A 57,671-nucleotide genomic window follows, 5' to 3' on the forward strand; every position below is an offset into this window, starting at 1 on the left:
GAGATAAAAGGGGCTCGCCGGTCGAACCGCAAGCCATTGGCATGGCTTGGGTTCTGGCGTGCCGGTCGGTCGGGCCGCGTGCCGCGCCCTGCATTTTGATGAATGCAATCAAAGGCGTTTTCGGCACGGTGTGCCTTTGCGACAGTTGGGAGGCCTTCCCGTGAGCGTGGGCGACAGCGACCTGCGTATTCGGCCTGGGCGCATCCGCAGCACACGCGCGCCTAAGCCGAAGAGCTTCATCAACCAGGTGCTGCGGGCCGCGAAGAAAGCAGGACCCACCTCGGGTCAGACCGTGGCTGGCAGGCGTTCGGCGGCCTATGGGCGCTCCACGTTTGGCCGCGGGCCCCTTGCGTTTAGCCGCGCCAGATTGTTCAGCCCGACGCGGCGCGTTGTGGTTAAGGCGCGCGTGGTTCGTCATAAAGGGCGAGCCTTCCGTTCAGCGCCACTGACCGCCCATCTTTCATATCTGAAGCGCGACGGCGTGACGCGGAGTGGTGAGCGGGCCGAGATGTTCGATGAGGGCTGCGACCGTGCCGATAGCGCGGCTTTCGCGGAACGGTGCAAGGACGACCGTCACCATTTTCGGTTCATCGTTTCGCCCGAGGATGCCGGCGATATGACAGGCCTGATGGCCTTTACCCGCGACCTCGCCAGGCAGATGGAGACCGATCTCGGCTCGCGACTCGATTGGGTGGCCGTCGATCATTGGAACACAGACAACCCTCACGTCCACCTTCTCGTTCGGGGAGCAGATGAGGAAGGGTCGGATCTCGTGATCTCCCGCGACTACATCAGCCAAGGCCTGCGCTCGCGCGCCGAGGAACTGGTCGCTATCGAGCTGGGGCCAAAGCCGGGGCACGAGATCCGTAATTCGCTGGAGAGGGAAGTCACAGCTGAACGATGGACGCGACTCGACCGAGAAATCCGGCTCGCGGCAGATGAGACCGGGACTATTGATCTTCGCCCAGAGAGCCCGGGCAAGTCCGATTCTGAGATCCGGCGCCTGATGGTTGGCCGCCTTCAACACCTGGAGAAGATGGGCCTTGCCGCACCCGCCGCGTCAGGGGAATGGATGGTCGGGCTAGAGGCCGAGCGTAGCTTGCGCGACCTCGGCATGCGCGGCGACATCATCAAGACCATGCACCGCGCCTTTACCGAGCGTGGGGAAGCGCGCGGCGTTGCTGATTTCGTCATCGAGGGCGGCCAGCCGACATCCCAGCTTGTCGGACGACTGGTCGACCGGGGACTGCATGACGAACTGACTGGCGAGGCCTACGCCCTGATCGACGGAACAGACGGACGGGCGCACCATGTGCGCTTTCGAGGCCTCGAGGCTCTCGAACATGCACCGCCGGTCGGCGGCATCGTCGAGGTTCGACGCTTGGGTCCACCCGGCGATCCGCGCCCCACGGTGGTGCTCGCGACCCGTTCCGATCTCGATCTCGGTGGGCAGGTCACAGCTAAAGGAGCCACCTGGCTCGACCACAGGCTGGTCGAACGCGACCCCATGCCGCTCGCCATGGGCGGATTCGGCCGCGAGACCCGCGCCGCCATGGAAGCCCGTATCGAGCATCTGATCCAGCAGGGTCTGGCGCGGCGGCAGGGCCAACGCATCATCCTGCAACGCGACCTCCTGGACACGTTGCATCGACGCGAACTGAACGAGGTGGCCGCGAAGGTCTCGGCCGACACAGGCCTTCCTCGGGTGAACGCCGCCTCTGGGGAGCATGTGGCGGGCACGTATCGCCAGCGGCTGACGCTCACCTCGGGACGCTTCGCCATGATCGATAACGGGCTCGGCTTCCAGCTCGTGCCCTGGTCGCGCGAACTCGAAAAGAGACTCGGCCAGCATGTGACCGGCGTCGTGAAGGACGGCGGCGTCATCGAATGGGGCTTTGGCCGCAGACGCGACCTCGGACTCTAGCTATCTCGCGAACTCAATTGCGGAGGGGTGTTCGGGATGTCCGGAACCAAAATTCTCTGGGGACAGGTGATCGTTGTCGGCCTGATCGTTTTGCTCGCCATCTGAGGAGCAACGGAGTGGACAGCTTGGCGGCTTGCCTATCAACCGGAGCTCGGGCGGCCCTGGTTCGAACTCTTGGGCTTCAAGGTCTACTACCCGCCAGTCTTCTTCTGGTGGTGGTTCGTCTACGACGCCTATGCGCCGCAGGTCTTTGTCGAGGGGGCCTTCATCGCGGCGTCGGGGACCTTCGTTTCGATCGCGGTGGCGATCGGTATGTCGGTCTGGCGGGCGCGCGAAGCCAAGAACGTCGAGACCTATGGCTCGGCGCGCTGGGCCGGCCTGGAGGAGGTGAGGGCGGCCGGACTTCTCGGTCCGGATGGTGTGGTGCTTGGCAAACTCGACCGCGACTACCTCCGCCATGACGGACCGGAGCACGTGTTGTGTTTTGCTCCCACCCGGTCCGGCAAGGGTGTCGGACTCGTCGTCCCTTCGCTGTTGGTTTGGCCCGGCTCGGCCGTCGTTCACGACATCAAAGGCGAGAACTGGCAACTGACCGCAGGCTTTCGCTCGCGGCATGGCCGCGTCCTGTTGTTCGACCCGACCAACCCGAAATCCTCGGCTTACAATCCGCTGCTCGAGGTCCGGCGCGGGGAATGGGAGGTTCGTGACGTCCAGAACGTCGCCGACGTCCTGGTCGATCCCGAAGGCTCACTCGACAAGCGGAACCATTGGGAGAAGACCAGTCATTCGCTTCTCGTTGGAGCTATTCTCCACGTCCTCTATGCCGAGGCAGACAAGACGCTGGCCGGCGTCGCGGCCTTTCTCTCCGACCCCAAGCGGCCGATCGAAGCGACGCTGAAGGCGATGATGACCACGCCGCACCTTGGCGAGCAGGGCGCGCATCCCGTGGTCGCCTCGACTGCGCGCGAGCTCCCGAACAAGTCGGAGAATGAACGCTCCGGCGTTCTGTCCACCGCGATGTCGTTTCTCGGTCTTTACCGGGATCCTGTTGTGGCCCGGGTGACCCGCCGTTGCGACTGGCGGATCGCTGATCTGATCGCAGACAGCCGCCCTGCGACGCTTTACCTGGTGGTGCCACCTTCGGATATCTCGCGGACAAAGCCCCTGATCCGCCTCGTGCTGAACCAGATCGGGCGCCGCCTGACCGAAGACCTGCACTCCCGTGACCGCCGGCATCGGGTCCTGATGATGCTCGATGAGTTCCCGGCTCTCGGGCGGCTTGATTTCTTCGAGTCCGCGCTCGCCTTCATGGCGGGGTACGGCATCAAGAGCTTCTTGATCGCGCAATCGCTCAATCAGATCGAGAAGGCCTACGGGCCCAACAATGCCATCCTCGACAACTGCCACGTTCGCATCAGCTTTGCGACCAATGACGAGCGGACCGCCAAGCGGGTGTCCGACGCGCTCGGTACGGCGACGGAGATGCGCGCGATGAAGAACTATGCTGGACATCGGTTGAACCCCTGGTTGGGGCACCTAATGGTCTCACGGCAGGAGACGGCGAGGCCGCTGCTGACGCCGGGCGAGGTCATGCAGCTTCCGCCCATGGACGAGATCGTCATGGTGGCGGGCACACCTCCGATCCGGGCGAAGAAGGTCCGCTACTACGAGGATCGGCGGTTCACCGAGCGGGTTCTGCCGCCGCCCGACCCGGCGGGCGTCAGCCGATCATCGCGAACGGACGTATGGTCGGCGCTCGGACCGTTGAAGCCGACGGCAGGTCCAACCGACAGAGCCACGGAGGCCGAGGAGGACACGGCGAATAGCGGGCTCCGTCGTGAGCCCGAGCTCCCCGATCACGTCGCGATCGCCAGGGAGACGACCGAACCGACACCGGCAGAAGAATTTGCTGCCGTTCTTGACGATGACGAGGATGCTGTCCGTCAGTCCCGTCTCATACGCCAGCAGATGCGCGGTGTCGCCGGTCAAGTCGCCATGGACCCGAATGACGGGATGGAGCTCTGAGGCAATATGCGCGACCGGATGAACGTCTATTTTCCGCCGGAGCTCTTGAAACAGATCTCGGAGCTCGCCGATCGCAAGAAGCTTTCCCGGTCTGCGATCGTGGAAGCGGCTGTCGCTTCGTTTTTGTCACCGGATGGCGCGGACAGGCGGGAGGCAGCGTTCGCCCGGCGCCTCGATCGGCTGTCGCGTCAGATGCAGAGGCTGGAGCGTGACGTCGGTTTGACGGCCGAAAGCTTGGCGCTCTTCATACGGTTCTGGCTGACGATCACGCCGCCGCTACCCAACGACGCGCAGGCGGCCGCGCAGGCAAAGGGTCGGGAGCGGTTTGAAGGATTTGTTGAGGCACTCGGGCGCCGCTTGCAAAAGGGACAAAGCTTTCTCCGCGAGATTCCGGAAGATATCCGCCGTCAGGGTGAATTGCCGTCACGACGTCGGCGCCAAATACTAGCTCCATTATGGTAGCGGACTTATTGATCACCGGCGGGGTGAGCGTTTTGGCTCTAGGTCTCACGTTCGCAGCGGTGATGTATATCGATGCCCGGGCGGAGCGTGAGCGCCAGTAGGCGCATGACTGTGCACGAGCTGCAATTCCCACCCATCAGCCCGCACCTTAGCTAATTTACAAGAAGCGCCGCTCTCGATAGCATCCCTCGATTGCAAATCCGAAATCTTGTTGTGGGGTAGCGTTATGTCGAGTGCGATCGAGATGATTGTGAGCGGGTACGCCAAGCTCGGGGATCGTCAGTCCCTGGAAAATCTGAGGACGCATCGTCGACACTTGGCAATTGACCTGAAAGCCAGAACCGGCTTCGACTGTCGAGCTTCCATTGCTGAGGTCGAGCAGGACATTGCCGTCATAGAGGTGGGCCTCCAGACGCTGTCCGGCCCGATTGGCGGTTGATCACCGCTGGTCATCCAGGGCATTTGAATATCTTGGTGCCCTGCCGTCGCGCTGGCAGGCCCACTTCTGCGCACGTGTTCTATGCGGCACTGAGCACTTGCACTACCATTCGAATGACGACTTCGCCGGCCCCCAGCTCCCTTTGCCCGGCAAGTAATGGCTACCATCATCCGCACACGTTTCCGTTTCTGCGAAATTGAAATTGGACGGTTGAGGATGGACGGCGCGGGCAGGATCTGCGGCGACCTTGGTGCGGTCTTCGTCCGGTTTAAGGCTCTGAGCGCGATCGATTGCCATGCGGGGCCTCCGATGTGTTGCGAACACTCTAGCAACACCGTCGGAAGATGCTGTCACCGACCCGCTACATCGGTTGGCCATTCGACGGCAGATGGAACACCAATTGTTTCAACGAGTAATAGTTGATCATGCCCCGCGTTCACGCTGGCGGGCCTTCAAAACGATACAAGAATTTGCCAGATGACCAGCAGCACCACAATCACACGCATGGCGTAGATAGTCCTGGCGTCCAATACGGTTCATTCGAGAACCTCGTACACGAACGCCACGCCCCGGGGTCGTTCTCCTCGAACCATTTCTCCGCAGCGTCTATCGTGGCGAAGGCCTTGATGTGGTTCTTGTCGCCGACTTGCTTGCTTGTGTTGACGTAGGTCCAAGCCGTTTTCATCGGAGTATCCTGCAGGACTTCAGCGCACATACGTTAGTTTATTGTCACAGTGCCTTCCAATTCTCGCCAGATTTGAGAGTCAGCAACCGAGAGCAAATAAGGATAAGAAGACATCACGGGGAGCACATTGTGGCCATCAAGAACATCGTCGTCCCGTTGGAAGTTGAATATCTACAGAAGGCAGCAAAGGAACGCGGAATCTCTCGCTCCAAGCTTGTGCGAGTTGTGATGGAGAAGGTAGTGAACGACGAACTCGTTGCTGAAATTCTTGGTGAGAGCGACTTGTCGAACTTTGAGCCGCCCTTGCAAAGGTATCGACGCTTTCGGGACCGAGCGTAGGCGGGTCTTGATCTCGAAGCGGAGAGTCATCCGCCCCTCTTCAGTTTGAGCCGGCCCCAATTCGGTTCTTTTCCCTTTGGGTTGAACTCGCGAACGTCGTGTCGGCTCAATGCTCGCATGATGCCGATCCGGGCGAACATCGTTGGCGCGCACTTCTCTTTGACGACTAGCGCCACGCGCGGAATGCACCGAGCCGCAGCGCAGCCAGATGAGAAAAATCAACCAAACAAGAAGAGCGAAACGAGTCACTGCCATCCCGGAGGCGTAAGCGGGTAGCGAAGGGCGGAGAGACGGCCCCGGCTCGCAGGCGCTTGGGGGATATGGGCCGGGGCCGCTCCGCCAGCCCGACGGCGGGCTAGCGAGACTCCCAAGCCTGGCGCGAGGCCTTCGTTCCTGTGAAATTTACGGGTGGTCAGCGCGACATCAGATTGTCGCCCGGCGACAGGAGCCGGACGTAGGTCCCGCTCTCGTGCAGTTCCATCCAGCCCTTTTCGATCGCGTATTTGATGCCGGCGCCGAACTCGGCGCCCGTCGCGTTTCATCCAGACTTCGACAGGAAAGGGCTGTTGATCCTCTCGATGTGGATGCGGCCGTCCTGGACAGCCTCGAAACCCTTGGCGAGCTCCACCAGCTTCCGTGCTGCGACCTCTGGATCAGAATACAGCCGCTCGTTCATCAGCTTCATTGATCAGCCCCCTTGCGCTGCGCCTATATGCGATTCTCAATTCATCGGGGCAGTCCGTTTCTTCCTCGGCAAAATGGCTTGCGCGGTGCCGTTGCTGCCGGCGACAATGTTCGAACCCCGCATGCCGCAGGCTGTGCAGACGAACCGCGGCTCGAGCTGCGAAATCCTGATCCGGTCCGGCCATCGGTCGACGTACTCGGCTGGTAGTTTGACGTTGTGGCTACACCAATAGTCCTGGCAGAACACGATCAGATCACGCACGCCCGTCGACCGCAGATCGCCCAGCGTGATCTTCAACGGTCGGCCATCCGGTTCGGTGCGGTCCTTGGGGCGGGTCTGGCGTGGCATGGCGCCATCGAAGCCCTGCGCGACCGAGAGTCAAATCGTCGATTACTAGTGGCTCGGAATGAGCGCGAGCCACTGGGAGTCGTGGGTGTGGAAAGCGGGATCAATTTTGAGGATACTGTCGAAGTTAAGAGCGCTTCATGAAGAAGGGACGTCCTCGTGCCTCTGGTGATTGCGCGGCCCCGGGCGATCGTCCCAGGTCACATACCCGCACCATCGACACCGATACATCGTCACTGTCCCATCGATGCGAGCGTTGACCAGTTCGCTCACGACTACGTCGCTGCTGCCGCGGCATCGTCCGCAGCTCGGCAGGGATGCAGGCGTCTTGTTGAAGTCCGCCGCCCTTCCCACGAGGATAGCTCCAGAGCATGCCTTCACCGTACGCTTCTCTGTGAACGGCCCGGCGCTACCAAAGTTCATACCCGGCGGGGTGGCCGGTGGGAAGAATAGAAAGAGGCCGCGAACTGATGCGGCCTCACTCTTTACTGAACAGTTCGACCTCCAANGCAAGGGACGGCGCCAGCGCGCCGGCGCGCGATCCGATCGTTCGGCCATCGCCTGGAATGCAAAATCGATCGGCACGAGACTCAAATCAAAAGGAACCAAGCAGTATTGGCGGCCAATCACTTATTTCATATTGGAAACAAATAGCAACAATTGGAAATTGGAAGAGTTAAAGGCGCTGCTTTCAGCGAAGGCTCTCGTATATGAGCTTTTGAGCGACCTGCGCGCACGCCTCGTCCTTCGAGACGACCGCTTCCAGCGGTCTCCTCAGAATGAGGCTAACGGGCTTCAGCGCCTGCTAAGACAGCTACCACACACTCAGCCTTCATCCTGAGGGCCCGCCAGAGGCGGGCGTCTCGAAGGATGCGCCGCAAGGAAACAGCTCTCCAATGCGATAGCCGTGGCTCTCACCGAAGGCGTAACGGCAAAAGACGACGGCGCCGCTCATGACAGCAGCGCCGCGTATTGACGGGATGAAGATGCAGGACGCGCCTTATCCCTTGCCTTCGTTACTCCGACTTGTCGATGTTCCAGAACACCGGGGTTGCCGGACCGTCGAGCACGCCGGACAGCGACTTCCGCCACGCGCTCGGCGACTGATACTGACCGAGCGGCATGTAGAGCACCTGATCATAGGCCTCCTTCTGGATCTCGGTCGCGATCTTCTTCTGGTCGTCGAGCGATCCAGCGCGAACGAAATCATCCTTGAGCTGCTCGATCCTGGCGTCCTCCGGCCAGCCGAACCAGCCGCCCTTCTTGCCCTGGCCGCCGACAGCGATATTGGAAATCGGATTCACCACGTCGGCGCTGACCCAATTCGTGATGAACATGTTCCAGCCGCCCTCCTTCGGAGGCTTCTGGCTGGCTCTGCGGCTCACCACCGTCTGCCAGTCGGTGGCTTGCAAATCGACCTTGAAACCGGCTTCTCGCAACTGCTGGGCGACCACGATCGGCTGAGCCTTCAGCGTCAGCACGTCGCCCGGTGCCATCAGCACCACCGGTGTTCCGTCGTAACCGGACTCGGCAAGCGCCTTCCTGGCGGCAGCAACGTCGCCGCCCTTCGCGACAGTCTCGCCGCCAATCTCGGTCGCGAACGGCGTGTCGCAGATGAACATCGCGGCGCAAGTCTTGTAGTATTTGGGATTGCCGATCAGCGCATCGAGCACATCCTTCTGGTTGACCGCCAGGAGTGCCGCGCGACGAATCTTGGCGTTATCGAACGGCGGATGAAGGAAATTCATCCGCGCGCCGGTCTGGAATCCGAACTTGTTCAGGATCTCGACCTTGAGCTCCTTGTCGGCTTCGATGGTGGGCAACATCTCGATGGCTGGAACTTCCATGAAATCGATGTCGCCGGACTGCAGCGCGTTCAACGCCGTCTGCGCGTCAGGCATCGTGATCCATTCGACGCGGTCGACCTTCACCACCTTGCCACCGGCGGTCCAGCTCGCCGGCTCCTTACGCGGCACATAATCGAGGTTCTTGACATAGACCGACTTCACGCCCGGCTGGAATTCATTCTGCACGAATTTGAAGGGGCCGGAGCCGATCTGCTCGGGGATCTGTTTGTCCACCGGTGTGTCGGCCAGACGCTTCGGCATCATGAAAGCGACACGCGAGGAGGGCTTGCCGATCGATTCCAGCACCAGCGCGTAGGGCTCCTTCAGCTTCAGCGTGATGGTCTTGGGGTCTGTCGCCTCTAAGCTCGCGGTGAACAGCATCATCTGCTGCCCCATGCTATCGACGACGGCCCAGCGCTTCAGCGAGGCGACGCAGTCTTCCGCGGTCACCGGCGTGCCGTCATGCCACTTCAGACCATCGCGCAGCGTGAAAGTGTAGGTCAGCTTGTCGTCGGAGATCTTCCAGTCCGCCATCTGTGGCTGGATCTTGAAGTTCGAGTCCGTCGCGATCAGCGTATCGAAGACCATGTAGCCATGATCTCGTGCGATATAGGCGCTGGTGAAGATCGGATCGAGGATGCGCAGATCCGAATGCATCACCGCGGTGATGGTCTTGTCGGCGGCAAGAACTGGCGGGGCCAGCGCCGTGGATAACGCCAGGACCGAAAGCGCGAAGCCCGAAAGTGCAAGTTTGGAGGCGAACGACCGACGCCCCCGACGCATGAGATGGAACATTGAAGTTCTCCTGGCGAGCGGTTGGCCGACGAGCGACGCCACTGATCACAGCGGCGCCGCGTAACGTTCGAAACGCAAGGCGCGAGACGCGCCTTCGCTGACTTGGACTTGGACTTGGACTTGGACTTACTCCGACTTGTCGATGTTCCAGAACACCGGGGTTGCCGGACCGTCGAGCACGCCGGACAGCGACTTCCGCCAGGCGCTCGGCGCCAGATACTGGCCGAGCGGGATGTAGATCACCTGGTCATAGGCTTCCTTCTGGATCTCGGTCGCGATCTTCTTTTGATCGTCGAGCGAGGCAGCGTGGACGAAGTCGTTTTTGAGCTGCTCGATCTTGGCGTCCTTCGCCCAGCCGAACCAGCCGCCCTTCTTGCCCTGGCCGCCGATCGAGAGATTGGAGATCGGGTTGGACACGTCGGCGCTGACCCAATTGGTGAAGAACATGTTCCAGCCGCCCTCCTTCGGAGGCTTCTGGCTGGCCCGGCGGCTCACCACCGTCTGCCAGTCGGTCGCTTGCGCGTCGACCTTGAAGCCGGCTTCACGGAGCAGCTGCACCGCGACCGTCGGCTGTGCCTTCAGCGTCACGACGTCGCCGGGCACCATGACGACGACGGGTGTGCCGTCATAACCGGATTCGGCGAGCAGCTTCTTGGCTTCCGCCATACCGTTGCCCTTGACCAGCGATTCCGAGCCGATTTCGGTCGCGAACGGCGTGTCGCAGATGAAGAAGGCGCCGCAGATCTTGTAATATTTGGGATTGCCGACGAGCGCGTCGAGCACGTCCTTCTGGTTCATCGCCAGCAGCGCGGCGCGGCGGATCTTCGGATTGTCGAAGGGCGGATAGAGGAAGTTCATGCGGCCGAGCGTCTGGTAGCCGAACTTGTTCAACGTCTCGACCTTGAGGTCGGGATTGCCTTCAAGCACCGGCAAGAGATCCCACGGCGGCACTTCCATGAAATCGATGTCGCCCGATTGCAGCGCGTTCACCGCGGTCTGCGGGTCCGGCATGGTGATCCATTCGACCCGGTCGACCTTCACCACCTTGCCGCCAGCGGTCCAGCTCGCCGGCTCCTTGCGCGGCACGTAATCCGGATTCTTCTCGTAGACGGCCTTTACTCCGGGCTGGAATTCGCCCTGCACGAATTTGAACGGGCCGGAGCCGATCTGCTCGGGGATCTGCTTGTCCGGGGGCGTCTCGGCGAGACGCTTGGGCATCATGAAGGGCACGCGCGAGGACGGCTTGCCGATCGACTCGAGAACGAGACCGTAGGGCTCCTTCAGCTTCAGCGTGATGGTCTTGGCATCGGTCGCCTCGATGCTGGCGGTGAAATCCATCAGCTTCTGGCCCATGCCGTCGACGGCGGCCCAGCGCTTCAGCGAGGCGACGCAGTCTTCCGCCGTCACCGGCGTGCCGTCATGCCACTTCAGGCCGTCGCGCAGCGTGAACGTGTAAGTGAGCTTGTCGTCGGAGATCTTCCAGTCCGCCATCTGCGGCTGGATCTTGAAGTTCGCATCCGTCGTGATCAGCGTGTCGTAAACCATGTAGCCATGGTCGCGCACGATGTAGGCGGTGGTGAAGATCGGATCGGTGATGCGCAGATCCGAATGCATCACGGCGGTGATGGTCTTGCCGGCCGCAAGCACAGGCGAGGCCAGTGCGGTCGAAAGCGCGAGGACCGACAGCGCAAGCTTGGAGGCGAACGCGCGACGCCCCATGCGCATCAAGTGGAACATATAAAGTTTCTCCTGACGTGAAACTGTTCAAAGGCGGATTATTGGTTGAGCATTCGGTGCGTTCTTTAGGCGAACTAACCTCATGCAATGCCTTTGTCTTTTCGAGACTTGCAGACAGTCTTGAGCGCGTCAATCCGGTTTCGGTGCAGGCCCTTGCGGCGCAGGTGCGGGCTCCACAAAGACCGAATTGGCTCTACAACTCAACTCCGCCAGTCCTGCCTGCTCGTCTCGCCTGCACCTTGCAATGCGCGTTCCATCTTTCGAAGCCTGAGAGACATCAAGATGAATCCAGCCAATCTTCCCTTCGATTCCGAGGCCATGCTCGAGGGCCTGCGCACCTGGGTGGAATGCGAGAGCCCGACCTGGGATGCGAGCGCGGTGAACCGCATGCTCGATATCGCGGCGCGGGACATGGCGATCATGGGTGCGACCATCGAACGCATCGCCGGCCGTCAGGGCTTCGGCGGCGCCGTTCGCGCGCGTTTTCCCCATCCGAGGCAGGGCGAGCCGGGCATCCTGATCGCCGGACACATGGATACGGTCCACCCGGTCGGCACCATCGAGAAGTTGAAGTGGCGGCGCGAGGGCAACCGCTGCTACGGCCCCGGCATCTTCGACATGAAGGGCGGCAACTACCTGTCGCTGGAAGCGATCCGGCAGCTGGCGCGCGCGTCGTTCACCACGCCGCTGCCGATCACCATCCTGTTCACGCCGGACGAGGAAGTCGGCACACCCTCGACGCGCGACCTCATCGAGGCGGAAGCCGCGCGCAACAAATATGTGCTGGTGCCCGAGCCCGGCCGCGCCGACAACGGCGTCACCACCGGACGTTACGCCATCGCGCGCTTCAATCTGGAAGCGACCGGACGGCCGAGCCATGCCGGCGCGACCTTGTCGGCCGGACGTTCCGCCATCCGCGAGATGGCGCGGCAGATTCTTGCGATCGACGCGATGACGACCGAGGACTGCACTTTCTCGGTCGGCATCGTGCATGGCGGGCAATGGGTCAATTGCGTTGCTACGACCGCCACCGGCGAAGCGCTGTCGATGGCCAAGCGCCAGGCCGATCTCGACCGCGGCGTCGAACGCATGCTGGCGCTGTCGGGCACCACCAATGACGTCACCTTCAAGGTGACGCGCGGCGTGACGCGGCCGGTGTGGGAGCCGGATGCCGGCACCCTGGCGCTGTATGAAAAGGCGCGCGGCATCGCCAAATCTCTCGGCGCGGAGCTACCCCATGCGAGTTCCGGCGGCGGATCCGATGGTAACTTCACCGGCGCGATGGGCATTCCGACGCTCGACGGGCTTGGCGTGCGCGGCGGCAATGCCCACACGCTGGAGGAGTATATCGAGGTCGAGAGCCTGGTTGATCGCGGCCGGTTGATGGCGGGACTGCTGGCGACGCTGGAGTAATCGCACTGCGATCACAGTTCTGTAGGGTGGGCAAAGGCGCGCTTGCGCCGTGCCCACCATCTGCCTCCGATCGAAAAAGGTCGCGGGCACGCTTCGCTTTGCCCACCCGACGAAGACTGGCCGCACTGCGAAATCTGTGGCCCAGATGGCACGGGAATTGCTGAAATGTTAGGCTGATGGCAGAACGGGCCATGACCGTTGCCGACGATTTGACTCTCATCTGACGGATCCAACTTGCTCGGATATCTCCTTCGCCGAATCTTCGCCGCCGTGCCCGTGATGGGCGTCGTCGCGCTTTTCGTGTTCCTGCTGCTGCGGCTGACGCCCGGCGATCCCGCCGCGATCCTCGCCGGCGACAATGCGACGCCGGAGCGGCTGGAGCGCATCCGCACCTCGCTCGGCCTCAACGAGCCCCTGATCGTGCAGTTCATCACCTGGGTGAACAAGCTGCTGCATGGCGATCTCGGCACCTCGCTGATCTCCAACCTGCCGGTGATGAAGATGATCGGCCAGCGCGTCGAGCCGTCGATCTCGATCGCGCTGTCGACCATCATCCTCGCCGTCATCGTCGCAGTGCCGCTCGGCGTCATCGCAGCCTGGAAGCACGGCACCTGGATCGACCGCTTCGTGATGGGTCTGTCGGTGCTCGGCTTCTCGGTGCCGGTGTTCGTGGTCGGCTATCTCCTGATCGAAGTCTTCGCGATCGACCTGCGCTGGGTGCCGGTGCAGGGCTTCAAGAGCATCAGCGCAGGCTTCGGGCCCTTCTTCGAGCGCATCATCCTGCCGACCTGCGCGCTCTCCTTCATCTACATCGCGCTGATCGCGCGCATGACGCGCGCGGCCATGCTCGATGTGCTGGGCGAAGACTACGTGCGCACGGCGCGCGCCAAGGGCATCAACGAGGTCGCGGTGATGCTGCGGCACGCGTTGCGCAACGCCGCGGTGCCCGTGATCACCGTGATCGGCACCGGCTTTGCTCTGCTGATCTCCGGCGTCGTCGTCACCGAGAGCGTGTTCAACATTCCCGGCATCGGCCGCCTCACCGTCGATGCGGTGCTGGCGCGCGACTATCCGGTGATCCAGGCGATGATCCTGCTGACCTCGCTGATCTACGTCGTCGTCAATCTGCTGATCGACGTCGCCTACACGCTGCTCGATCCTCGCATCCGCTACTAAGGCTAAGGACAAGAACAACGATGACGGTCGATAGCCTTCCCCAGTCCTCGATTCCGATCACGTCGCCGCTGCGGCCGCGCCTCGGATTCCTCACCTCGACGCCGATCATCGCGACGGCCACGATCTGCCTTGTGCTGATCGTGCTGATCTCGATCCTAGCGCCGCTGATCGCGCCGCATGATCCGATCCAGCTTGCGCCCTCGCTGCGCCTCAAGCCGGCGTCGGCGCAATTCCTGCTCGGCACCGATGCCTATGGCCGCGACCTGCTGTCGCGCGTCATCTATGGCGGCCGCATCTCGCTCCTGATCGGGATCGGCTCGGCGATCCTCTCGATCGCCATCGGGCTCGCGATCGGTCTCGTCTCCGGCTTCTTCAAGCTGGTCGATTCCGTAATGATGCGCGTCATGGACGGCCTGATGGCGATGCCGAGCATCCTGCTCGCGATCGCCGTGGTCTCGCTGTCGGGCGCGAGCATCTGGACGGTGCTGGTCGCGATCACCATCCCCGAGATCCCGCGCGTCGCACGCCTGGTGCGCTCGGTCGTGCTGTCCGCGCGCGAGGAGCCCTATGTGGAGGCCGCGATCTCGGTCGGCTCGTCCTTGCCGAAAATCATGTGGCGGCATCTGATGCCGAACACGATCGCGCCGCTGATCGTCCAGGGCACCTATGTCTGCGCCTCCGCCATCCTCACCGAGGCCATCCTCTCTTTCCTCGGCGCCGGCATCTCGCCGGAGACGCCGACCTGGGGCAACATCATGGCCGAGGGCCGGCAGTACTTTCAGCTCAAGCCGACGCTGATCTTCTGGCCGGGCCTTTTGCTCTCGATCGCCATCCTCAGCATCAATTTGATCGGCGACGCCGCCCGCGACGCCCTCGATCCCCGCATGAAGCAGCGGGAGGGGAAGTGATGGGAATAGCACCGTCATTCCGGGGCGCGCCCTTGGCGCGAACCCGGAATCCATTTCACCTCTTGAGTTGCGGCCCGATGGATTCCGGGTTCGCGCTACGCGCGCCCCGGAATGACGGCGGAGAGAAATGACGTGACCAACACCATCCTCGACATCAACAATCTCATCGTCTCCGTCGGCAAGAAGCCGGGCGGACCGAAGATCATCGACGGCATCTCGATAAAGGTCCACGAAGGCGAGACGCTGTGCCTCGTCGGCGAAAGCGGCTCGGGCAAATCGGTGACCTCGCTCACCACGATGGGCCTGCTGCCAAAGGGCACGCTGGTTCCATCAGGCGGCAGCGTGAAGCTCGTCGGCGAGGAGATCCTCACCGCGACCGATCGCCGCCTGCGTCAGCTGCGTGCCACCAAGATGGCGATGATTTTCCAGGAGCCGATGACCGCGCTCAATCCTGTCGTCCCGGTCGGCCGCCAGATCGACGAGGTGCTGCGCGCCCACACCAGGCTCGACGCCAAGGCACGGAAGAAGCGCATCCTCGACATGATGGAGCAGGTCCATTTGCCCCAGGTCGAGCGCATCTTCGCCTCCTACCCGCACCGGCTCTCCGGCGGCCAGCGCCAGCGCATCATGATCGCGATGGCGCTGGTGCTGGAACCGAAGCTGCTGATTGCGGACGAGCCGACGACCGCGCTCGACGTCACCACGCAGAAGCAGATCCTGTCGCTGATCCGCGAGCTGCAGCGCGATCACGGCACGGCGGTGCTGTTCATCACCCATGACATGGGCGTGGTCGCCGAAATCGCCGACCGCGTCGCGGTGATGCGGCAGGGGCGCCTGGTCGAGACCGGCCCGCTCGACACCGTGCTGCGCAATCCTACGATGGAATACACCCGCAATTTGCTCGCCTCCGTGCCGAGCCTGGTGCCACGGCCGCCGCGCGAGGACAGAAGCGAGCCGGTCGTGCTCGAGGCCAACGACCTCAGCAAGGTCTACAAGGAGCGCGCCTTCTTCGGCAAAGGCCGCGAGGTCGTCGCGGCCGACAAGGTGACGCTGACGCTGCGCAAGGGTCGCACCCTCGGCATCGTCGGCGAGAGCGGCTCGGGCAAGTCGACGGTGGCGCGCTGCATCGTCCGCCTGATCGACCCGACCTCGGGCGGCGTGCGCCTCGCCGGCCGCGAGATCTCCGACATCTCGCGCCGGCTGCTGCAGCCGCACCGGCAGAAGATCCAGATCGTGTTCCAGGATCCTTATCGCTCGCTCAATCCACGCGTCAGCGTCGGCGAGAGCATCGCGGAAGGCCCGATCAATTACGGCGTCTCGCATGCAAACGCCATGAAGCGTGCCCGCGAGCTGCTCGAGCTGGTCGGCCTCCCCGCTGACGCCGTCTCGCGCTACCCGCATCAGTTCTCCGGCGGCCAGCGCCAGCGCATCGCGATTGCGCGCGCGCTCGCGCTCGACCCTGACGTGCTGGTCGCGGATGAAGCGGTCTCCGCGCTCGACGTCTCCGTGCAGGCCCAGGTGCTGGAACTGCTCGACGAGATCCAGACGCGGCTCGGCATCGCCATCCTGTTCATCACCCATGATTTGCGCGTCGCCGCGCAAATCTGCGACGAGGTCGTGGTGATGCAGCATGGCCGCGTGGTCGAACAGGGCCCTGCCGCAGAGGTGCTGACGCATCCGCAGGAGGCCTACACCAGGGCGCTCTTGGATGCGGCCCCCGGGCGCCACTGGGATTTTGCGAATTTCCGGCCGATGTCGGAGGGCGTGGGGGCGAGCGCGTAACTCCGCCCTCTCCTCGTCATTCCGGGGCATCGCGAAGCGATGAGCCCGGAAACCATCGGGCCGTCGACTCTGTCGTACATTGGATTCCGGGCTCGCGCCGAGTGACGCGCCCCGGAATGACGGGGCGCAGCATTCCCAAAACAGCTTGAGCCCATGCGTGGCGCGATTGTCTCGTTGCTTGCCCTTGCCGCGAAGGCGGAGCTAACGTCGCGCGCTTCCACTCGCTGACGGAAAAGGACCACATGCCCACGATTGAACGTATCGACGGCTACGCCGACGAACTTACCGCTATCAGGCGCGACCTCCACGCCCATCCCGAGATCGGCTTCGAGGAGGTGCGTACGTCCGGCATCGTCGCCGACAAGCTGGCAAGCTGGGGCATCGAGGTGCATCGCGGTCTCGGCGGCACCGGCGTGATCGGAATCATCAAGGGCAAGGGTTCGGGCAGCAGACGCATTGGCCTGCGCGCCGACATGGACGCGCTGCCGATGGAAGAGAACACCAATCTGAAATGGAGCTCGAAAATCCCCGGCCGCTTCCACGGCTGCGGCCATGACGGCCACACCACCATGCTGCTCGGCACCGCGCGCTATCTCGCCGAGACACGGAATTTCGACGGCACCGTGCACCTGATCTTCCAGCCGGCCGAGGAAGGCCTCGGCGGCGCCCGCGCCATGATCACGGACGGCCTGTTCGAGAAGTTTCCGTGCGACGAGCTCTACGGCCTGCACAACGCGCCCGACCTCAATCACGGCGAGATCGCGATCCTGCCCGGCCCGGCCATGGCCGCCGCCGATTTCTTCGACCTCCGCATCACCGGCTATGGCGCGCACGGCGCGATGCCCGAGCGCTCCAAGGACGCGGTCGTGATCGCGACCACGCTGGCGCAGGCGATCCAGACCATCGTCAGCCGCAACGTCGAGCCGCTCGAGGCCGCCGTCGTGTCGATCACCCAGATCCATGCCGGCTCCGCCTACAACGTCATTCCCGGCGATGCGCATCTGTGCGGCACCATCCGCACCTTCTCGAAGGAAGTCCGCACTCTCGTCAGCGAACGCATCCGCACCATCTGCGCCGGCATCGCGAGCGCCTATAATTGCGTGATCGATGTCGACATCCGCGATACCTTCAACGTGCTGGTCAACCAGGTCGAGCAGTCCAAGGTGGTCGAGGAGGTCGCGCGCACCGTGGTCGACCCCGCCAAGGTGATCACCCGCAGCCAGCCGAAGATGGGCAGCGAGGATTTTGCCGACATGCTGGAGACCATTCCCGGCGCCTATTTCTGGGTCGGCCATGACGGCTCCGTGCCCGTGCACAATCCCGGCTTCGTGCTCGACGACAAGATCCTGCCGATCGGCGCCAGCATGTTCGCCCGGATCGTCGAAACGCGCATGCCGGTGGGTTAGCAATGCAGAAGAAGAGTGCTGAGGATGCGATCACCTCGCTGCACGATCTCTCCGCGGTCGATCTGATCGCGGGCTATCGGGCAAAACAATTCTCGCCAAGCGAGGTGCTGGAGGATCTGCTCGCGCATGTCGCTGCGTGGGAGCCGCATCTGAAGGCGCTCTATGCATTCGATCCTGACAGCGCGCGCGAGGCCGCAAAAGCCTCGACCGCGCGCTGGACCGGAGGCGAGCCGTCAGGCCCGCTCGACGGCGTGCCTGTCACGATCAAGGACAACATCGCGACCAAGGGCGTGCCGGTGCCGCTGGGCGCTGCGAGCGTCAAGCTGGTGCCGGCCGAGAAGGACGCGCCGCCCGCCGCGCGCTTGCGTGAGGCAGGCAGCATCATCTTCGCCAAGACCACCATGCCCGATTACGGCATGCTGTCTTCGGGGCTCTCTTCGTTCCATGCGCTGGCGCGCAATCCCTGGGACCTCTCCAAGAATCCGGGCGGCTCCAGCGCGGGCGCAGGCGCGGCCGCCGCAGCGGGCTATGGCCCCCTGCATCTCGGCACCGATATCGGCGGCTCGGTGCGGTTACCAGCGGGCTGGTGTGGCCTTGTCGGGTTGAAGCCGAGCTTTGGCCGCGTGCCGATCGATCCGCCCTATGTCGGCCGCGTCGCCGGCCCGATGACCCGCACGGTCGATGATTGCGCGCTGATGATGAGCGTGATCGCCAAGCCCGATCGGCGCGACGGCATGAGCCTGCCGGCGGAGCCGCTGAACTGGAAGGGACTTGAGAAGTCGCCGCGCAAATTGCGCATCGGCCTGATGCTCGATGCCGGTGTCGGCCTGCCGGCGGAAAGGGCCGTCCGCGAGGTCGCGGTGAAGGCCGCAAAGGCGTTCGAATCCGCAGGCAGCGTCGTCACCGAAGTCGATGGCATCCTCACGCGCGATATGCTCGACGGTCTCGACAATTTCTGGCGCGCGCGGATGTGGGACGATCTGTCGAAACTGACGCCGGCCGACCAGGCAAAGGTGCTGCCTTACATTTCCAAATGGGGCGCTTCAGGCGCAAAGCTTTCGGGCGTCGATGTTATCAGAGGCTTCAACCAGACCATGGCGATCCGCGCGGCGGCGTCAAAGCTGTTCTGCGAGCTCGACTATGTGATTTCGCCGACGGCGCCTAACGTGAACTACCCGGCTGACTGGGCCTCGCCCACCAACGATCCGATGCGGCCGTTCGAACACATCGCCTATACCGTGCCGTGGAATATGTCGGAGAACCCGGCCGTCACCATCAATGGCGGCTTCGATGACGCGGGCTTTCCCATCGGCGTGCAGATCGTCGGCCGCCGCTTCGACGATATCGGCGTACTCGGCCTGGCCAAGGCGTTCGAGGGCCTGCGCGGCGCGCAGAGGTCGTGGCCGAGGCCGCCGGCGAAGTAGTCGTTCTCGTCATTCCGGGGCGCGCGTTAGCGCGAACCCGGAATCTCGCGCCTCATCTCTGGATTCCGGGTTCGATGCTTCGCATCGCCCCGGAATGACGTGCTAAATATCAAGAGAAGAAATGTGGGAAGGAAACCATCGATGGCGTATCAGACGATCAAATACGAGGTCGCCGAGCAGATCCTCACCATCACGCTGAACCGGCCCGACAAGCTCAACGCCTTCAACGCGCAGATGCAGGCCGAGCTGATCGACGCGTTCGACGCCGCCGACAAGGACGACAATGTCCGTGCCATCATCGTCACAGGCGCCGGACGCGGCTTTTGCGCGGGTGCGGATCTGTCGTCGGGCGCCGATACCTTCGATCGCGACGCGCGGCGCGGACCGGTGAAGCGTTTCGCGGATGGTAGGGTCGATTACAGCGACCCGCAGGTGCGCGACGGCGGCGGCCAGGTGACGTTGCGCATCTTCAAGTGCCTCAAGCCCGTGATCGCCGCGGTGAACGGTCCCGCGGTCGGCATTGGCGTCACCATGCAGCTCGCGATGGACATCCGCATCGCCTCCGAGGCCGCGCGCTTCGGCTTCGTGTTCTCCCAGCGCGGCATTGTGCCGGAGGCGGCCTCGAGCTGGTTCCTGCCGCGCATCGTCGGTATCTCGCAGGCGCTGGAATGGTGCTATTCGGGCCGCGTCTTCCCGGCGCAGGAGGCCCTCGCCGGTCGCCTCGTCAGCAAGGTCGTGGCGCCCGACGATCTCCTGCCGACCGCCCGCGCGCTCGCCGAGGAATTTTGCGCCAAGACCGCGCCGGTGTCGGTCGCGCTGATCCGCCAGATGATGTGGCGCATGATGGGTGCGGACGATCCCATGGAAGCGCACAAGATCGACAGCCGCGGCATCTACACCCGCGGCCGCTCGGAGGATGTGAAGGATGGCGTGGTGTCGTTCCTGGAGAAGCGGCCGGCGCAGTTCAAGAACAAGGTGTCGAGCGACATGCCGGATTATTTCCCGTGGTGGACGGAGCGGGAGTACAAGTAGAGCTTCGTAGGGTGGGTTGGACCAGCGGCTGCGCGAAGCGCAGATGCTGGGCGTAACCCACCCTATGGCCCCATCACTGCATCACCAGCGCCACCCGCCCGATCGCCTTGCGGTCGAGCAACAGCCGCATCGCCTTGGCGCAATCCTCCAGCGGCAGGCGATGCGAGATGTTGGGGCGCAGCTTGCCCTCCTCCGCCCATTGCAGCAGCGCCTTCAGCCTGATCTCGCCAAGCTCCGGGTTTTTCCGCACGGCTTCACCCGCGCGGACGCCGAGCACGCTGGCGCCCTTGATCAGCAGGAGATTGGTCCTGGCCGAACCGATGCCGCCGGTGAAGCCGATCACCAGGAGCCGTGCGCCCCAGGCAATGCAGCGCATCGAGTCTTCAAAGACCTGACCGCCGACGGGATCGAACACGACATCGGCACCGCGGCCGTCGGTGATGCGCTTGACGGCATCGCGAAACGGCTCGCGGTCGTAGCGGACGAGATGATCGGCGCCGCGCGATTTCGCAATCGCAAGCTTCTCGTCGCTGGCCGCCGTCGCGATCACGGTTGCGCCCAGCATCTTGCCGATCTCGACGGCGGCAAGGCCGACGCCGCCGCCGGCGCCATGCACCAGCAGCACCTCGCCCCGCTCGACCCGGCCGCGGTCGATCAGCGCGTGATAGGCGGTGCCATGGCCGGCGAGATAGGTCGCGGCTTCCGCGTAGTCGAACGTCGACGGCATTGGCGTAAGTTGCGAACGGGTCACCACCGCTTCGTCCGTGAAAGCGCCGTAACGCATCTTCACGATAACCTTGTCGCCGATGGAGACGCCCCTCGCCTCGGCGCCGACCTCGGTCACATCGCCGGCAGCTTCCACGCCGGGCGTGAACGGCAGCTCGGGCTTGAGCTGATACTCGCCCGCGGTCATCAGCACATCAGGAAAGTTCAGCCCCGCAGCGCGGATCGCGATGCGCACCTCGCCCGGCTTCAGGGCGCGCGATGGAAACTCTTCCAGCCGCAACGTTTCGGGCGCGCCGAGCGTGCGGCAGACGACAGCGCGCACCATCAGGCCGCGCTCGCCTTGCTGCGCAGCAGCGCCTCCCGGATCAGCGGCAGGCGGTCGTTGCCGAAGTACATGTCGGTCTTGTTGACAAAAATGGTTGGCGAGCCGAACCCGCCGCGGGCGACGACCTCCTCGGTGTTGGCCTTGAGCTGATCCTTGATCCCCTGCTCCGAAATCCCCGCGAAGAACTTCTGCTCGTCAACGCCGACTTTCCTGCAGATCTCGGCGAGCACCGCGTCCTGCGAGATGTCCTTGTCGCTGCCCCAATAGGCCTCGAACACTGATGTCGCGAACGGCACCATGTCTTTTCCGAGCCAGATGCATCCCCGCATCGCCTTCACACTGTTTACCGGGAACACCGTCGGCGGCATCTTGATCGAGAGCCCCGCCGAGCGCGCCCAGTCGGCGAGATCCTTCTTCATGTAGCGCGCCTTCAGCGGCACCGGCTTCTCCCGCTGCGCGTAGACGCTGGGGTTGACCGTGTTGAAGATGCCGCCGACCAGGATCGGCCGCCAGATGATCTCGGCCCCGAGCTCCTTCGCAAGCGGCTGGATGTTGTGGAAGGCGAGATAGGTCCACGGGCTGGAACAGTCGAAGAAGAATTCGATCATGGCGCGTTTCCTTGGTGTTCTGCTTGTTTTGATTTCGTCATTCCGGGATGCGCCGCAAGGCGCAGGCCCGGAATCCATTTCGCAGCATTCACCGGCCCGATGGATTCCGGGTTCGCGACTTCGTCGCGCCCCGGAATGACGAGCGGAGATGTCCTACTTCCTTCCCAACACGTCCCTAGCCCTCTGGCGGTTATTGGGCGAGATCGCCGGAATAGTGGGCGACTTTCGTTGTTCTGTACCTCGACGTTAAGACATGGCAGGAAGGGGCGCAACACAACCCGCCGGGAGGGCCGCCATGCTGTTTCCAACCACGATCGCCGGCTCCTTGCCGAAGCCGGAATGGCTCGCCGAGCCCAACATGCTCTGGGCGCCCTGGAAATCTGGAGGCGACGAGCTGCTACGTGCCAAGCGCGATGCGACGCTGATCTGGCTCAAGGTCCAGGAGGACGCCGGCATCGACATCGTCACCGAGGGCGAGCAGGCCCGGCAGCATTTCGTGCACGGCTTCCTGGAGAAGATCGAAGGCATCGACTTCGCCCACAAGGTCGAGATGGGCATCCGCAAGGATCGCTACAAGGCGATGGTGCCGCAGGTGGTCGCGCCGCTGCGGCTCAAGGGGCGCGTGCACGACTTCGAGGCGCGCGTGGCGCGGACGCACACCCAGAAGAAGCTGAAATTCACCCTGCCCGGTCCAATGACGATCATCGATACCATTGCGGACCGTTACTATGGCGACCGCGTCAAGATGGCCTTCGCTTTTGCCGAGCTCTTGAACGAGGAGGCCAAGGAGCTTGCCGCCGACGGCGTCGATCTCGTGCAGTTCGACGAGCCGGCCTTCAACGTCTACATGGACGAGGTCAACGACTGGGGGATCAAGGCGCTGGAGCGGGCCGCGCAAGGGCTCACCTGCACCACCGCCGTGCACATCTGCTACGGCTACGGCATCAAGGCCAACACCGACTGGAAGCAGACGCTGGGCAGCCAGTGGCGGCAGTATGAGCAGATCTTTCCGGCGATCGACGCCAGCCCGATCCAGCAAGTCGCGATCGAATGCCGCAATTCCAAAGTGCCGCTCGATCTGCTGGCGCTCCTGAGGAACAAGATCGTGCAGGCCGGCGTGATCGACGTCGCCAGCGATATGGTGGAGACCGCCGAGGACGTCGTGCAGGTGATCGACTCTGTCTCGAAATTCGTGCCCAAGAGCAACATCATCGCCACCACCAATTGCGGCATGGCGCCGATGCGGCGCGAGATCGCCGAAGCCAAGCTGATGGCGCTCGGCGCCGGCGCGGCGCTGGCGCGCGAGAAGCTGGGGTGATGACGAGGATCGGACGCTAGAGCGTGATCCGGAAAAGTGTGAATCGGTTTTCCGAAAAGATCATGCTCAAACAAAGAGCTAAAGCGCGATGACGATTCAACCCAATCTCATCGCGCTTTAGGCCTGCGCTGAGGGGTGCAGCACCGGCCGATAGCCGGCGTGCAGCGTGCGGAGTGTCGACGGCGGCGTGAGCAGCATTGCGTCGTCGGCGAGCTGCTCCGCCGCAGAGTATCCCGCCGGCGACCACTTTAGCGCCCTGCCCTGCGTGACGAGATAGCTGGCCTTGCCCTGCTGCAGCATCGCGCCCTCGGGCAATTGGTCGAGCGGCATCAGCAGGGCGTGCAGCCGCTTGCTGCCGTGATCGACCCGCTCGTGGTGCAGCACGGCGTCGATGTCGTGCATGCGGACATCGTGCACACGGTTGCCCTTCTCCCATGCGGCGCGGAAGCGATTGGCATCGTCGCGGCGGCAATAGAAGCAGGGGCGATGCCCGGCGGCGAGCGCGGTAGCCTCGTCGAGAAAGAACAGCTCGGTCCAGCTTCGCTGCGCCATCACCTCGCGGCGGCGGCCGCGGAATTCGCAGGTGCAGGTGAGCCAGGCCGGCGACGACCAGCGCTTCTTCAAAAGCGTCTTGGTCGCGGGATCATGGATGATGCCGCGATTGCCGGTGAACATCCCGCGATGTGGCGTTGCGATGATGTCGCCGGTCGGCGTGACGCGGTTTTGCAGGGGCATGGGCGGCCTACTCTGCGGCCGTCATTCCGGGATGGTCCGCAAGGACCAGACCCGGAATCTCGAGATTCCGGGTTCGATGCTTCGCATCGCCCCGGAAAGACTCGAGACCCTACGCCGCGCCGTCGCGAAGCGGGGGGTGATAGGACAGCGCGGTGTCCCAGGGGAAGAAGATCCAGGTGTCCTGCGAGACTTCCGTGATGAAGGTGTCGACCAGCGGACGGCCCTTCGGCTTGGCGTAGACGGTGGCAAAATGCGCATCCGGCAGCATTTCGCGCACGAGCTTGCCGGTCTTGCCGGTGTCGACGAGGTCATCGACAATCAACAGCCCCTTGCCGGTGCCGCCGCCGAGCTTCATCGCCTGTTCGGAAATGCCCTTGAGGACCTGGAGATCGCCCTGCTTGTCATGGTCGTAGCTGGCGATGCAGACCGTATCGATCACGCGCAGGCCTAGCTCGCGCGCCACAATCGCCGCCGGCACCAGGCCGCCGCGGGTGATCGCGATCACCGCGTGGAACGGCCCGACCTCGTTGAGCCGCCAGGTCAGTGCCCGGCAATCCCGGTGGAACTGATCCCACGACACTGGAAAGGGCCTGCCTGCCCGCTCCTGCGCGCTCAGTTCCGGTGCTTCACCAGCCATCGTCGTCTCCTGCCTTGGTCTGCCGGCATTTGCTACCGGGTGGCGTTCAATCCCGCCAGCATTTCCTTCACCGCCGCCATCGCTGCGGCGAGCTTATCCGCATCGCGCGAACGCACCACCAGATTGGTGTTGGGCTTCTGCTCTTCGTCCATGAAGGGATAGCTGCCGATGATGGTGTCGGGGTGGGCGGCGGCGATGGCCCTTAAGGGGCTGCCGATATCGCCCTCCCGCGCGTTGGCGCGGACCGATTCGGACAGCATGCGGACACCGGATTTTAATTTGGGTGAGACGATGTCCATCATCGCCTGCATGATCGAGGGCACGCCGGCCATGACGATGACATTGCCGATCTTGAAGCCGGGCGCGAGGATGGTCGCGCTCTGGATCAGCTCGGCGCCGTCGGGGATGCGGGCCATGCGCAGCCGGGCTTCGTTGAGGTCCTGCTCGCTCCAGCGCTCCCTGAAACGGGCGACCACTTCGGGGTGGTGGTCAATGCCGACACCGAACGCCTTGGCGACGCTGTCGGCGGTGATGTCGTCGTGGGTCGGCCCGATGCCGCCGGTGGTGAAGACATAAGTGTAGCGATGCCGCAGTGCATTCAGAGCTGCGATGATGTCGTCCTCGTCGTCGGAGACGATCCGCACTTCCTTCAGGTCGATGCCGATATTGGTCAGGTATTCGGCGATGAAGCCGATATTCTTGTCCTTGGTTCGGCCGGACAGGATTTCATCCCCGATGACCAGAATGCCCGCCGTGACGATCTCGCTCATGCCTTAAGTCCCTCACCTGTAGTCCCGAATTTGCCGGGGTAACGCGTTGAAGTCACGCGCTTTTGCTGCCGAAATAAGCAGTCCTCAGCCATTTTTTCAGGCAGGCCGCCGACTAGCCCCGGCAAATGCCCTCTCTCAATGCTTATCGCGCTGGCCCGCCCCTTGCTACCACATGAAAGTCATGCACTCTTGCCGCATGGCCAGGACGTTGCGGTCTTCACCAAGGCCAGACGACCTGCCACATGGCGCAACGCCTTGCGGAGACAAGTCGGGATCTATGGCAGTCGCGTTTGATGAAATGAATATTCCCGGCGGGGACCTTCGCCCCGCCTATCAGGAGCTGGCGCGCTGGCTCAAGGAGACGCCTCCCGAGGCGCTCGAATATCGCCGCCAGGAGGCCGAGCTCCTGTTCCGCCGGATCGGCATCACCTTCGCCGTCTACGGGGACTCCGAATCCACCGAGCGCCTGATCCCGTTCGACGTGATCCCGCGCATCATGTCCGGCAGGGAATGGACGGTGCTGGAAAAGGGACTGAAGCAGCGCGTCAAAGCGCTGAACATGTTCCTGCGCGACATCTATCATGGCCGCGACATCCTTCGCGCCGAGGTCGTGCCCGAGGATCTGATCTTCCAGAATCCGGTCTTCCGTCCGGAGATGAACGGCCAGCAGGTGCCGCACGACGTCTACGTGCACATCGCCGGCATCGACATCGTCCGGGTCGACGCCGAAGACTTCATCGTGCTTGAGGACAATGCGCGCACGCCCTCGGGCGTGTCCTACATGCTGGAAAACCGCGAGATCATGATGCGGCTGTTTCCGGATCTGTTCGCCCGCCACAGGGTGGCGCCGGTCGAACGCTATCCGGATGAGCTGCTCGCCGCGCTGCGCTCGGTCGCACCGCACAGCGCATCGAGCGAGCCGACGGTCGCGCTGCTCACGCCGGGCGTCTACAACTCCGCCTATTACGAGCACTCCTTCCTTGCCGACAAGCTCGGCGTCGAACTCGTCGAAGGCCGCGACCTCGTCGTCAAGAACAACGAAGTGTTCATGCGGACGACGGAAGGGCTGAAACGCGTCGACGTCATCTATCGTCGCGTCGACGACGATTTCATCGACCCCCTCACCTTCCGCCCGGACTCCGTTCTCGGCGTACCTGGATTGATGTCGGCCTACGCGGCCGGCAACATCACGCTCGCCAACGCGGTCGGCACCGGCATCGCCGACGACAAGGCGATCTACTCCTACATGCCCGACATCGTGAAATTCTATCTCGGCGAGGAGCCGATCCTGAAGAACGTGCCGACCTGGCGCTGCCGCGAGCCGAAAGATCTGGCCTATGTGCTGGACAATCTCAGCGAGATCGTCGTCAAGGAGGTGCACGGCTCGGGCGGCTACGGCATGCTGATCGGCCCCGCCGCGACCAAGGCGACGATCGAGGCCTTCCGCGAGAAGCTGAAGCGCGAGCCGGAAGGCTTTATCGCGCAGCCGACGCTGGCGCTCTCGACCTGCCCGACCTGCACGGCCTCCGGCCTTGCCCCGCGCCATGTCGACCTTCGCCCCTTCGTGCTGACCGGCAGCAAGAGCACGACCATCGTGCCGGGCGGGCTGACGCGTGTGGCGCTGAAGGAAGGCTCGCTCGTGGTGAATTCGAGCCAGGGCGGCGGTACCAAAGACACCTGGATTCTGGACGAGTAGAGAGATGCTGTCGCGTACCGCCGAAAACCTCTACTGGCTCGCCCGCTATGTCGAACGGGCCGAATACCTCGCACGCACCATCGATGCGACCCTGCGCGTCACCGCCCTTCCCGCAACCTATATCGGCAAGACCAACGAATGGGATTCCGCCCTGCTCACCGCCGGCGTCGCGGAGAGCTTCTATCAGACCCATGAGGAGGCCAACGAGCACAACGTCGTCGACTACCTCTCGTTCTCGGCCGACAATCCCTCCTCGATCAGGAACTGCATCGAGGCGGCGCGGCTGAATTCGCGCTCGGTGCGCACGGCGCTGACCAGCGAGATGTGGGACACCATCAACTCGGCCTGGATCGAGTTGCAGGAGGTCTGGAGCAAGGGCACCTCGACCCGCGAAGAGCTCGCAAAGTTCCTGCGCTTCGTGCAGGAGACCTCGCTGCGTTTCGACGGCTCGGCCTACCGGACGATGCTGCGCAACGACGCCTACTGGTTCTCCCGCCTCGGCCTGCATCTGGAGCGCGCCGACAACACCGCGCGCATTCTCGACGTGAAGTATCACGTGCTGCTGCCGGAGGAGGAGCATGTCGGCGGCCCGCTCGACTTTTATCAGTGGAGCTCGATCCTGCGCTCGGTCTCCGCGTTGACGGCCTATCACTGGGTCTATCGCGAGACGCTGAAGCCGTGGCTGGTCGCGGACCTGCTCATCCTCAACGGCACGCTGCCGCGCTCGCTGGCGAGCTGCTACGAGAATCTCGTGCGCAATCTCGACCAGATCGGCGTCGCCTATGGCCGCCAGGGCCCGGCCCAGCGCCACGCCCGCGGCATCCGCAACCGGCTCGAACACAGCAACATGAACGACATTTTCCAGCATGGCGTGCATGAATTCATTCAGGAATTCATCGCAGACAATTCCAGGCTGGGCGAAATCATCACGAAGCAGTATTTGATTTGACGTACGCCGTCATTCCGGGGGCGCCCGAAGGGCGAACCCGGAATCTCGAGATTCCGGGTTCGGTGCTGCGCACCGCCCCGGAATGACGCAAGAAAAACGGTCCACCATGCGCCTGCGAATCCAGCACACCACGACCTATCGCTACGAGCCGGCGGCGACGAGCGTGATCCAGATCCTGCGCATGACCCCGTGCAGCCATGACGGGCAATATGTGGCGGAATGGCAGATCGACGTCTCCACCGACACCAAGCTCGACATGCACGAGGACGCGTTCGGCAACGTCACCCATGTGCTGTCCTGCGGGCCCGTCAGCGACATCCGGATCACCGCCGAAGGTCTGATCGAAACCCACGACACCGGCGGGGTGTTGCGCGGTGCCGACGAACGCTTTCCCGCCGACATGTTCCTGCGCACCACCGACCTGACGACCGTCAATCCGGCGATGGCGGCGGTCGCGCGTCAGTTGCGCAGCGAGGCCGAGAGCGACACGCTCGGCTTCCTGCACACGCTGATGAGCGAGATCAGCGATCACATGACTTTCGACGAGGATCCGACCAACAGCGGCACCTCGGCCGCCGAAGCGTTCACGCTGAAACGCGGCGTCTGCCAGGATTATGCGCATATCTTCATCGCCTGCGCCCGCACCGGCGGCGTGCCGGCGCGCTTCGTGTCCGGGCACTTCCTGCGCTCCGACGGCACCGTGCATCAGGACGCCGGCCACGCCTGGGCTGAAGCCTATGTGCCTGATCTCGGCTGGGTCGGCTTCGATCCCGCCAACAGCATCTGCACGACCGATGCCCATGTCCGCGTCGCAATCGGGCTCGACTATCTCGGCGCGGCCCCCGTGCGCGGCACCCGTTACGGCGGCGGCGCGGAGACGCTGACCGTCGCGGTCAAGGTCGAGCAGGCCGGCCGCGGCGGGCAGTCGCAATCACAGTCGCAGCGGCAGGGATAGATCGTCATTCCGGGGCGATGCGATGCATCGAACCCGGAATCCATCGGGCCGCGGAGTTGGAGGAGAGATGGATTCCGGATTTCGCGCTTACGTGCGCCCCGGAATGACAGCCATCCCCGGGGAATCGGGGGTTGGAGCGGGCGGCGAAATTGGCTAGTAAGTCCGCGCAAACGCGTTCGGGGACTGGAAATGACCTATTGCTGCGGAATCCTGGTTCGGGACGGTCTGGTGATGATCGCCGACACCCGCACCAATGCCGGCCTCGACAATGTCTCGACCTTCCGCAAGCTGCATATCTTCTCCAAGCCCGGCGACCGCATCATGGCGATCGCCAGTGCCGGCAACCTCGCCATCAGCCAGTCGGTGCTGTCCACGCTGACCGAAGGCCTCGAAGACCCCAACACGGGCGAGATCGAGACGCTGATGAACGCGCCGACCATGTTCCAGGCCGCCCAGCGTATCGGCCGGGCGATCCGGGCCGTGCACGCGACCGAAGGGCCGGCGCTGAAGTCCGAGGACGTCTCCTTCGACGTCTCCTTCCTGTTCGGAGGCCAGATCAAGGGCGCGCGCATGCGGCTGTTCATGGTCTACACCGCCGGCAATTTCATCGAGTGCACCACCGACACGCCCTACTTGCAGATCGGCGAGCACAAATACGGCAAGCCGGTGCTTGACCGCGCCATGCATTACGACGTCGAGCTCTACGAGGCGCTGAAGACCGGCCTGATCTCGATGGATTCGACCATGCGCTCGAATCTCGGCGTCGGCCTTCCCATCGACGTGCTGGTGGTGCGCACGGACGCCTGCGAGGCCGATCTCAACCACCGCATCGAGGCGGGCGAGCCCTATTTCCACGACCTGCGCTCGCGCTGGTCGGCGGCGCTCCGCGCCGCGCATCAGAACATTCCGCGGCCGCCTTACAAGAACGAAAAAGAACCCAAAACCTGACAACAGAAAGAAAAGGCAGGAAACGATGAGTGAAGCAAAAAAGATCGCCCTGGTGACGGGTGCTGGCACCGGTGTCGGACGCGCGGCGGCACTGGCGCTGATGAACACCGGCTTCACCGTGGTGCTCGCCGGCCGCCGCCTGGAGATGCTCGAGGAGACCGCCAAGCTCGGCCCCGCGGGCAAGAGCCTCTGCGTCACCGCCGACATGACCAAGCCTGACTCCATCGCAGCTCTGTTCGACAAGGTGAAGGCGACCTACGGCCGCCTCGACGTGCTGTTCAACAATGCCGGCATGGGCGCGCCCGCCGTCAATTTCGAGGACCTCAGCCTCGAGCAGTGGCAGGCGGTGGTGAACACCAACCTCACCGGCCCGTTCCTGTGCACCCAGCACGCCTTCCGCATCATGAAGGACCAGAGCCCGCGCGGCGGCCGCATCATCAACAACGGCTCGATTTCGGCGCATGCGCCGCGGCCGTTCTCGGCGGCCTACACCTCGACCAAGCACGCCATCACCGGTCTCACCAAGGCCAGCAACCTCGACGGCCGCATGTATGACATCGCGGTCGGCCAGGTCGACATCGGCAATGCCGCGACCCCGATGACCGATCGCATGGTCAACGGCCCCGGCGTGCTGCAGCCGGACGGCACCACCAAGCACGAGCCGCGCATGGACGCGAAGGCGGTCGGCGATGCCGTCGCCTACATGGCCGGCCTGCCGCTCGATGCCAACGTGCTGTTCATGACCGTCATGGCGACCAAGATGCCGTTCGTGGGGCGGGGCTAGCGCCAAACTGCGAAAACAACCCCATACACAGTAGACGCCGGAAGGCGTCTCCTGCCGGGGTGACGCGACGCAAGTCCGCGCGCTATCTCAACAATCGTCCTTGCGGGCGCTCAAACATCCGCCCGCCCCGCACGGATTGATCGGCCGACCTGCTGCAAGGCCTCGAAGGCTGCGAAGCGCTGCTCGTTCCAGCCTGCCAGGGCTGCGTGGGGCGTATGTATTTCTCCCAGAGCCGACATCGCCTCCATCGCCTCCGCAACGCTCACGTGATCGCCGGACGCAACCGCCCCCAGCAACGCGGAGCCGAGCAACACGGGCTCGGGGGATGCCGAAGCAGCAACGGTCAAGCCGGTCGTATCGGCGAGCACCTGCCGCACCAGGCGGCTCTGGGCCGCGCCTCCGCTGACGACGATCGTATCGATGGCGATGCCTTTGTCCTGCTGGGCGCGCACGATCTGCCTCGCGCCGTAACCAAGGCCACACAGGCCGGCAAGATAGAGGGCGAGCAAGCTCTCCAGGTCCGCGCGCATATCCAGTCCAGCGATCAGCGCGCGCGCATCGGGATCGGCGAAGGGCGCGCGGTTGCCGAGAAATTCCGGCACGACATGAAGTTCGCCGACCAATTCCTTGATCATCCCCGCACCGCCGCGCACCTCCACTTCCGAAGCGAGCCAGTCGGAGGGCAACCGCTGATCCCGACGTGCCGCCTCTGTGGCCTGCGCGGAATAGGGATGCATCTGGATGAGACGGTCAATGGCTGCACCGGCGACTGACTGTCCGCCCTCATTGAGCCATAGGCGCGGCACCATGGCCGAGAAATAAGGCCCCCAAACGCCGGGAACGAACGTCGGCTCCGTCGTTGTTGTCATGGTGCAGGCGGACGTTCCGAACACGTAGGCCATGCGCGTGAGTACCGTCCCGGCAGCTCCGCGGGCGCCTACCGTGCCGACACCGCCGGCATGGGCGTCGATGAGACCTGCCGCAACCGATGTGCCCGACGTCAGGCCAAGGTCGCTCGCGGCCTCCGCCGTCAGGCCGGCGCCGAGCCGTGTCCCGCCGGGCACGATCTCGGTGCCGATCCGACGAAACTTCTCGTCCGCCAGCGAGCCGAGCCCGATCGCACGAAAGAAGTTGGCGTCCCAGCGGTCTTCGTGGCCGAGATAAGTCCACTTGCACGTGACGGTGCAGGTGGAGCGAGCAAGGCTCCCCGTTGCGCGCCAGGTCAGGAAATCGGTCAAGTCCAGGAACTGCCAGGCGTCCGCAAAGCTGCGCGGCATGTTCTCGGCAAGCCATAGCAGTTTCGGCGTCTCCATCTCGGGTGAGATCGTCCCTCCGACATAGTCCAAAACTTTCGCGCCAGTGCGGTTGATCCGGCGCGCTTGATCGACGGCGCGGTGGTCCATCCATACGATGATATTGCGGGCCGGGTCGCCGGACGGACCCACGGCAAGCGGCGCGCCGCCACTGCCTAGCACCACCAGCGAGCAGGTCGCGTCAAAACCAATTCCGGCAATACTGTCGGGCGCGATGCCGGCCTTTCCGACCGCGCTGCGCACGCTGCGGCATACGGCGCGCCAGACGTCCTCGCTCGATTGCTCGACAATATCGCCAGCCTCGCGCCAAAGCGTGATGTCGGCCCTGTCGGTGGCGACAAGCCTGCCGGAGCGATCAAAGATTCCGGCTCGCGCACTGCCCGTGCCGACGTCGATACCCAGAAAATGACGCGTCATCGCGGAGACCCTCACCATGAAGCAACGTTCAGATCGCAGATGCGGAAGCGCTAGAGATCGTTGCTCTGCGGCAGGATCACGAGGTCGCGGATCGTGACGTTTCTCGGACGGGTCAACATGAAGAGCACCGCCTGCGCTACTTCCGTGGGCTGGATGAGGCCCCCTGCCGCCATCTCTGCGTCGAGCTTCTCCTTCGGCCAGTCGCTGATGAGCGCGGTCACGACCGGGCCCGGCGCCACGGCGCCGACGCGCAGGCCATATTTCGCGACCTGCCGACGCACGGTATGGACAAAGGCCTGCACGGCATGTTTCGAGGCGGTGTAGATCGGCTCCCAGACGACGGGAACGAGACCGGCGATCGAACTGGTGACGATGATGTCACCGCTCTTGCGCTCTACCATGTGCGGCAGCACCGCGTGGATGGAGCGAAACAGCGCGTTGACGTTGAGGTTGAGCATGCGGTCCCACGCGTCGGGATCGCCGCCAAGCACCTCGCCGCCGACATAGGTACCGGCATTGGCATGGAAGATGTCGAGCCGGCCCACTTTTTCCAGCACTTGCGGCATCATGCATGCCATGCTCGCATGATCAGTGAGGTCGATACGCAGCGGGATCGCGTTCTCGCCAAGCTCGGAACAGACCTTGTTCAGCGCCTCCTCTGCCCGATCGACCAGCACGACACGCGCACCGGATTCGATCATCGTCCTGGCGCATTCGAGACCGATGCCAGAGGCGGCACCGGTGATGGCGGCAACTTTTCCTGCAAGTTCCTGGCCCACGGTCGGTCCTCTTGTTGGAGTTTGTTTAGGCTCGGCCATGGGAGACACGCGAGCGTCGTGCGAGCGAGTCGACGATGACCGCAACGGCAAGCACGGCGCCGGTGATCATGTACCGAAGCGACGATGAGAGATCGAGCAGCGTGAGGCCGCTGGCAATCGACTGGATGACGATGATGCCGAGCAGTGCGGAATAGGCGCTGCCGCGCCCCCCAAACAGGCTGGTGCCGCCGAGACCGCGGCTGCGATGGCGTTGAGGTTCACGTCGCCCGTGCCAGCCTGCTGGCTGGACGATGCGAGCCTGGCGGCGGCGAGGATACCGCCGGCGGCCGCGAGCGTGGAGCACAGCATGAAGGCGCTTGCATAGATCCGGCGAACATTGATGCCGGCACGACGGGCGGCCTCGCGATTGCCTCCGACCGCGCTCATCGAGCGGCCCCATTTGGTCCGCTTCAGCGCGTAGTTCATGACCACGCACAAGCCGACGAACACGCCGAACATCCATGGGACGCCACGCGCGAGATTGAGATAGTAGACGATGAATTCGAGCACGATGATAACAAGCGCAGCCTTCAGCAGGAGGTGGCCGAGCGTGCTTGCAGACAGTCCCGCCGCGCGCCTGCGCGCGGCCATGCGGTAGCCGGTCGCGAACACGACCACGCCGGCAAGTGCCGCCAGCGTGTAGGATACGATCGGCGGCATGACCAGCATCTGCCCGAAATTGACCAGCGGCGATCCATAAGGAAGGTTGATCGAGCCGGACGAGCCAAGCAGATAGAGTTGCAGGCCGAGCCATGCCAACAGGCCTGACAGCGTCGAGACGAAGCTCGGCATACCCAGCCGATTGAACAGGAAGGCATAGAGGGCGCCGATCGAGGCGCCCAGCACCAGCGCCACGATAACAGCCACCGCCACAGGCCAATCCTGGTTGACCCAGAGCACGCCGATCAACGCAGAGGAGAAGCCACTCACCGAGCCGACAGAGAGGTCGATCTCGCCGACCATCAGGATACAAACGATGCCGAGCGAGATGACGCCTACGGTCGAGCAATCGAACAGCAGATTGACCAGATTGTCAGGCGCCAGGAAGACCGGGTTGAGGCTCTGGAATGCGGTGCAGATGATCAAGAGGCCGACCACCACCGGCAGAGAGCCGAGGTCGCCCGATCGCACGCGGTCGACAAAGGCGCCGATCGTGCCGCGGAGCGTATCAGCATGCGCGACGCGCTCGTCGCGGCGGTCCAGCAACCGCGCGGTCGAGACCCGTTGCGTGTCGTCGGTCATATCAGCACCTCCCGCGACGACTCCGCGCCGCGTCGGCTGGCACGCCGGGAGACCGAATTCTCGTCGGCCCCCGTGATGGCCGTGACGAGATCCTGGTTGGACACATCGGGTCCGAACTCGCCGTTGTTGCGGCCGAGGCGCAGCACCACGATGCGGTCGGCAACGGCGCGCACGTCCTCCATGTTGTGACTGATCACGATGACACCGAGGCCGCGGGCGCGCACGCGCTCGATCAGGTCGAGCACCTCTGCGGTCTGCGCGACGCCGAGCGCTGCGGTCGGCTCGTCGAGCAGAATGAGCTTCGGCTCGGTCAGCAGCGAGCGCGCGATCGCCACGGTCTGGCGCTGCCCGCCAGACAGCGACGCGACGGGTTCGCGCACGCTCGGAATGCGGGCCGACAATTCGTTGAGCAACGTCCAGGCCCGGATCTCCATGGACACCTCATCGAGCCTGACAGGATTGAGCTCGCGGCCGAGGAAGATATTGGCGACCACGTCGAGGTTCTCGCAGAGCGCCAGATCCTGGAAGACGGTGGCGATGCCGAGGCCGAGCGCCGTGGCCGGATCGGACAGGACGACCTGTTCGCCATCGAAGTCGATCGTCCCGGACGTAGGCTGGTGCACGCCGGCCAGAATCTTCACCAGCGTGGACTTCCCGGCGCCGTTGTCACCGACAAGCGCCACGACCTCGCCGGCATGGACGTCGAGGTCGACATCGGCAAGGGCGGACACCGCGCCGAAATTCTTCGAAATGCCGCGAAGCCTCAGCACCAGCTTGCCTGGCCCCTCCTGCGGGTGGTCGACATCCGGAATCGTGGACATGTCCGCTTACGCTTTCTCTTCGTTCGTCCCGGCCGCATTGAGCGGCCGGGACGCTGCTTCGCTCACTGCGTGATGCCGAGCTTCTTGCATCCGGCAGCATATCGGCCGGTGCAGAGCTGATCGGCGGTCTGGATCTTCTTGTCGATGATCTCCGCCTTCAGGTTCTGCTCGGTCACGACAGCCGGAATGAACAACTTTGATGGCGTATTAAAGAGCGTGGTTTCCGACTTGGGCGTGCCGCCCGAGAGGAACTCCACCGCCGCCTGGGCCGCGGCGGCTGCAACGATCTCGCTGGGCTTGGAGATCGTGTTGTACTGATCGCCGGCGATGATGAGCTGAAGCGCGGCGATCGTCGCATCGTTGCCCGTCACCGGCGGCACCGGCTCGACACCGGCGGCCTTGAGCGCGGCAATCGCGCCACCGCCCGTACCGTCGTTGGCAGCGACGACGCCAAGGATCTTCTTGCCGAAGCGGGTGACCTGGCCGCTCGCCCATTGCTGCGCCTTGGGCGGCGCCCAGTCCGGCGTGTCGTATTCGGCGAGGATCGGATAGCCGCTGTTGTCCAGGCCCGCGTGGATGCCCTTCTTGATGAGTCCCGCGGCGGCATCGGTAGGCGATCCGTTGATCTGGAGCACGCCCTCACCTTCCTTCGGCGTGACCTTGGCGTCCTTCAGATGCTTGACCAGCGATTCCGAGATGGCCTTGCCGATGCCTTCATTGTCAAAGGAGACGTAGAAGTCGGCCTTGGCGTCCGGGATCGGGCGATCATAGGCGATCACCTTGATGCCCTGGGACTGTGCCATCTTCACCAGCGAAGCGGCGGCGGCCGAGTCGACCGGATCGAGCACGATCACCCTGGCGCCCTGCGAGATCACCGAGTTGAACTGCTGTTGCTGGCGCGCGGCGTCCGCACTGGCATTCTGGTAGACGACCTTGCAGCTGGCGCAGAGCTTCTTCATCTCGGCAGCAAAGCCTGGATAGTCGTGCTGTTCGTAGCGGGTTGAGGCCTGGTCGGGCATCAGGAACGCGACGGTTGCATCCTTCACCTCCGCGGCACGCGAGGACATGGCCGTTGCGCCGAGTAGCGACAGGGCGAGAGCGGCCGAGCAAATAGTCTTGAGCGAGGGCTTTGTCATTCGGACTTCCCTTTCGGAAACTGGGTGTTAAAGTGCTGCTCGTTGATGTCTTGGAGACAAGCCATCCCTGCTTCCGCAGCCGGATGAGAACGGCGGTCAGCGCCGACAGCCTCCGAAGCCACGCGGAATTTTCGGACAGACGATCTCCTTCGCAGGCCGCCATCGGCGCGCCCGCGTCATTCTTCCCGTAATCGTCCTCCTCCCTTGCTCCTCCCGGTTAGGCGGCGCGTGCCGCGTTGATGTTGTCCGCCAGCAACCGCCTGAAGCGCGAAGGCGGCATGCCCTTCTCGGCCAGGAACTGGCGATTGAAATTGGAGAGATTGTTGAAGCCGACCTGGAAGCAGATGTCGGTGATGGACGCGTGTTCGTCGCTCATCAGGATCTGGCAGGCGAGATTGATGCGGAGCCGCTTAATATATTGCACCAGCGACATCCCCGTGTGCCGGCGGAACGAGCGAGAGAACGCGCTTTGCGACTGGCCCGCGATCGCGGCGAGATCGGCTTCGCTGAACGGCTGCGTGAGGTTCTCGCGGATGAAGGCGAGCGCCTTGTTCATCCCCGCCGACATGTAGCCGGACGGGTCGGGCAAATAGTTCGGGCTGGACAGCGGCAGTGCACCACGGGCGCGGGAGAGCGTCCCCAGGATCATCATGAAAAGTTCGATCCGGCGCACGCCCTTCGCCGCCACGATCTCCTCCATCAGCGGGGCAAGCTCCTTGCTCGTGCTGCCGGCAAAAAGGACGCCGCGCCGGGAGGATTCCAGCAGCGCGCCGAGACCCGACAGCTCAGGCATCAGCCTCATCGTGTCGCCAATGAATTCTTCGCTGAACTGGATGATGCGTCCGCGCAGCGGGATGGTCATGTCCGCCGGCAGGTCGCTCACCCAATTATGCGGCAAGTTGGGTCCCGTGAGCACGAGGTTGCCCGGCTCGAACTGGCCGATGAAATCGCCAACGAAGTAGCGACCGCTGGTCGCGACGACCTGATGGATCTCGTATTCCGGATGAAAGTGCCACCTGACCGTGTGGAAGGGATACCCGTGCGACCAAGCCTTGAACGACTCGCCGCGCCGTATCTGGACGACTTCCAGGTCTGGTTCCATATCCGTTCCCTCCTGGCCGGCCCGGTTTGTAAACGTCTGGGCTCGGACCCGATGGCTGAATTTGGCTCAGCTCTCTCTATTGCTCGAAACCGTATCGGGTGACCGCCGCTGCCGCCACCACGATTCAGATGCCGAACCGATACTCTTTTGACATTCGTTCGGTGGGCGCTGCAATATGCCTTCAGGCTTCGACGGGCTTCCCTACTCCAGGTTCTCCACCTTCCGCAGGCTCGGAAACAGCTTCATCCAGAGCAGCGCCACGGCAACCGTGCAGACGCCGCCGAGCACGGCCGCCGGCATGGCGCAGAACAGGGCTGCCGTCAGGCCGCTCTCGAACTGGCCGAGCTGGTTCGAGGCGTTGATGAACAGGAAGTTGACCGCGCCGACGCGGCCGCGCATCTCGTCGGGGGTCGCCAGCTGCACCAGCGAGAAGCGGATCACGACGCTGATCGTGTCGGCGGCGCCGAGGATCGCGAGCGACAACACCGACAGCCACATCCAGGACGACAGCGCAAACACGATCGTGGCGATGCCGAACACGATCACCGCCTGGAACATGCGCAGGCCGACATGCCTGGAGATGGCGTGGCGCGCCAGCACCATGGTCATCAGCAGCGCGCCGACCGCGGGCGCAGCCCGGAGCACGCCGAGCCCGACCGGGCCGGTCTGGAGGATGTCGCGGGCATAGATCGGCAACAGCGCGGTGACGCCGCCGAACAGCACGGCGAACAGGTCGAGCGAGATGGTGCCGAGGATCGCCGGATTGCTCCTGATAAAGCGGACGCCGGCAAAGATATTGTCCTCCTCCGTTCCTTGCCTGGCGACCGCCTGCGGACGCGGCTGGATGAAGCCGGTCAGGATCATCCCGAAGACCCAGAACAGCAGCATCACGGTGTAGGCGAGATGCGGTGCGATCGCGTAGGCAAAGCCGCCGAGCGCAGGCCCGGTGATGGTCGCGACCTGGGCCGCCCCGCTCGCGACCGCCGTCGCACGCTGGAGCGAGCCCTGCGGCGCGATCAGCGGCAGCAGCGCCGCGGTGGTCGGGCTTTCGAAGGCGCCGGCAATGCCGAGCACGAAGGTCGCGATGAAGATCTGCACTTCGCTGACCGCGCCGAGATAGGTGATGACAGCGAGATAGAGCGCGGTGGCGGCTTCCACGAGCTGGCAGAGCTGGACCACGCGCTTGCGCTCGAAACGGTCGGCGGCGTGGCCGGCGACGAACACCAGAAGCGCGGTGGGCGCGAACTGCACCAGCCCGACCATGCCGAGGTCGAAGGCCGAGCCGGTGAGATCATAGATCTGCCAGCCGATCGCGACCGCCGCGATCTGGCTGGAAAAGCGCGACAGGCTGCGGGCGAGCAGGAAAAACAGGAAGGCGGGATGGCGGAGGAGCTCACCGGCGGTGGCCGGCGGACTGACGGATCCTGACTGCTCTGGCATCGCCTGTTCGGTCACGCGCGGACGATCGGCCCTTGATATCGACGCGCCGGGGGTGGCTGACCGGGACCCGGATGTCAACAGCAGGACGGCCCGCACCATTCCCGGCATTGCGTTTGCAACGCAGGCGCGGCCATAATGATTGAGGGTTTGGGGACATCATGCTGCGGCTGCAATCGACACTCGGCGTTTTCGCATTGCTGCTGATCGCCTTCGCACTCGCGGAGAATCGCCGCGCGGTCTCGTTGCGCCAGGCGCTGATCGGCCTCGTCGTCACCTTCGTCACCGCGATCGTGCTTTTGAAGGTACCTTTCGTGGCGCACGCTTTCGGGGCCATCAACGACGCGGTCGGCGCCATCTCGGCGGCCTCGCGCGCCGGCTCCTCCTTCGTGTTCGGCTATGTCGGCGGCGGCACCCTGCCCTTCGAGCTGAAGGTGCCGGGCGCCGATTTCATCCTGGCGTTCCAGGCGCTGCCGATCGTGCTGGTCATGAGCGTGCTGACGACGCTGCTGTTCTACTGGCGGGTGCTGCCGCCTGTTGTGCGCGGCATGGCCTGGCTGCTGGAGCGCACGCTGGGCGTCGGCGGCGCGGTCGGGCTCTCCACCGCCGCCAACATCTTCCTCGGCATGGTCGAGGCGCCGCTGTTCGTGCGGCCGTATCTTTCGCAGATGTCGCGCAGCGAATTGTTTCTGGTGATGACCGGCGGCATGGCCGGCATCGCCGGCACCGTGCTGGTGCTCTATGCGACGCTGCTTGCGCCTCTCATTCCTGACGCAGCGGCGCATTTCGTCATCGCCTCCGTGCTGGGCGCGCCGGCCGCGATCCTGGTCAGCCTGATCATGATCCCCGAGACGTCGGACAAGCGCACCGGCGGCGCGCTCGAGGATCCGGAGATGGCGGTCTCCGGCACCATGGATGCGATCGTGAAGGGCACCGGCGCCGGCATCGAGCTGTTGATCAACATCGTCGCGATGCTGCTGGTGCTGGTGGCGCTGGTCTATCTCGCCAATGCGGTGCTGGGGCTATTGCCTGCCGTGGGGGGCGCCGCGATCTCGCTGCAGCGGGTGCTGGGATTGATCATGGCGCCGGTGTGCTGGCTGATGGGACTGCCCTGGGACCAGGCGATCACCGCCGGCAGCCTGATGGGCACCAAGACCGTGCTCAACGAGCTCGTCGCCTATGTCGACTTCTCGAAGCTGCCGCCCGACACGCTCGATCCGCGCTCGCGCCTGATCATGCTCTATGCGATGTGCGGCTTCGCCAATTTCGCCAGCCTCGGCATCATGATCGGCGGCCTCGGCGTGATGGCGCCGGAGCGGCGCGAGGAGATCAACGCGCTGGGGTTGAAGTCGATCGCATCGGGGACGCTGACGACGTGCCTGATGGGCGCGGTGGTCGGGGTGTTGACGTAGGTCTGTCCGCTCGTCATTGCGAGCGAAGCGAAGCAATCCAGAATTTTCCCGCGGGGGGGCAGTCTGGATTGCGTCGTCGCAAGGGCTCCTCGCAATGACGAGGAGAGAGCCTCCACCTCAACCGCACAATTTCGACTGCTCCAGGAGCCGTCGCACGTCACCCAGCTTGGCGCGACACACCTCGGCCGCCATGGCCTTCGCCTCGGTGGTCCGTCCCCGCGCGAGCAGCAATTGCGCCAGCAAGGCCCGCGCCACCGATCGCACCGGACCGCCCGCCACATCCGACGCAGCGAGCGACATCGCGGTTTGCACTTCCGCCTCAGCGGCACTGAGGCTGTTCCGTTCAGCGAAGTAAATCGCACGGAACAGGTGAGCGCGCGGGTCCTTCGGATAGCGGTTGACGAAATCAGCGGAACGGCCGGCCATCTCGCGCGTGCCCGCCGGCATTTCCGACGCGCGGATATACTGCCCGGCATCGGCCATGTAGGACCGATAGTGAATGGCGGCGAAGCCGGCGCAAATCAGGGATCCCACAAATCCTCCGAGCAACACCATGCCAGCGCTTCGCGGCAGGCTGTCATAGGACCAGAAAGCGATCCACGGCGTGATGGCAAGCGCGGCACCAGCTACCGCACCGCCTGCATGCGCATAATAGTTGACGTTGCCGGAGGCGCCAAAGGCCAGCGGCAGCAGTGCCGGAACACCGAAGAAGAGCGACGTCTTCAGTCGCGACATCGTCGTCTCGGCGTCCGCCTCGGGCTCGAAGCTCGCAACGAACAGCGCGGCGATGAGCCCGGTAATGGCGCCTGACGCGCCGACGCCGACGGTGCCCGAGCCATTGCCCAGCAGCGAGCCGGCCTCGCCGGCCAGCGCACTGGCAACAAAGATCAGCGAAAACCAGCCACGGCCGATCAGGCTCTCCAGCCTGACGCCGACGATGAACAGCGCAACGCAATTGCCTATGAGGTGCCACTGGCTGCCATGCAGAAGCGGCGCAAGGCCAATCCGCCACCACTCGTTTTTCCCGACAACCAGATCGTAGCCGGACGCGCCCTGTGCGATCAGCGAGCGGACATCGAGTGAGCCGTCCCGCCCCATGTCGACGGCGAGACTCCGTTGCAGCGCGAAGATCACCATCAGACAGAAAATCAGGCCGATTGTGAGGAAAGGGATATCGGAGAGAAACTTGTTGTCGCGAAAAAGCGAGCTCTCACTCGCGGTCTCATCGTCGTCCCGCATGACCGCGGGAGCGGCCGGCGTGGCGACGGATTGAAACGAGGCTCTCGAAGGTGGCGCCACGACGCCGCGCCGGCCAAAACTATTGGTCGCCATCAAAGCATGTCCCTGGTGTCACAGCCTTGAGTTGACGCCAGGGATATTTTCGATCGGGTTAGCGGGCTGCGATAGGGGCTGGTGAATTGGTCGGACTGGTAACGGCCCGGTTTCGCGGATCTGGGGCTTTTTAGGGATTGTGTCGGCGCATGCCGTAGCCCGGATGAAGTGCAGCGCAATGCGAGACCACACTCACCGCGGAGAGGCTTTCCCGGATTTCGCTCCACTCCATCCGGGCTACGAAGCAAGCTCTTTCCGTCGTCATTGCGAGCGGAGCGAAGCAATCCAGAAATGTATCCGCGGAAACAGCCTGGATTGCTTCCGCCTTCGCCAGAGGCTTCGGCGGACAAGTCGTCGCAAGAGCTCCTCGCAATGACGAGGAGAAAGCCTACGCCTTCAGCTCCACCGTCTTGAACTCCGCAGGCAGGATCACTTCCAGCAGCTCCACATCGTCAGAATAATCCAAAATCATGTGCTTGATCTTCGGCGGCTGGGTCCAGGCGCTGCCTTGCTGCATCATCGTCTCGCCTTGCCCATCCATGTAGGTCTTCACCCAGCCCTTGAGCACATAGACCATCTGGAAGTCGACGTCATGGAAGTGCAGTTTCGACACCTCGGCGGGATCGCAGGGGCCTTGCAGGCGGATCACGTGCGCTTGCGCGAGGCCGTGGGTCGCGTTGGCGATGCCGAGATCGCGGTACCTGGCGTAGGCGCGCAGGCCGTCGGCTTTGAAATCTTCCTCGCGGTGATGGCTGATGGCGATGCGCTGCTTGGGGCGGGCGGGTTTTTTCGCAGCGGCCGTGCGGGCTTTTGATTTCACCACCTTGCGCGCGGAGGATCGTGCGGCGGACTTGGCGGCGCTTCGTTTCTTCCCCACAGTCTGGGCTGCGCTGCGCGATTTTGTTGTCTTGGCCATGGGCGGCCTCCCGTTGTTGTTATGACGAGAGGCTAGCACGGAAACAGATTTCGTAGGGTGGGCAAAGCGAAGCGTGCCCACGTTCTGCATGCGATCATGGAGAGAGATGGTGGGCACGGCGCGCGAAGGGCGCGCCTTTGCCCACCCTACAAGAGCGGTGCTCTATCTCAATTCAACCGGAACACGCCGTCGATCGCGCGCAGCTCGGCCGGCTTGATCAGCTTGGAGTGCGCGACGGTCACCGAATGCAGCGGGCCGTCGAGCTTCTCGGTCCAGAACGCCAGGAAATCGGTCAGCGCCGGGAATTTCGGGAACATGTCGTAGTTCTGCCAGACGTAAGTCTGGAGCAATGACGGATGATCCGGCATCCGGTAGAGAATTTGGGCCGTTGTCAGCCCGTAGCCCAGCATCTGTTTCCTGAAGTCCTCGGAAACGCCCCCAACGCGCAGTCCCATGCCAAACCTCCTTTGCAGGAGCGCATACAGGGGGTGGCTTGATCCGTGCCCCGGGAGCCACCCGGAAACGATGCGCTCACATGAGAGAAATGTGACGCAAACTGACAATCCATCTCAAGCCCAAAAGTTTAACAAGCTGTTGAAATTCAATGCGTTAGCAGCAGAGCGGGCACCGTGCTAATACGGTCACCACGGTCATCACGGCGCCCTCGAAAAGGCGCTCCGAAATCGGTTAACGATGGGAAAGGTTTCTGGCACTTGGGCCTTCAGAGTGCCGAATTTTCTGCTAGAAGCCCTTGCCCCCGCAAAATTCCTGTCCTATTTCAGCTGCACCTGTGCTGGCACTCACTGGCACAGACTGCTAACATCTTGAAATCCTCAACTCGTGCAAATGCTTAGGAGGACTGCATGAAATTCCGTCCGCTTCACGACCGCGTCGTGGTCAAGCGCATCGACGCAGAAGAGAAGACCGCCGGCGGCATCATCATTCCCGACACTGCCAAGGAAAAGCCCTCCCAGGGTGAAGTCGTCGCCGTCGGCCCGGGTGGCCGCGACGAGGCTGGCAAGCTGGTTCCGATCGACCTGAAGGTCGGCGACCGCGTGCTGTTCGGCAAGTGGTCCGGCACCGAAGTCAAGATCGACGGCCAGGACCTGCTGATCATGAAGGAGAGCGACGTGATGGGCGTTCTCGAGGTCACCGAGTCCAAGAAGAAGGCGGCTTAAGAGCCCCTCTCCTCCCTCCAATCAACATTCCTAAGGAAAATTCCAGATGGCAGCCAAAGAAGTCAAATTCGCGGTTGAAGCGCGCGACAAGATGCTGCGCGGCGTCGACGTTCTCGCCAACGCGGTGAAGGTCACGCTCGGCCCGAAGGGCCGCAACGTCGTGCTCGACAAGTCGTTCGGCGCTCCCCGCATCACCAAGGACGGCGTCACCGTCGCCAAGGAGATCGAGCTCGAGGACAAGTTCGAGAACATGGGCGCGCAGATGGTGCGCGAAGTCGCCTCCAAGTCCGCTGACGCGGCCGGCGACGGCACCACCACCGCCACCGTGCTGGCCCAGGCGATCGTGAAGGAAGGCGCCAAGTCGGTTGCCGCCGGCATGAACCCGATGGACCTCAAGCGCGGTATCGACCTCGCGGTCGAGGCTGTGGTTGCGGACCTGCAGAAGAACTCCAAGAAGGTCACCTCGAACGACGAGATCGCCCAGGTCGGCACCATCTCGGCGAACGGCGACCAGGAGATCGGCAAGTTCCTCTCCGACGCCATGAAGAAGGTCGGCAACGAGGGTGTCATCACCGTCGAGGAAGCCAAGTCGCTCGAGACCGAGCTCGACGTCGTCGAGGGCATGCAGTTCGATCGCGGCTACATCTCGCCCTACTTCGTCACCAACGCCGACAAGATGCGCGTTGAGATGGACGACGCCTACATCCTCATCAACGAGAAGAAGCTCTCCTCGCTGAACGAGCTGTTGCCGCTGCTCGAGGCCGTGGTGCAGACCGGCAAGCCGCTGGTCATCGTCGCCGAAGACGTCGAAGGTGAAGCGCTCGCGACCCTGGTCGTGAACCGTCTGCGCGGCGGCCTGAAGGTCGCGGCCGTCAAGGCTCCGGGCTTCGGCGATCGCCGCAAGGCCATGCTGCAGGACATCGCGATCCTGACCGGCGGCCAGGCGATCTCGGAAGATCTCGGCATCAAGCTCGAGAACGTCACGCTCAACATGCTCGGTCGCGCCAAGAAGGTGATGATCGACAAGGAGAACACCACGATCGTCAACGGCGCCGGCAAGAAGGCCGACATCGAGGCGCGCGTGGCCCAGATCAAGGCGCAGATCGAGGAGACCACCTCGGACTACGATCGTGAGAAGCTCCAGGAGCGTCTCGCCAAGCTCGCTGGCGGCGTCGCGGTGATCCGCGTCGGCGGCGCGACCGAGGTCGAGGTGAAGGAGCGCAAGGATCGCGTTGATGACGCGATGCATGCGACCCGCGCGGCTGTCGAGGAAGGCATCGTCCCGGGCGGCGGCGTCGCCCTGCTCCGTGCTTCCGAGCAGCTCAAGGGCCTGCGCACCAAGAACGACGACCAGAAGACCGGCGTCGAGATCGTGCGCAAGGCGCTGTCGGCTCCCGCTCGCCAGATCGCGATCAACGCCGGTGAAGACGGCTCGGTGATCGTCGGCAAGATCCTGGAGAACAAGGCCTACAATTACGGCTTCGATTCCCAGACCGGCGAATATGCCGACCTCGTCAAGAAGGGCATCATCGACCCGACCAAGGTGGTCCGTACCGCGATCCAGAACGCAGCCTCGGTGGCGGCGCTCCTGATCACCACGGAAGCCATGGTCGCCGAGCTGCCCAAGAAGGGCGGCGCCGGCCCCGCAATGCCCCCGGGCGGCGGCATGGGCGGCATGGACTTCTAAGGTCCAACCACCTCAAGACTTGCGAAACCCCGGCAGCGATGCCGGGGTTTTTGTTTTGGACGCGGCGGCCCGACGCTGCGTCTTGTGGCGGTCTGCAACCAAAACTACAATTCCGGCGAGTATCGTTCTGATCACCTCGGCTAGCCTTACGCGGAGCCCTGACGAGAATTGCAATGTCGCGCCGTATGATCTTTCCGCTGCTGGCAGCCCTTATCAGCGTCATCGCCGTGGGCCTGTTCGTGCCAATGCCCGCAGGTGCGTCAGACAGCAACGAGGTGATCGGGAAGATGGCCGGGACATGGCCGGATTGGCTGCAGCGAGCCGAGCAATGTCCCGCCGACGCCATGCCAGCAGACGCAGGCGCGCCTGCTTTTTCCATCGAGGAATGCACCGCCGCAGTGGAGCAGTGTCTCGATCGCTGCCGCACGGGCCATGCGGGCGACTGCTACTCGGCCGCACTCGTCGTCCAGCGGACGATCAAGACCGGACCACTCTCCGATGCGCTATTTCTGAGAGCCTGTAAGCTCGGCGTTGCTTCAGGCTGCACGAATGTTGCCGCGAGCATGGAAGACAGTGGCGACTATGCCTGCCCCATTCGAACCTATGAACTGGCATGCGGCCGGGACGATCCGTGGGCCTGCACGATGATGGGCTTTCACCTGACCAGAGGTATCGGCATCGAGAGGAACCACGACCGGGCGCGGCGCCTTATGGCGAAATCCTGTCGCTTCGGCGATACCGACGAAGCCTGTGCAAACGCAAAGGCCATTCTGAAAGAGATTGGCGACTGAAGTGCGAGCCGCGGAATGACAGCCGGGTCTCACCGCACCATCTTGCCGATTCGCTCATACCGGATGCTTGATGCGCCCGGCTCGGCTGTTGTGCGCGAGAAGAAGATCATGCTCACGCGCCCAACGACATTGTCGATCGGGACGAAGCCGATGGCCGACATCACGCGGCTGTCAGTCGAATTATCTCTGTTATCGCCGAGCATGAACAGATGTCCTGGTGGCACAGTGTAGGTCGGGGTGTTATCGAAGTAACCATTGTCGACACAGTCGAGCGTCTCGTAGCTCACCCCATTCGGCAACACCTCGCGCCAACGCTTGGCATAGCTCAGCGCCTCGCCGCAGGCGCCTTCCTCAAGGGCGTCACGCAATCGCTCGCGTTGCACGGCCGTTCCGTTGATCAGGAGCTCGCCATCCTTGATCTGGATGCGATCGCCGGGCAACCCCACGATGCGCTTGACGTAGTCGGTCCGCTCATCCTTCGGCAACCGAAAGACAACCACGTCGCCGCGCGCAGGCTCCGTGGCGAACAGGCGACCCGGGAACGACGCCATCCCGAACGGCAATGAAAAACGACTGTAGCCATAGGCAAATTTGTTGGCGAAAACGTAGTCGCCGGGCAGCATGGTGGGGATATTGGATCCCGACGGAATGCTGAACGGTTGAAACAGAAGGGTTCTGATCAGGAGCGCGATGACCGCTGGCAAGCAGAGCGCGGATACGCCATAGGTTACGAGGCTGCGAAAGAAACCGAATCCTTCGACGCTGCCGAGCATTAGCAGCGTCATCACAAGTGACCAAAGGCTGAAAAGGCCGATCGCAAGCCCAAGTGCCGCAGGTAGCTCTGCCGGACCGCTGGTGAGGCGGAGCCCAACTGCGCCGGCCATAGCCAAAACACCAGCCACGATTGTCGGCAACATTCCCCACGCGAACACGGTGCGCAGCTTCGCTGCCGACGCGACCCCACCCAAGATCCGCCCCACGCCCGCAGCAACCCAAGCACCGATATAGAGATTCGCGATACTGAGAGGAGCGCCGGCAACAAGGCACAGAAGGAGGACACGCCAGTCGGCCAAAGACCGCTCGAGGCCCACATTCAACAATCCTGCGACAGCGGTCGCAACACCTCCAAGCGCAGCGAAAAGGAGCACCGAACGGCTGGGAACTCGGGAGACAACGTCCCGGATTGTCCGCCGCGGTCTCCACCATATCGTCAAAAGAGGAGACAATCTTCCCGTCCCATCGTTTGACCCTGCGCCCGACATTCCCACTCCGCCCGCCAGCACTTGCCGAAAGCCTGCGTAGCAGCCACGCAGGCGCGGCGCTACTCTGGAGTGCGGTTGTACAGAACTTCGCGTCAGGCCCGATGGCAACCGGAGCCCCGATGGAGCGCAGCGCAATCCGGGCTACGGCATGAACACGCGGATCAATGGATTCCGGGCTCGCGCCAAGAGGCGCGCCCCGGAATGACGGAGAGGGGATATTGGCGACTTGTCTGCCGATCCGCTGCGAGCCGTTTTACAAATACACGCAAAGATGGCCCATACTTCGTCATTCCGGGGCGCGACGAAGTCGCGAACCCGGAATCCATTCCACCACTTGCGCATGGCCTGTTATGGATCGACCTGTGTCCACAATTGCGAGCTGAGTTTGCGGATCAATAGATTCCGGGCTCGGCGCTGCGCGCCGCCCCGGAATGACGCGAGCCCGGCCCCGTCACTCCACCTTCCCCATCCGGCCCGGACGCAGCCCGCCTCCGGAATCGAGCGACCAGAAGATCCGCGTCACCTTGCCGATCAGATTGTCCATCGGGACGAAGCCCATCACCGACTTGAAGCGGCTGTCGGTGGAGTTGTCCCTGTTGTCGCCGAGTGCGAAGAAATGGTCCGGAGGGACGGTGTAGATCTCGGTGTTGTCGGCGTAGCCATTGTCGACGCAGTCATAGGTGATGTAGCTCACCCCGTTCGGCATCGTCTCGCGCCAGCGCTTGACCTTGGTCCCGGTCTCGCCGCCGCAGGCGGAGCCCGCGGCTACGTCCTTCAGCGCGACGCGCGTCACCTGGATGTCGTTGAGGAAGAGTTGTCCGTGCCGCATCTGGATGCGATCGCCGGGCAATCCGACAACGCGCTTCACATAGTCGGTCTCATTGTCCTTCGGCGACCGGAAGACGACGATATCACCATAGGCGGGATCGGCGGCGCCGAACCGACCCGAGACAAAGGATGGCGCGAAAGGAAACGAATAGCGGCCGTAGCCATAGGCATATTTCGCCGCGAAGACGTAGTCGCCGACCACCAGCGTCGGGGCCATCGAGCTGGACGGGATGTTGAACGGCTGGAACAGCACGTAGCGAAACAGCAGGAGTGGCGACCACAGCACGGGGACGAGCAGGATCAGGATGACAATCGCTTTCCATTCGCGGGGTCTGGCCTTTGGCCGGACGGTGTCTTGAAGCGTGGTCATCGCATTCCCTGCCCGAGATTGTCGTCGCCACAGGATTGCGCAACCTGTAGGCGCGCACAATCCCTGACCCGTCCGACTTGGTCGTGCTGCTGCCGGGCTGCGTTCAAAGCGGCCGCCGGCCGCCGATCAACTCTGCGCCATCTCCTGAAAACACGCCCGCACCCAGTCGATCGTCACGCGCGTTGCGGCGTCGCGCTTGAGGTGGTTTTGCACCAGCAGCCAGACGTCGCGCCGCTTCGGCAGCAGGCTGGCGCGCAGGCGCCGATCGCCGAGCAGGTCCGCGCAGACATATTCCGGCAACACGCCGGCGGCCCGATGCGCGCGGATCAGATTGCGGATGACCCGGACGTTGTCGGTGACGCAGCGCGCGCGGGCCTTCTTCGTGCGCAGGAATTGCATCTCGGGAATGGCGCCGAGCTCGTCCGGATAGGTGCATAGCATCGGCTCGCCTTCGGTCGCGGCAGGCTCGAAATAATAGAGCTTGATGTCCCCGAGCCTGGAGATCGCAAAGTCGCCCTTGTCGGGCTTGCGCAGACGGATGGCGAGATCGGCTTCCCAGCGCGAGAACCTGACGTTCTCGCTGGAGGTGAGGAATTGCAGCGTGAGGCCAGGATTGGCGCGCAGGAAGTCGCTCGCGCGCGGCGACAACACCGCCTCGGCGACCGTGTTGGTGGAGGCGATGCGCAGGCGCCCGACCGGCCCTTCCAGACTCTCGCTGAGGCGGCCGATCTCGGCGGCATGCGCGGCCATCGCCTCGACATGCGCCAGCACCGCCTCGCAGCTCCGCGTCGGCCTGCGCACGCCGTCGGCGGCCTCGAACAGGCGCAGGCCGAGCGCTCGCTCGATCCGCGACAGCCTGCGCCCCACCGTGGTCTCGTCGATGCGCAGCCGCGCGCTGGCGCCGGCATAGGTGCCCTCGTCCCTGATGGCGGCGATGATGCGCAGATCGTCCCAGTTCATGGGCTTTAAGGCTACATCGGCTGGGAGGCGCCTGCAATATCGCAGCCACCGGCTGCAATATCCCTGCATATCGGCAGGCGGCTCCGGCGTTATGCTGGCCCGGCCTTTCGCCCTGGAGATTGCCTGACCATGACGACCGCGAAGACCCTGCTCGAGCTCGCCGGCGCCGACCTCACCCCGCCACGCCTTGCCGATGCCGCCCTGGTGCTGATCGACATCCAGAACGAATATCTTGCAGGCCCCCTCGCCTTGCCCGACGCCAAGCCCGCGATCGCGCGGGCGGCTGCGCTGCTGGCACGCGCACGCGAGGCTGGCGGGGCGATCATCCATATCGCCCATCGTGGCAAGGCCGGCAGCCTGTTCGATCGCGGCAGCGAGCGCGGTGCCATCGTCGCCGAGCTCACGCCTCGTGCCGGAGAGCTGGTGATCGAGAAGGAGCTGCCCAATGCGTTTGCCGGCACCGATCTTAGGTCGCGTCTTGCCGCAACCGACAGGAAGAACATCGTGCTGGCCGGCTTCATGACGCATATGTGCGTCAGCTCCACGGCGCGCGCCGCGCTCGATCTCGGCTTTCGCACCACCATCGATGCCGATGCCTGCGCCACGCGCGACCTGCCTGATGGGCGCGGCGGCACGCTGGACGCGCGCACCATCCACGAGGTTGCGCTCGCCGAGCTTTCCGACCGCTTCGCGATCATCGCGCGCGGCGAAGCTCTGAGATAACGGAGCAACATGATGCTGCAACTCTATTTCTCGCCGATGGCCTGCTCGCTTGCGAGCCGTATCGCGCTGATGGAGGCAGGTCTCGAGGCGCGCTATCACCAGGTGCATCTTGCGACCAAGACGATCGCGGACGGCGAGCGCGATTTTCGCGGCATCTCCGCAAAGGGCGCCGTGCCGGTGCTGGTGCTGGAGAACGGCGAGCGGCTGACCGAGAGCGCGGCGGTGCTGCAATACATCGCCGACCTGAAGCCCGAGCGCGGCCTTGCGCCGCGGCCGGGAGATCTGGATCGCTACCGCCTGCAGGAATGGCTGAGCTTCGTCGGCACCGAGATCCACAAGGCGTTCCTGTTTCCGACCTTCTGGTACAAGGACGACGGCTCGCTCGCCAAGCCGCGCGCGCGGATCAGCCAGACGCTGTCGGTGCCATCAGCGCATCTGACGGACCGCGAATTCCTCGTCGGCAGCAGTTTTACCGTCGCGGACGCGCATCTTGCCTGGGCTCTGCTGCTGCTTCGCCCCGCCGGCGTCGACGTCGCGCAATGGCCCTCGCTCGCTAGATATCTCGAACGCATGCAGGCGCGGCCCGTGGTGCGAGAGGCGATCGCCATCGAGATGGCATTGCGCAAGTCCGTCCCGGTCAATGCGGCGTAGCAGTCACTCTGGAAGCAGAAAATCAAAAAGGGCCGCAGCGAGCGGCCCTTTTGCATGATCTCGAATTGACCAGGCCTAGTCGACCCGCGCCAGCACCGCCAGCTTGCGGATGCCCTTGTTGCGATAGGCGTCGAGGAACGCGTAATAGTCCTTGAACGAGACGCAGCCGTTGGAATCGCCGTTCGGCCCGAGCATGAAGGTGTGTGCCAGCAGGCCGTCGCGGCCGTAGATCGCGCTCTCGCCGCCGATCGGCGTGAGACGCAGCGCGGGCACACCATGGAACAGCGCCTCGCGCGGCTTCAGCGTGTAGATGTGCGGCGGGGTGACGCCGCGCATGCGCACGCGCTGCGAGTGCGGATCGTCGAGGTTGGAGCCGAGGCCGGAGTGCGCCTCGAGCCTGGTGCCATCGGGCAGGTAGACCGTCTTGGCGGTGATGTCGTAGACCGCGGTGTCGCGATCATAGGGTGGGGCGCCGCCGAGCATCGGGTTCTGCTCCTTCGGCGCGATCGCCGAGGTCACGCTGGCATCGGCCGAAGCGTAGGCGAGCAGGCCGCCGGAGGACTCACGCTTGCCCCACAGCTTCTCCACCATCGACTGGCGCGGGCCGGTGATCGACATCACCGCCGCCTTGGCGCGATCGGCAAACGACTTTGGCTTGGCTTCCGGCGCCGGCACGATCTGGGCCGGATCGGCGGAGGCGAGTTGCACCGGCGCGTCGGAGCGCTTGCCCTTCGCGACGTCAGCGACCTTGTCAGCGACCCGCTCAGCCACCTTGGCGGGGTTGAGCGGCTTCAGCACTTCCGCGACCTTCGCGACAACGGTCGGCTTCGGCGTGGCTTCCGCGACCTGAGCCGCAGGCGCGGCGGTGGCCGCGTTCGATTCGACACCCTGCGTCGCCGCGGCGGCAAAGCGCTCGTTGAACTGTTCACGTGAAATCGGTTTGGCCACCTGCAGCCGGTCCGGCAGCAGTGCAAAGGTTTCCCTGATCGCCTCGCCCGCCTCGCGCAGCGCCACCTTGGGCGCGCGCTTGACCACGGGCTCGTCGTAACCAGCGCTGCCGACGGTCGGATAAACGCTGGCGGCGAAGATGTTGCTGTAGACGGTCCAGCCGGCAAGCAAGACGCAGCCGGCCACGGCGGCGCCAAGCAGGTTTTGGGTGGTCATTTTCCGGGAAGGCTTCCGATAGGAATTTTTCTGCTTCCGTGCCGCGTAACTCGGCGCAGCGATACTCGTACTCATTCGCCTTGCGTCCAGGACGGTGTCACTCAGTCCCCCTTCGAAGCGCCGCTGGTCACGTTCCGGAACCAGCATCTCGCAGAGGGTCGGAGCGTCATTAAGGCGACTTTTAGTTAAATGCAGATTAAGTTCAGGCAGTTGTAGGGCAGCTCGTTAACGCTGTGCCATTTTGAGAAAAAGGCCCGCAGAACTACGGACTTAGGCGACACTGTTAACCATAATTCTCGGCCGGTTCAGCACGCTCAGAGCGCCTCGCCGACCGCACCTTTGGACCCACCAACCAAGTCATTTTCGTGGTCACCATGTCCGCAAGATAGCGGGGAAGCGTTGCGTGAGGCTGGTGCTCGGCGGGCGTCATTTCACCTCACGGCGCTGACGTCGCTGGGGTGCCCTGACCGAAAGTTGATCGCGCCAATCTGGAAATGGCCGCGGCGGCAAAATAGCTACACGCTCCGGCACTTTTCAGCAGCCTCTGCGCATGATACGGTACCGTATCAACATCGCCTTGAACTGTGCCGAGCACGTCAAACGGAGGCTGGCATGAGTGGGTTTTCGCGCGCGGGGTGTTGCGCCCTGGCGTGGTCATTGCTGTTGATCGGATCTGCGACCGCACAGCCTGCCACGGACGTGGGCTGCACCGCGTCACCCTCCGCCGCCGGCACGCAAGTCTGGCGTTGCGACAACGGCATCACGATCGTTGCAGAAAACGGCGCGAGATTTGAACTGAAGGACGTCAACCGCGACGGACATATAGACACCGTCGAGTTGAGCGGCAAAGCGCTGCTGGTCGAGGTGCCCAGGAAACCCGGCGGCAATCCCTTCAAGGTGCTGACGCCGCAAGCGATTGCCGCGGTGCGCGGCACCAAATGGGCGGTCGATGTCGCAGAGACCAAGACCTCCGTGTTCGTCGCCAATGGCCGTGTTGGTGTGACCCGGAGGGTGGCGCGCGGACGCGGCGCCGTGCTAGGTCCCGGCGAAGGCGTCGACGTGGAAGCAAGCGGTCCGCTGACTGTCAAGACTTGGGGCCAGCCGCGCGTCGATGCGCTGATGGCGAGATTGGGTCAATAAGGCCCGTACACATCAATAAGACCCGCGCACGAGACGCGGAAAGACAGATTGTAGTACGACGTAATGAATAGACGTTTTCAGATCCTGCTCGCCCTTGTCCTTGCGGCCCTGTGGGGCGGCGGCATTTTTGCCGCTCACACCTACGGCCATCTCGCCTTTCTCGATCGGCTCGAGGCGACGCTGACAGACCTGCGCACGCTCGCGCGCGGCGTGCAAGCCCCGCCCGATCTCGTCACCATCGTCGCCATCGACGACACCGTGGTGAAGCGCGGCGGCACCTATCCGCTGCCGCGGGCCGATCTGGCGCGCGTGGTCGACGCCATCGTGCAGTTCAAGCCGAAGGTCATCGCCATCGATCTGCTGCTGGTCGATCGCAGCGCTGCGATCGGCGACGCCACGCTGGCCCACACGCTCGCAACCGGCCCCATGGTGCTCGCGGCCGCGGCGATCTTCCCGAACGAGAGCGAAACCGTTGGCCCCGGCAGCGCCGGGCCGCTCGCCGTCCTGCCCCAGGCCGAGCGTTTCCTGTTGCCGTTGCCTGCTTTCGCCGATCACGCCGATGTCGGCATCGTCAACGTCGCGACCGGGCAATCCGGCTCACCGCTCTCGGTGCCGATGCTGTTCCGGACCGGCGACAAGGTCGAACTGTCGTTGCCGCTGCGGGTCGCCAGCCGCGCGCTCGACAAGAAGCTGACGATCGCGCCCGATCATCTCACGCTCGGCGATCGCGTCGTGCCTGTAGACCGCGACTTTTCGCTGCCTATCACTTACTACGGCCCGCGCCGAACCATCCGCACCGTCAGCGCGCAGAGCATTTTCGACGGCACGCTCGATCGCAAGGCGATCGAGAACCGGATCGTCGTGATCGGCGCCGCGGTTGCCGGCGGCGGCGACTTCTTCCCGACGCCGTTCGATTCCCTGATGCCCGGCGTCGAGGTCATCTCGACCGCGATCACGCATCTCGTCGCCGGCGACAGCATCGTGCGCGACCGCAAGGTTCACATCGCCGACGCGCTGATCGCGATCCTGCTGCCGATGCTGCTGATCGGCCTGCTGGCGTGGCGGCGCAGCGCGCTCGGCTTCGTCGCGGCGGCCGCCGTGATGGTCGCCTGGGCCGGACTCAATTTGTTCGCGTTCACGCATGGCGTCTGGCTCGACGCTGCGACCACGCTCGCGGCCGCGATCCCGCCGGTCGCGGTGTTCATCGGCGTGCAGACCTGGGCGGGAGCCCGCCGCACGCAATACCTCGCCGCCAGGAGCCGGTCGCTGGCGCAATTGCAGGCGCCGGCGGTGCAGGAATGGCTGGCGCGCGATCCCGATTTCCTGGCCAAGCCCGTCCGGCAGGATGCGGCCGTCGTCTTCATCGATCTGTCGGATTTCACTGCACTGAGCCAACAGCTCGATCCGGACCAGCTTCAGGACATTCTGAAGGCGTTTCACGCGCTGATCGACAAGGCCGCGATCGATTGCGGCGGCATGATCACGAGCTTCCTCGGCGACGGCGCCATGATCCTGTTCGGCCTGCCGCGCGCAATGCCTGACGATGCGGCGCGCGCGCTGAAATGCGCGATCGACCTGCACCGCGGCGTCGCGCGCTGGATCGCATCGCTGCCGCCGGCGATCGGCGCGCGGCTCGGCTTCAAGATCGGCGCGCATTGCGGTCCGATCGTCGCCTCGCGGCTCGGCGAGAGCCATCAGCACATCACGGCCAATGGCGACACCGTCAATCTCGCGAGCCGGCTGATGGAGGTCGCCGCGCAAAACGGCGCGCGGCTCGCCGTCACCGATAAGCTGCTGGACGCTGCCGAATTCCACGGCGCACCCGACGGCGTGCTGTCGGGTCCCCTGCTCACACAGGTCCGCGGCCGTTCCGGCGTCGTGACCGTCTGGTTCTGGCGCGACCAGCACAGGCCGAGCCAGACCGCCACACGTGCCGAGATGATCGACTGAACTCCGCTGTCGTTCCGGCGAAGGCCGGGACGACAACGTAGAGAGCAGCCTGCTAAGCCCTGCGCCGCAGCACGCCGAGGCCGCCGAGCAGGCCGCGCGATATCAGCTCGCGGAAGCTGTCATTGACGAGGATCTCGTCGACCTCGTCCGAGATCAATTTCGCCTCGGCCTCGGTCATGACGTTCGACGCGAACGCGCCGCCCTGCTTCATCGCGTTGAGCACATCCTTGACCAGCGGCGCCCTGCCCGACGGAATCTCCGGCGGCTGCCAATCCAGACCCTCGATGACGAACAGGCCGCCCGGCTTCAGCGCGGGAAACAGCACGCCGAGCGTCAGATGCTGATGCACCGAGGCGTGCGAGCCGTCATCGATGATGATGTCGAGCGGCTTCTCCTTGCGCGCGAGCTCTTCCAGCATGCCGCGGTCGCCCTGGTCGAGGCGATGGATCCTGACGCGCGGATGCGAGAACCAGCTGAAATCCTCGATGTCGACGCCGATGATTTCGGCGTTCGGAAAGTAGTCCAGCCACATCTGCAGCGACGTCACCTGATCCTGGGCTCGGCCTTCCACCCGGCCGCGGCACAGGCCGATTTCGAGGATCCTGACAGGCTCGAGCGCCTTGGATCGGAACAGCTCGTGATAGACGCGCGTGTAGTGATGGGCCACATCACCCTTGGAGGCCGCGCCCTTGTCCGAGTCATATTTCGCCGCGAGCTGCGTCAGCCAGTTCGGCTCGAGCACCAGCTTCTTGAGATAGCCCGCCACGCTCTCTTCGGGGACGGCATCGAAGCGCAAGCCCCGTTCGGCCCACATCCTGCCCCAGAGATGGACACCGGTCACGCGCGGGTCGCTCAGTAACTCGAAGCCCGCACGGCTTTCGACGGCGAACAGCTCCACCTCGCGCCGGTCGATCGCGTTGAAGCTCGACGGCGGCAGGATCGACGATTGAAGCTCCTCGCCGCCTGCGACGAGCAGATATTCGCTGAGCAGCAACGGTCCCACCGCGCCATATTCGACACGATTCTCGCTGAACATCCGCTGCAGCGACAGCGCATAGAGGTTGGCCATGTGAACGGAGCCCTTGGGCGCGCGCATCACATCGCCAACGCAGACATGTCCCTGCTCGACGCCGGACCATTGCGTGGAGAACACGTGCTCCCTGCCGAAATCCAGCGGCTTGACCAGGACGATGTCCGTATCGAGCCACCAGCCGCCGAGCTCGTGAAGAACGGCATAGCGGAAGATGTCGCTGAAATAGCGGATATCGCTGTTCAGGACGGCATGCTGGTAGATAGCAGCAGGCACGAGGCTTGCCGCATCGACCACCATCACCCCTGAAGGCACGCGCGCCTGCATCGCGGCGAGGTTGTCATAGGTGTAAAGCCTGACCGGATGGCCCTGGCGGACCATCGACTGCAGCGACAGGCGCGACATATCGCTCAGCGGCGCGTTCGACCAGAAGCAGTGAATGGGATCGCGGGCCTCGTCCGATCTCGCGCGGGTTCGAAGATGCGGATTGAACTCCGCCGTCAGGGCATTCCATTCGTTGCGGGGAACGGAACCGCACTCGCCGAGGAACGGCAGTTTCTGATAGGCCCGCGCGATCAGGAAGCAGAGGCTCGCCTGGTCGGCTTGCCCCACCCTGTTCAAGGCGTTGCCGAAATTCTCCCAGATCGACGGATCGACGGGATCGAGCGCCACCGCACGCTGAAACGCCTCGAACGCCTGCGCTTGCATCCCCTTGCCCAGCAGCGCCGTTCCGAACGTCGCAAGATAGGTCGCCTTCATCTCGCTCGTGAGTGCGCGGCCGGCCCAGTTGATGGCGGCATCGTAGTCGCCGTTGAGCAGAGCGACGCCGGCCATCAGATGAAGCAGGCCGGCATGGTTCGCGTCAGAGGCAAGGCCTTCCCGACAACGGGCCGCGGCCTGCTCGAGCTCGCCTGACTTCAGATGTCGAAGGCAGATCTGGTAAACTTCATCCCGCGTCGGCGAAGACGGCCCCGTCGAAGTCTCATTAGCCCTTGCGAGAGTGCCATCGTGATAATTCATGGAGAACCTTCCGGATCATGGGACAGCGGGCAGCAGCCCGCTTCCCAAATTCTGGGAAGCTCGCCGCATCTCGACTATCCCGCTCGTAGCTTGTTC

Annotated in this window: 49 protein-coding genes and 2 pseudogenes; 26 read left to right on the forward strand and 25 right to left on the reverse strand. The window is 63.8% G+C overall.

Features of this window, described 5'->3' with window-relative positions; all coding sequences use genetic code 11:
- Positions 1-160: 160 nt before the first annotated feature.
- The 4 genes and pseudogenes from XH80_RS01110 to XH80_RS01125 all read left to right on the forward strand — a co-directional run bounded on the left by XH80_RS01110 (position 161) and on the right by XH80_RS01125 (position 4,850).
- Positions 161-1,924, forward strand: coding sequence for a relaxase/mobilization nuclease domain-containing protein (locus XH80_RS01110; protein ID WP_271596989.1), 1,764 nt, complete (start codon positions 161-163; stop codon positions 1,922-1,924).
- A gap of 36 nt (positions 1,925-1,960) precedes the next feature.
- Positions 1,961-3,949: pseudogene (locus XH80_RS01115) on the forward strand (conjugal transfer protein TraG).
- Between the two features lie 6 nt (positions 3,950-3,955).
- Positions 3,956-4,411, forward strand: coding sequence for a CopG family transcriptional regulator (locus tag XH80_RS01120; RefSeq protein ID WP_271596990.1), 456 nt, complete (start codon positions 3,956-3,958; stop codon positions 4,409-4,411).
- Positions 4,412-4,637: 226 nt separating this feature from the next.
- Positions 4,638-4,850 (forward strand): hypothetical protein, encoded by a 213-nt coding sequence (locus tag XH80_RS01125; RefSeq protein ID WP_271596991.1) that lies wholly within the window; start codon positions 4,638-4,640, stop codon positions 4,848-4,850.
- Between the two features lie 102 nt (positions 4,851-4,952).
- Here the strand turns inward: XH80_RS01125 and XH80_RS01130 are convergent, their stop codons facing one another.
- Positions 4,953-5,147: a hypothetical protein gene (locus tag XH80_RS01130; RefSeq protein WP_271596992.1), complete on the reverse strand. Its 195-nt coding sequence runs from the start codon at positions 5,145-5,147 to the stop codon at positions 4,953-4,955.
- A gap of 517 nt (positions 5,148-5,664) precedes the next feature.
- On the opposite strand from XH80_RS01130, the gene XH80_RS01135 reads away from it, so the two are divergent.
- Positions 5,665-5,874, forward strand: coding sequence for a hypothetical protein (locus XH80_RS01135; protein WP_271596993.1), 210 nt, complete (start codon positions 5,665-5,667; stop codon positions 5,872-5,874).
- A gap of 538 nt (positions 5,875-6,412) precedes the next feature.
- Here the strand turns inward: XH80_RS01135 and XH80_RS43680 are convergent.
- The 4 genes from XH80_RS43680 to XH80_RS01155 form a co-directional block, all read right to left on the reverse strand.
- Complete coding sequence (locus tag XH80_RS43680) at positions 6,413-6,559, reverse strand: hypothetical protein (protein ID WP_333968628.1); 147 nt, start codon at positions 6,557-6,559, stop codon at positions 6,413-6,415.
- A 36-nt stretch (positions 6,560-6,595) separates the two neighbouring features.
- Positions 6,596-6,856 carry a hypothetical protein gene (locus XH80_RS01145; RefSeq protein WP_271596994.1) on the reverse strand — a complete coding sequence of 87 codons (261 nt, stop codon included), beginning with the start codon at positions 6,854-6,856 and terminating at the stop codon, positions 6,596-6,598.
- A 1,064-nt stretch (positions 6,857-7,920) separates the two neighbouring features.
- On the reverse strand, positions 7,921-9,546 hold the full coding sequence (locus XH80_RS01150; RefSeq protein ID WP_271596995.1) for an ABC transporter substrate-binding protein: 1,626 nt from the start codon (positions 9,544-9,546) through the stop codon (positions 7,921-7,923).
- Between the two features lie 126 nt (positions 9,547-9,672).
- Complete coding sequence (locus XH80_RS01155) at positions 9,673-11,283, reverse strand: ABC transporter substrate-binding protein (RefSeq protein WP_271596996.1); 1,611 nt, start codon at positions 11,281-11,283, stop codon at positions 9,673-9,675.
- Positions 11,284-11,565: 282 nt separating this feature from the next.
- Between XH80_RS01155 and XH80_RS01160 the strand changes: the two genes are divergently transcribed.
- The 7 genes from XH80_RS01160 to XH80_RS01190 all read left to right on the forward strand — a co-directional run bounded on the left by XH80_RS01160 (position 11,566) and on the right by XH80_RS01190 (position 20,424).
- Positions 11,566-12,696, forward strand: a complete 1,131-nt coding sequence (locus tag XH80_RS01160; RefSeq protein ID WP_057740931.1) for a M20/M25/M40 family metallo-hydrolase — start codon at positions 11,566-11,568, stop codon at positions 12,694-12,696.
- 234 nt (positions 12,697-12,930) lie between these two features.
- Entirely contained in the window at positions 12,931-13,872 is a 942-nt protein-coding gene (locus XH80_RS01165; RefSeq protein WP_220002625.1) for an ABC transporter permease, read from the forward strand.
- A 20-nt stretch (positions 13,873-13,892) separates the two neighbouring features.
- A complete protein-coding gene (locus XH80_RS01170; RefSeq protein ID WP_271596997.1) occupies positions 13,893-14,780 on the forward strand; it encodes an ABC transporter permease in 888 nt (295 codons plus the stop codon).
- Between the two features lie 132 nt (positions 14,781-14,912).
- Complete coding sequence (locus XH80_RS01175; RefSeq protein WP_271596998.1) at positions 14,913-16,562, forward strand: ABC transporter ATP-binding protein; 1,650 nt, start codon at positions 14,913-14,915, stop codon at positions 16,560-16,562.
- A 242-nt stretch (positions 16,563-16,804) separates the two neighbouring features.
- A complete protein-coding gene (locus XH80_RS01180; RefSeq protein ID WP_271596999.1) occupies positions 16,805-17,968 on the forward strand; it encodes a M20 aminoacylase family protein in 1,164 nt (387 codons plus the stop codon).
- Between the two features lie 2 nt (positions 17,969-17,970).
- Positions 17,971-19,392 (forward strand): amidase, encoded by a 1,422-nt coding sequence (locus tag XH80_RS01185; RefSeq protein ID WP_271597000.1) that lies wholly within the window; start codon positions 17,971-17,973, stop codon positions 19,390-19,392.
- Between the two features lie 141 nt (positions 19,393-19,533).
- Positions 19,534-20,424 (forward strand): crotonase/enoyl-CoA hydratase family protein, encoded by an 891-nt coding sequence (locus XH80_RS01190; RefSeq protein ID WP_271597001.1) that lies wholly within the window; start codon positions 19,534-19,536, stop codon positions 20,422-20,424.
- A 73-nt stretch (positions 20,425-20,497) separates the two neighbouring features.
- Here the strand turns inward: XH80_RS01190 and XH80_RS01195 are convergent, their stop codons facing one another.
- Both XH80_RS01195 and XH80_RS01200 read right to left on the reverse strand, forming a co-directional pair.
- Positions 20,498-21,475: an NADPH:quinone oxidoreductase family protein gene (locus XH80_RS01195; RefSeq protein ID WP_271597002.1), complete on the reverse strand. Its 978-nt coding sequence runs from the start codon at positions 21,473-21,475 to the stop codon at positions 20,498-20,500.
- Positions 21,475-22,083: a 2-hydroxychromene-2-carboxylate isomerase gene (locus XH80_RS01200; RefSeq protein ID WP_271597003.1), complete on the reverse strand. Its 609-nt coding sequence runs from the start codon at positions 22,081-22,083 to the stop codon at positions 21,475-21,477. The genes XH80_RS01195 and XH80_RS01200 overlap by 1 nt, the downstream gene beginning before the upstream one ends.
- Before the next feature lie 295 nt (positions 22,084-22,378).
- Between XH80_RS01200 and XH80_RS01205 the strand changes: the two genes are divergently transcribed.
- On the forward strand, positions 22,379-23,401 hold the full coding sequence (locus XH80_RS01205) for a methionine synthase (RefSeq protein ID WP_271597004.1): 1,023 nt from the start codon (positions 22,379-22,381) through the stop codon (positions 23,399-23,401).
- Between the two features lie 117 nt (positions 23,402-23,518).
- On the opposite strand, the gene XH80_RS01210 is transcribed toward XH80_RS01205, so the two are convergent.
- The 3 genes from XH80_RS01210 to XH80_RS01220 form a co-directional block, all read right to left on the reverse strand.
- Positions 23,519-24,136 (reverse strand): hypothetical protein, encoded by a 618-nt coding sequence (locus XH80_RS01210; RefSeq protein WP_271597005.1) that lies wholly within the window; start codon positions 24,134-24,136, stop codon positions 23,519-23,521.
- Positions 24,137-24,245: 109 nt separating this feature from the next.
- Positions 24,246-24,773: a xanthine phosphoribosyltransferase gene (gene gpt, locus XH80_RS01215; RefSeq protein WP_271597006.1), complete on the reverse strand. Its 528-nt coding sequence runs from the start codon at positions 24,771-24,773 to the stop codon at positions 24,246-24,248.
- Between the two features lie 32 nt (positions 24,774-24,805).
- Complete coding sequence (locus XH80_RS01220; protein ID WP_271597007.1) at positions 24,806-25,543, reverse strand: competence/damage-inducible protein A; 738 nt, start codon at positions 25,541-25,543, stop codon at positions 24,806-24,808.
- 277 nt (positions 25,544-25,820) lie between these two features.
- Here XH80_RS01220 and XH80_RS01225 point away from each other — a divergent pair, with 277 nt between their 5' ends.
- The 5 genes from XH80_RS01225 (at position 25,821) to XH80_RS01245 (ending at position 30,875) form a co-directional block, all read left to right on the forward strand.
- Positions 25,821-27,239 carry a circularly permuted type 2 ATP-grasp protein gene (locus tag XH80_RS01225; protein WP_271597008.1) on the forward strand — a complete coding sequence of 473 codons (1,419 nt, stop codon included), beginning with the start codon at positions 25,821-25,823 and terminating at the stop codon, positions 27,237-27,239.
- Between the two features lie 4 nt (positions 27,240-27,243).
- A complete protein-coding gene (locus XH80_RS01230; RefSeq protein WP_057740903.1) occupies positions 27,244-28,188 on the forward strand; it encodes an alpha-E domain-containing protein in 945 nt (314 codons plus the stop codon).
- Positions 28,189-28,294: 106 nt separating this feature from the next.
- Positions 28,295-29,143 (forward strand): transglutaminase family protein, encoded by an 849-nt coding sequence (locus XH80_RS01235; RefSeq protein ID WP_271597009.1) that lies wholly within the window; start codon positions 28,295-28,297, stop codon positions 29,141-29,143.
- Positions 29,144-29,332: 189 nt separating this feature from the next.
- Positions 29,333-30,091, forward strand: coding sequence for a proteasome-type protease (locus tag XH80_RS01240; protein WP_057740901.1), 759 nt, complete (start codon positions 29,333-29,335; stop codon positions 30,089-30,091).
- A 25-nt stretch (positions 30,092-30,116) separates the two neighbouring features.
- Complete coding sequence (locus tag XH80_RS01245; protein WP_057740898.1) at positions 30,117-30,875, forward strand: SDR family oxidoreductase; 759 nt, start codon at positions 30,117-30,119, stop codon at positions 30,873-30,875.
- Positions 30,876-30,985: 110 nt separating this feature from the next.
- On the opposite strand, the gene XH80_RS01250 is transcribed toward XH80_RS01245, so the two are convergent.
- The 7 genes and pseudogenes from XH80_RS01250 to XH80_RS01280 form a co-directional block, all read right to left on the reverse strand.
- A complete protein-coding gene (locus tag XH80_RS01250; protein WP_271597010.1) occupies positions 30,986-32,605 on the reverse strand; it encodes an FGGY-family carbohydrate kinase in 1,620 nt (539 codons plus the stop codon).
- Positions 32,606-32,655: 50 nt separating this feature from the next.
- Positions 32,656-33,384, reverse strand: a complete 729-nt coding sequence (locus tag XH80_RS01255) for an SDR family oxidoreductase (RefSeq protein ID WP_220002638.1) — start codon at positions 33,382-33,384, stop codon at positions 32,656-32,658.
- A 25-nt stretch (positions 33,385-33,409) separates the two neighbouring features.
- Positions 33,410-34,665: pseudogene (locus tag XH80_RS01260) on the reverse strand (sugar ABC transporter permease).
- Positions 34,662-35,486, reverse strand: a complete 825-nt coding sequence (locus tag XH80_RS01265; RefSeq protein WP_271597011.1) for an ATP-binding cassette domain-containing protein — start codon at positions 35,484-35,486, stop codon at positions 34,662-34,664. Before XH80_RS01265 ends, XH80_RS01260 begins: the two are co-directional and overlap by 4 nt.
- A 62-nt stretch (positions 35,487-35,548) precedes the next feature.
- Complete coding sequence (locus XH80_RS01270; protein ID WP_271597012.1) at positions 35,549-36,622, reverse strand: ABC transporter substrate-binding protein; 1,074 nt, start codon at positions 36,620-36,622, stop codon at positions 35,549-35,551.
- Positions 36,623-36,839: 217 nt separating this feature from the next.
- On the reverse strand, positions 36,840-37,724 hold the full coding sequence (locus XH80_RS01275) for an AraC family transcriptional regulator (protein ID WP_271597013.1): 885 nt from the start codon (positions 37,722-37,724) through the stop codon (positions 36,840-36,842).
- 201 nt (positions 37,725-37,925) lie between these two features.
- Positions 37,926-39,164, reverse strand: a complete 1,239-nt coding sequence (locus XH80_RS01280) for an MFS transporter (RefSeq protein ID WP_271597014.1) — start codon at positions 39,162-39,164, stop codon at positions 37,926-37,928.
- A 158-nt stretch (positions 39,165-39,322) separates the two neighbouring features.
- On the opposite strand from XH80_RS01280, the gene XH80_RS01285 reads away from it, so the two are divergent.
- Positions 39,323-40,573: a NupC/NupG family nucleoside CNT transporter gene (locus XH80_RS01285; RefSeq protein WP_271597015.1), complete on the forward strand. Its 1,251-nt coding sequence runs from the start codon at positions 39,323-39,325 to the stop codon at positions 40,571-40,573.
- 117 nt (positions 40,574-40,690) lie between these two features.
- Here XH80_RS01285 and XH80_RS01290 read toward each other — a convergent pair whose 3' ends face one another.
- From XH80_RS01290 to XH80_RS01300, 3 genes are all read right to left on the reverse strand, one after another.
- A complete protein-coding gene (locus XH80_RS01290) occupies positions 40,691-41,905 on the reverse strand; it encodes a rhomboid family intramembrane serine protease (protein ID WP_271597016.1) in 1,215 nt (404 codons plus the stop codon).
- 388 nt (positions 41,906-42,293) lie between these two features.
- Positions 42,294-42,821, reverse strand: coding sequence for a cupin domain-containing protein (locus tag XH80_RS01295; protein ID WP_271597123.1), 528 nt, complete (start codon positions 42,819-42,821; stop codon positions 42,294-42,296).
- A 167-nt stretch (positions 42,822-42,988) separates the two neighbouring features.
- A complete protein-coding gene (locus tag XH80_RS01300) occupies positions 42,989-43,276 on the reverse strand; it encodes an usg protein (protein WP_271597017.1) in 288 nt (95 codons plus the stop codon).
- A gap of 408 nt (positions 43,277-43,684) precedes the next feature.
- On the opposite strand from XH80_RS01300, the gene XH80_RS01305 reads away from it, so the two are divergent.
- The 3 genes from XH80_RS01305 to XH80_RS01315 all read left to right on the forward strand — a co-directional run bounded on the left by XH80_RS01305 (position 43,685) and on the right by XH80_RS01315 (position 46,477).
- A complete protein-coding gene (locus tag XH80_RS01305; protein ID WP_057740880.1) occupies positions 43,685-43,999 on the forward strand; it encodes a co-chaperone GroES in 315 nt (104 codons plus the stop codon).
- Positions 44,000-44,045: 46 nt separating this feature from the next.
- Complete coding sequence (groL, locus tag XH80_RS01310; protein WP_220002647.1) at positions 44,046-45,686, forward strand: chaperonin GroEL; 1,641 nt, start codon at positions 44,046-44,048, stop codon at positions 45,684-45,686.
- A 173-nt stretch (positions 45,687-45,859) separates the two neighbouring features.
- The gene (locus tag XH80_RS01315) at positions 45,860-46,477 is read left to right on the forward strand and encodes a hypothetical protein (RefSeq protein WP_271597018.1); all 618 of its coding nucleotides are present in this window, start codon (positions 45,860-45,862) and stop codon (positions 46,475-46,477) included.
- Between the two features lie 29 nt (positions 46,478-46,506).
- Here XH80_RS01315 and lepB (XH80_RS01320) read toward each other — a convergent pair whose 3' ends face one another.
- The 3 genes from lepB (XH80_RS01320) to XH80_RS01330 form a co-directional block, all read right to left on the reverse strand.
- Complete coding sequence (gene lepB, locus XH80_RS01320; protein WP_333931563.1) at positions 46,507-47,550, reverse strand: signal peptidase I; 1,044 nt, start codon at positions 47,548-47,550, stop codon at positions 46,507-46,509.
- A gap of 640 nt (positions 47,551-48,190) precedes the next feature.
- Positions 48,191-48,937 (reverse strand): signal peptidase I, encoded by a 747-nt coding sequence (gene lepB, locus XH80_RS01325; RefSeq protein ID WP_271597019.1) that lies wholly within the window; start codon positions 48,935-48,937, stop codon positions 48,191-48,193.
- Between the two features lie 126 nt (positions 48,938-49,063).
- Positions 49,064-49,897, reverse strand: a complete 834-nt coding sequence (locus XH80_RS01330) for a LysR family transcriptional regulator (RefSeq protein WP_271597020.1) — start codon at positions 49,895-49,897, stop codon at positions 49,064-49,066.
- A gap of 129 nt (positions 49,898-50,026) precedes the next feature.
- Here XH80_RS01330 and XH80_RS01335 point away from each other — a divergent pair, with 129 nt between their 5' ends.
- The gene (locus tag XH80_RS01335) at positions 50,027-50,620 is read left to right on the forward strand and encodes a cysteine hydrolase family protein (RefSeq protein ID WP_271597021.1); all 594 of its coding nucleotides are present in this window, start codon (positions 50,027-50,029) and stop codon (positions 50,618-50,620) included.
- Between the two features lie 12 nt (positions 50,621-50,632).
- Positions 50,633-51,271 carry a glutathione binding-like protein gene (locus XH80_RS01340; protein ID WP_271597022.1) on the forward strand — a complete coding sequence of 213 codons (639 nt, stop codon included), beginning with the start codon at positions 50,633-50,635 and terminating at the stop codon, positions 51,269-51,271.
- A 75-nt stretch (positions 51,272-51,346) separates the two neighbouring features.
- Here the strand turns inward: XH80_RS01340 and XH80_RS01345 are convergent, their stop codons facing one another.
- Positions 51,347-52,435: a DUF2778 domain-containing protein gene (locus tag XH80_RS01345; RefSeq protein ID WP_271597023.1), complete on the reverse strand. Its 1,089-nt coding sequence runs from the start codon at positions 52,433-52,435 to the stop codon at positions 51,347-51,349.
- Between the two features lie 612 nt (positions 52,436-53,047).
- Here XH80_RS01345 and XH80_RS01350 point away from each other — a divergent pair.
- Both XH80_RS01350 and XH80_RS01355 read left to right on the forward strand, forming a co-directional pair.
- Positions 53,048-53,575, forward strand: a complete 528-nt coding sequence (locus tag XH80_RS01350; RefSeq protein WP_057748765.1) for a FecR domain-containing protein — start codon at positions 53,048-53,050, stop codon at positions 53,573-53,575.
- A 63-nt stretch (positions 53,576-53,638) separates the two neighbouring features.
- Positions 53,639-55,525 (forward strand): CHASE2 domain-containing protein, encoded by a 1,887-nt coding sequence (locus tag XH80_RS01355; protein ID WP_271597024.1) that lies wholly within the window; start codon positions 53,639-53,641, stop codon positions 55,523-55,525.
- A 52-nt stretch (positions 55,526-55,577) separates the two neighbouring features.
- On the opposite strand, the gene XH80_RS01360 is transcribed toward XH80_RS01355, so the two are convergent.
- A complete protein-coding gene (locus XH80_RS01360; RefSeq protein ID WP_271597025.1) occupies positions 55,578-57,575 on the reverse strand; it encodes a glycosyltransferase in 1,998 nt (665 codons plus the stop codon).
- Between the last annotated feature and the right edge of the window lie 96 nt (positions 57,576-57,671).

The organism is Bradyrhizobium sp. CCBAU 45384, from assembly GCF_028128665.1.
GTDB classification, from domain to species: domain Bacteria; phylum Pseudomonadota; class Alphaproteobacteria; order Rhizobiales; family Xanthobacteraceae; genus Bradyrhizobium; species Bradyrhizobium manausense.

Excerpts from the sequence above, each read along its gene's own strand:
- XH80_RS01120 (WP_271596990.1), top strand. The coding sequence starts at position 3,956 with ATGCGCGACCGGATGAACGTCTATTTTCCGCCGGAGCTCTTGAAACAG.
- XH80_RS01125 (WP_271596991.1), top strand. The coding sequence starts at position 4,638 with ATGTCGAGTGCGATCGAGATGATTGTGAGCGGGTACGCCAAGCTCGGG.
- XH80_RS01130 (WP_271596992.1), bottom strand. The coding sequence starts at position 5,147 with ATGGCAATCGATCGCGCTCAGAGCCTTAAACCGGACGAAGACCGCACC.
- XH80_RS43680 (WP_333968628.1), bottom strand. The coding sequence starts at position 6,559 with ATGAAGCTGATGAACGAGCGGCTGTATTCTGATCCAGAGGTCGCAGCA.
- XH80_RS01150 (WP_271596995.1), bottom strand. The coding sequence starts at position 9,546 with ATGTTCCATCTCATGCGTCGGGGGCGTCGGTCGTTCGCCTCCAAACTT.
- XH80_RS01155 (WP_271596996.1), bottom strand. The coding sequence starts at position 11,283 with ATGTTCCACTTGATGCGCATGGGGCGTCGCGCGTTCGCCTCCAAGCTT.
- XH80_RS01160 (WP_057740931.1), top strand. The coding sequence starts at position 11,566 with ATGAATCCAGCCAATCTTCCCTTCGATTCCGAGGCCATGCTCGAGGGC.
- XH80_RS01170 (WP_271596997.1), top strand. The coding sequence starts at position 13,893 with ATGACGGTCGATAGCCTTCCCCAGTCCTCGATTCCGATCACGTCGCCG.
- XH80_RS01180 (WP_271596999.1), top strand. The coding sequence starts at position 16,805 with ATGCCCACGATTGAACGTATCGACGGCTACGCCGACGAACTTACCGCT.
- XH80_RS01185 (WP_271597000.1), top strand. The coding sequence starts at position 17,971 with ATGCAGAAGAAGAGTGCTGAGGATGCGATCACCTCGCTGCACGATCTC.
- XH80_RS01190 (WP_271597001.1), top strand. The coding sequence starts at position 19,534 with ATGGCGTATCAGACGATCAAATACGAGGTCGCCGAGCAGATCCTCACC.
- XH80_RS01195 (WP_271597002.1), bottom strand. The coding sequence starts at position 21,475 with ATGGTGCGCGCTGTCGTCTGCCGCACGCTCGGCGCGCCCGAAACGTTG.
- XH80_RS01200 (WP_271597003.1), bottom strand. The coding sequence starts at position 22,083 with ATGATCGAATTCTTCTTCGACTGTTCCAGCCCGTGGACCTATCTCGCC.
- XH80_RS01205 (WP_271597004.1), top strand. The coding sequence starts at position 22,379 with ATGCTGTTTCCAACCACGATCGCCGGCTCCTTGCCGAAGCCGGAATGG.
- XH80_RS01210 (WP_271597005.1), bottom strand. The coding sequence starts at position 24,136 with ATGCCCCTGCAAAACCGCGTCACGCCGACCGGCGACATCATCGCAACG.
- gpt (WP_271597006.1), bottom strand. The coding sequence starts at position 24,773 with ATGGCTGGTGAAGCACCGGAACTGAGCGCGCAGGAGCGGGCAGGCAGG.
- XH80_RS01220 (WP_271597007.1), bottom strand. The coding sequence starts at position 25,543 with ATGAGCGAGATCGTCACGGCGGGCATTCTGGTCATCGGGGATGAAATC.
- XH80_RS01225 (WP_271597008.1), top strand. The coding sequence starts at position 25,821 with ATGGCAGTCGCGTTTGATGAAATGAATATTCCCGGCGGGGACCTTCGC.
- XH80_RS01230 (WP_057740903.1), top strand. The coding sequence starts at position 27,244 with ATGCTGTCGCGTACCGCCGAAAACCTCTACTGGCTCGCCCGCTATGTC.
- XH80_RS01235 (WP_271597009.1), top strand. The coding sequence starts at position 28,295 with ATGCGCCTGCGAATCCAGCACACCACGACCTATCGCTACGAGCCGGCG.
- XH80_RS01240 (WP_057740901.1), top strand. The coding sequence starts at position 29,333 with ATGACCTATTGCTGCGGAATCCTGGTTCGGGACGGTCTGGTGATGATC.
- XH80_RS01245 (WP_057740898.1), top strand. The coding sequence starts at position 30,117 with ATGAGTGAAGCAAAAAAGATCGCCCTGGTGACGGGTGCTGGCACCGGT.
- XH80_RS01250 (WP_271597010.1), bottom strand. The coding sequence starts at position 32,605 with ATGACGCGTCATTTTCTGGGTATCGACGTCGGCACGGGCAGTGCGCGA.
- XH80_RS01265 (WP_271597011.1), bottom strand. The coding sequence starts at position 35,486 with ATGTCCACGATTCCGGATGTCGACCACCCGCAGGAGGGGCCAGGCAAG.
- XH80_RS01270 (WP_271597012.1), bottom strand. The coding sequence starts at position 36,622 with ATGACAAAGCCCTCGCTCAAGACTATTTGCTCGGCCGCTCTCGCCCTG.
- XH80_RS01275 (WP_271597013.1), bottom strand. The coding sequence starts at position 37,724 with ATGGAACCAGACCTGGAAGTCGTCCAGATACGGCGCGGCGAGTCGTTC.
- XH80_RS01280 (WP_271597014.1), bottom strand. The coding sequence starts at position 39,164 with ATGCCAGAGCAGTCAGGATCCGTCAGTCCGCCGGCCACCGCCGGTGAG.
- XH80_RS01285 (WP_271597015.1), top strand. The coding sequence starts at position 39,323 with ATGCTGCGGCTGCAATCGACACTCGGCGTTTTCGCATTGCTGCTGATC.
- XH80_RS01290 (WP_271597016.1), bottom strand. The coding sequence starts at position 41,905 with ATGGCGACCAATAGTTTTGGCCGGCGCGGCGTCGTGGCGCCACCTTCG.
- XH80_RS01295 (WP_271597123.1), bottom strand. The coding sequence starts at position 42,821 with ATGGCCAAGACAACAAAATCGCGCAGCGCAGCCCAGACTGTGGGGAAG.
- XH80_RS01300 (WP_271597017.1), bottom strand. The coding sequence starts at position 43,276 with ATGGGACTGCGCGTTGGGGGCGTTTCCGAGGACTTCAGGAAACAGATG.
- XH80_RS01305 (WP_057740880.1), top strand. The coding sequence starts at position 43,685 with ATGAAATTCCGTCCGCTTCACGACCGCGTCGTGGTCAAGCGCATCGAC.
- groL (WP_220002647.1), top strand. The coding sequence starts at position 44,046 with ATGGCAGCCAAAGAAGTCAAATTCGCGGTTGAAGCGCGCGACAAGATG.
- XH80_RS01315 (WP_271597018.1), top strand. The coding sequence starts at position 45,860 with ATGTCGCGCCGTATGATCTTTCCGCTGCTGGCAGCCCTTATCAGCGTC.
- lepB (WP_271597019.1), bottom strand. The coding sequence starts at position 48,937 with ATGACCACGCTTCAAGACACCGTCCGGCCAAAGGCCAGACCCCGCGAA.
- XH80_RS01330 (WP_271597020.1), bottom strand. The coding sequence starts at position 49,897 with ATGAACTGGGACGATCTGCGCATCATCGCCGCCATCAGGGACGAGGGC.
- XH80_RS01335 (WP_271597021.1), top strand. The coding sequence starts at position 50,027 with ATGACGACCGCGAAGACCCTGCTCGAGCTCGCCGGCGCCGACCTCACC.
- XH80_RS01340 (WP_271597022.1), top strand. The coding sequence starts at position 50,633 with ATGCTGCAACTCTATTTCTCGCCGATGGCCTGCTCGCTTGCGAGCCGT.
- XH80_RS01345 (WP_271597023.1), bottom strand. The coding sequence starts at position 52,435 with ATGACCACCCAAAACCTGCTTGGCGCCGCCGTGGCCGGCTGCGTCTTG.
- XH80_RS01350 (WP_057748765.1), top strand. The coding sequence starts at position 53,048 with ATGAGTGGGTTTTCGCGCGCGGGGTGTTGCGCCCTGGCGTGGTCATTG.
- XH80_RS01355 (WP_271597024.1), top strand. The coding sequence starts at position 53,639 with ATGAATAGACGTTTTCAGATCCTGCTCGCCCTTGTCCTTGCGGCCCTG.
- XH80_RS01360 (WP_271597025.1), bottom strand. The coding sequence starts at position 57,575 with ATGAATTATCACGATGGCACTCTCGCAAGGGCTAATGAGACTTCGACG.